The sequence below is a fragment of the Serratia sp. HNCC26DJ244 genome, from assembly GCF_057180565.1.
On the sequence record NZ_JBXUGO010000009.1, the window covers coordinates 57672 to 113736 of the forward strand.

General features: G+C 48.8%; 63 protein-coding genes (2 of these 63 only partly in view). 41 read left to right on the plus strand and 22 right to left on the minus strand.

Features of this window, described 5'->3' with window-relative positions:
* The 15 genes from mutL to rplI form a co-directional block, all read left to right on the plus strand.
* Window positions 1-874, plus strand: the 3' end of a protein-coding gene (gene mutL, locus AC2A06_RS09450) for a DNA mismatch repair endonuclease MutL (RefSeq protein WP_484380105.1). The gene continues 1004 nt to the left of window position 1, outside the view; only the last 874 of its 1878 coding nucleotides appear in the window; its start codon lies off the left edge, out of view; the stop codon is at window positions 872-874.
* Window positions 867-1808 carry a tRNA (adenosine(37)-N6)-dimethylallyltransferase MiaA gene (gene miaA, locus AC2A06_RS09455; protein WP_473196180.1) on the plus strand — a complete coding sequence of 314 codons (942 nt, stop codon included), beginning with the start codon at window positions 867-869 and terminating at the stop codon, window positions 1806-1808. Before mutL ends, miaA begins: the two co-directional genes overlap by 8 nt.
* Before the next feature lie 114 nt (window positions 1809-1922).
* Window positions 1923-2225: an RNA chaperone Hfq gene (hfq, locus tag AC2A06_RS09460; protein WP_023489452.1), complete on the plus strand. Its 303-nt coding sequence runs from the start codon at window positions 1923-1925 to the stop codon at window positions 2223-2225.
* Between the two features lie 98 nt (window positions 2226-2323).
* Window positions 2324-3604, plus strand: coding sequence for a ribosome rescue GTPase HflX (gene hflX, locus AC2A06_RS09465; RefSeq protein ID WP_023489454.1), 1281 nt, complete (start codon window positions 2324-2326; stop codon window positions 3602-3604).
* A gap of 234 nt (window positions 3605-3838) precedes the next feature.
* Window positions 3839-5104 (plus strand): FtsH protease activity modulator HflK, encoded by a 1266-nt coding sequence (hflK, locus tag AC2A06_RS09470; protein WP_023489455.1) that lies wholly within the window; start codon window positions 3839-3841, stop codon window positions 5102-5104.
* A gap of 3 nt (window positions 5105-5107) precedes the next feature.
* Window positions 5108-6118: a protease modulator HflC gene (gene hflC, locus AC2A06_RS09475; protein WP_023489456.1), complete on the plus strand. Its 1011-nt coding sequence runs from the start codon at window positions 5108-5110 to the stop codon at window positions 6116-6118.
* Window positions 6119-6226: 108 nt separating this feature from the next.
* Entirely contained in the window at window positions 6227-6427 is a 201-nt protein-coding gene (locus tag AC2A06_RS09480) for a DUF2065 domain-containing protein (RefSeq protein ID WP_023489457.1), read from the plus strand.
* 97 nt (window positions 6428-6524) lie between these two features.
* Complete coding sequence (locus AC2A06_RS09485; protein ID WP_484380157.1) at window positions 6525-7823, plus strand: adenylosuccinate synthase; 1299 nt, start codon at window positions 6525-6527, stop codon at window positions 7821-7823.
* Window positions 7824-8169: 346 nt separating this feature from the next.
* Window positions 8170-8595, plus strand: a complete 426-nt coding sequence (gene nsrR, locus AC2A06_RS09490) for a nitric oxide-sensing transcriptional repressor NsrR (RefSeq protein WP_484380106.1) — start codon at window positions 8170-8172, stop codon at window positions 8593-8595.
* A gap of 59 nt (window positions 8596-8654) precedes the next feature.
* Window positions 8655-11177: a ribonuclease R gene (gene rnr / locus AC2A06_RS09495; protein WP_484380107.1), complete on the plus strand. Its 2523-nt coding sequence runs from the start codon at window positions 8655-8657 to the stop codon at window positions 11175-11177.
* A 59-nt stretch (window positions 11178-11236) separates the two neighbouring features.
* Window positions 11237-11968: a 23S rRNA (guanosine(2251)-2'-O)-methyltransferase RlmB gene (gene rlmB, locus AC2A06_RS09500; RefSeq protein WP_484380108.1), complete on the plus strand. Its 732-nt coding sequence runs from the start codon at window positions 11237-11239 to the stop codon at window positions 11966-11968.
* A 217-nt stretch (window positions 11969-12185) separates the two neighbouring features.
* Complete coding sequence (rpsF, locus tag AC2A06_RS09505; RefSeq protein WP_023489462.1) at window positions 12186-12581, plus strand: 30S ribosomal protein S6; 396 nt, start codon at window positions 12186-12188, stop codon at window positions 12579-12581.
* A gap of 8 nt (window positions 12582-12589) precedes the next feature.
* The gene (priB, locus tag AC2A06_RS09510; protein WP_037384444.1) at window positions 12590-12907 is read left to right on the plus strand and encodes a primosomal replication protein N; all 318 of its coding nucleotides are present in this window, start codon (window positions 12590-12592) and stop codon (window positions 12905-12907) included.
* A 4-nt stretch (window positions 12908-12911) separates the two neighbouring features.
* A complete protein-coding gene (gene rpsR / locus AC2A06_RS09515; RefSeq protein ID WP_023489463.1) occupies window positions 12912-13139 on the plus strand; it encodes a 30S ribosomal protein S18 in 228 nt (75 codons plus the stop codon).
* A 39-nt stretch (window positions 13140-13178) separates the two neighbouring features.
* Window positions 13179-13631 carry a 50S ribosomal protein L9 gene (gene rplI, locus AC2A06_RS09520; protein ID WP_023489464.1) on the plus strand — a complete coding sequence of 151 codons (453 nt, stop codon included), beginning with the start codon at window positions 13179-13181 and terminating at the stop codon, window positions 13629-13631.
* A gap of 218 nt (window positions 13632-13849) precedes the next feature.
* On the opposite strand, the gene AC2A06_RS09525 is transcribed toward rplI, so the two are convergent.
* The gene (locus AC2A06_RS09525; RefSeq protein WP_484380109.1) at window positions 13850-14518 is read right to left on the minus strand and encodes an OapA family protein; all 669 of its coding nucleotides are present in this window, start codon (window positions 14516-14518) and stop codon (window positions 13850-13852) included.
* A gap of 227 nt (window positions 14519-14745) precedes the next feature.
* Here AC2A06_RS09525 and bamJ point away from each other — a divergent pair, with 227 nt between their 5' ends.
* Window positions 14746-15366, plus strand: coding sequence for a BamJ family beta-barrel-assembly machinery protein (gene bamJ, locus AC2A06_RS09530; protein ID WP_473196174.1), 621 nt, complete (start codon window positions 14746-14748; stop codon window positions 15364-15366).
* A 45-nt stretch (window positions 15367-15411) separates the two neighbouring features.
* On the opposite strand, the gene ytfE is transcribed toward bamJ, so the two are convergent.
* From ytfE to AC2A06_RS09585, 11 genes are all read right to left on the minus strand, one after another.
* Window positions 15412-16077 carry an iron-sulfur cluster repair protein YtfE gene (ytfE, locus tag AC2A06_RS09535; protein WP_484380110.1) on the minus strand — a complete coding sequence of 222 codons (666 nt, stop codon included), beginning with the start codon at window positions 16075-16077 and terminating at the stop codon, window positions 15412-15414.
* Window positions 16078-16259: 182 nt separating this feature from the next.
* Window positions 16260-16997, minus strand: a complete 738-nt coding sequence (locus tag AC2A06_RS09540; protein ID WP_484380111.1) for a MerR family transcriptional regulator — start codon at window positions 16995-16997, stop codon at window positions 16260-16262.
* A gap of 3 nt (window positions 16998-17000) precedes the next feature.
* The gene (locus tag AC2A06_RS09545) at window positions 17001-17534 is read right to left on the minus strand and encodes a DUF3833 domain-containing protein (protein ID WP_037384454.1); all 534 of its coding nucleotides are present in this window, start codon (window positions 17532-17534) and stop codon (window positions 17001-17003) included.
* 37 nt (window positions 17535-17571) lie between these two features.
* Entirely contained in the window at window positions 17572-18093 is a 522-nt protein-coding gene (locus tag AC2A06_RS09550) for a hypothetical protein (protein WP_484380112.1), read from the minus strand.
* A gap of 153 nt (window positions 18094-18246) precedes the next feature.
* Window positions 18247-18744 carry a DUF2878 domain-containing protein gene (locus AC2A06_RS09555; RefSeq protein WP_484380113.1) on the minus strand — a complete coding sequence of 166 codons (498 nt, stop codon included), beginning with the start codon at window positions 18742-18744 and terminating at the stop codon, window positions 18247-18249.
* Window positions 18741-19961 (minus strand): class I SAM-dependent methyltransferase, encoded by a 1221-nt coding sequence (locus AC2A06_RS09560; protein ID WP_484380114.1) that lies wholly within the window; start codon window positions 19959-19961, stop codon window positions 18741-18743. The genes AC2A06_RS09555 and AC2A06_RS09560 overlap by 4 nt, the downstream gene beginning before the upstream one ends.
* Before the next feature lie 2 nt (window positions 19962-19963).
* Complete coding sequence (locus AC2A06_RS09565) at window positions 19964-20680, minus strand: DUF1365 domain-containing protein (RefSeq protein ID WP_484380115.1); 717 nt, start codon at window positions 20678-20680, stop codon at window positions 19964-19966.
* Complete coding sequence (locus tag AC2A06_RS09570) at window positions 20680-21960, minus strand: NAD(P)/FAD-dependent oxidoreductase (protein WP_484380116.1); 1281 nt, start codon at window positions 21958-21960, stop codon at window positions 20680-20682. Before AC2A06_RS09570 ends, AC2A06_RS09565 begins: the two co-directional genes overlap by 1 nt.
* Complete coding sequence (locus tag AC2A06_RS09575) at window positions 21957-22676, minus strand: SDR family NAD(P)-dependent oxidoreductase (protein ID WP_023491395.1); 720 nt, start codon at window positions 22674-22676, stop codon at window positions 21957-21959. The genes AC2A06_RS09570 and AC2A06_RS09575 overlap by 4 nt, the downstream gene beginning before the upstream one ends.
* On the minus strand, window positions 22673-23107 hold the full coding sequence (locus AC2A06_RS09580) for a nuclear transport factor 2 family protein (protein ID WP_484380117.1): 435 nt from the start codon (window positions 23105-23107) through the stop codon (window positions 22673-22675). The genes AC2A06_RS09575 and AC2A06_RS09580 overlap by 4 nt, the downstream gene beginning before the upstream one ends.
* 295 nt (window positions 23108-23402) lie before the next feature.
* Complete coding sequence (locus AC2A06_RS09585) at window positions 23403-25355, minus strand: bifunctional 2',3'-cyclic-nucleotide 2'-phosphodiesterase/3'-nucleotidase (protein ID WP_484380118.1); 1953 nt, start codon at window positions 25353-25355, stop codon at window positions 23403-23405.
* A 414-nt stretch (window positions 25356-25769) separates the two neighbouring features.
* Between AC2A06_RS09585 and cysQ the strand changes: the two genes are divergently transcribed.
* The gene (gene cysQ / locus AC2A06_RS09590) at window positions 25770-26510 is read left to right on the plus strand and encodes a 3'(2'),5'-bisphosphate nucleotidase CysQ (RefSeq protein ID WP_484380119.1); all 741 of its coding nucleotides are present in this window, start codon (window positions 25770-25772) and stop codon (window positions 26508-26510) included.
* An 82-nt stretch (window positions 26511-26592) separates the two neighbouring features.
* Here cysQ and AC2A06_RS09595 read toward each other — a convergent pair whose 3' ends face one another.
* A complete protein-coding gene (locus tag AC2A06_RS09595; protein WP_484380120.1) occupies window positions 26593-27147 on the minus strand; it encodes a YtfJ family protein in 555 nt (184 codons plus the stop codon).
* A gap of 385 nt (window positions 27148-27532) precedes the next feature.
* On the opposite strand from AC2A06_RS09595, the gene AC2A06_RS09600 reads away from it, so the two are divergent.
* On the plus strand, window positions 27533-27739 hold the full coding sequence (locus AC2A06_RS09600; protein ID WP_037384464.1) for a DUF1107 domain-containing protein: 207 nt from the start codon (window positions 27533-27535) through the stop codon (window positions 27737-27739).
* 295 nt (window positions 27740-28034) lie between these two features.
* Here AC2A06_RS09600 and paeA read toward each other — a convergent pair whose 3' ends face one another.
* Complete coding sequence (gene paeA, locus AC2A06_RS09605) at window positions 28035-29366, minus strand: polyamine export protein PaeA (protein ID WP_473196163.1); 1332 nt, start codon at window positions 29364-29366, stop codon at window positions 28035-28037.
* A 180-nt stretch (window positions 29367-29546) separates the two neighbouring features.
* Window positions 29547-30185 (minus strand): peptide-methionine (S)-S-oxide reductase MsrA, encoded by a 639-nt coding sequence (gene msrA / locus AC2A06_RS09610; protein ID WP_484380158.1) that lies wholly within the window; start codon window positions 30183-30185, stop codon window positions 29547-29549.
* 323 nt (window positions 30186-30508) lie between these two features.
* On the opposite strand from msrA, the gene tamA reads away from it, so the two are divergent.
* Genes tamA through AC2A06_RS09625 form a run of 3 tightly spaced genes read left to right on the plus strand, consistent with a single transcriptional unit; the run spans window position 30509 to window position 36408 of the window.
* Window positions 30509-32245 (plus strand): autotransporter assembly complex protein TamA, encoded by a 1737-nt coding sequence (gene tamA, locus AC2A06_RS09615; RefSeq protein ID WP_484380121.1) that lies wholly within the window; start codon window positions 30509-30511, stop codon window positions 32243-32245.
* Window positions 32242-36060 (plus strand): autotransporter assembly complex protein TamB, encoded by a 3819-nt coding sequence (gene tamB, locus AC2A06_RS09620; protein ID WP_484380122.1) that lies wholly within the window; start codon window positions 32242-32244, stop codon window positions 36058-36060. Before tamA ends, tamB begins: the two co-directional genes overlap by 4 nt.
* A gap of 3 nt (window positions 36061-36063) precedes the next feature.
* The gene (locus AC2A06_RS09625; protein WP_473196160.1) at window positions 36064-36408 is read left to right on the plus strand and encodes a gamma-glutamylcyclotransferase family protein; all 345 of its coding nucleotides are present in this window, start codon (window positions 36064-36066) and stop codon (window positions 36406-36408) included.
* Window positions 36409-36461: 53 nt separating this feature from the next.
* On the opposite strand, the gene ppa is transcribed toward AC2A06_RS09625, so the two are convergent.
* The gene (gene ppa / locus AC2A06_RS09630; protein ID WP_023490219.1) at window positions 36462-36989 is read right to left on the minus strand and encodes an inorganic diphosphatase; all 528 of its coding nucleotides are present in this window, start codon (window positions 36987-36989) and stop codon (window positions 36462-36464) included.
* Between the two features lie 214 nt (window positions 36990-37203).
* A complete protein-coding gene (gene fbp, locus AC2A06_RS09635; protein ID WP_484380123.1) occupies window positions 37204-38208 on the minus strand; it encodes a class 1 fructose-bisphosphatase in 1005 nt (334 codons plus the stop codon).
* A gap of 170 nt (window positions 38209-38378) precedes the next feature.
* Here fbp and mpl point away from each other — a divergent pair, with 170 nt between their 5' ends.
* The gene (gene mpl / locus AC2A06_RS09640) at window positions 38379-39758 is read left to right on the plus strand and encodes a UDP-N-acetylmuramate:L-alanyl-gamma-D-glutamyl-meso-diaminopimelate ligase (RefSeq protein WP_484380124.1); all 1380 of its coding nucleotides are present in this window, start codon (window positions 38379-38381) and stop codon (window positions 39756-39758) included.
* A 145-nt stretch (window positions 39759-39903) separates the two neighbouring features.
* Here mpl and argR read toward each other — a convergent pair whose 3' ends face one another.
* Complete coding sequence (argR, locus tag AC2A06_RS09645; protein ID WP_023490216.1) at window positions 39904-40374, minus strand: transcriptional regulator ArgR; 471 nt, start codon at window positions 40372-40374, stop codon at window positions 39904-39906.
* Between the two features lie 462 nt (window positions 40375-40836).
* Here argR and mdh point away from each other — a divergent pair, with 462 nt between their 5' ends.
* Complete coding sequence (gene mdh / locus AC2A06_RS09650; protein ID WP_473196157.1) at window positions 40837-41775, plus strand: malate dehydrogenase; 939 nt, start codon at window positions 40837-40839, stop codon at window positions 41773-41775.
* A 67-nt stretch (window positions 41776-41842) separates the two neighbouring features.
* Here the strand turns inward: mdh and AC2A06_RS09655 are convergent, their stop codons facing one another.
* Window positions 41843-42109: a helix-turn-helix domain-containing protein gene (locus AC2A06_RS09655; RefSeq protein ID WP_023489032.1), complete on the minus strand. Its 267-nt coding sequence runs from the start codon at window positions 42107-42109 to the stop codon at window positions 41843-41845.
* A 182-nt stretch (window positions 42110-42291) separates the two neighbouring features.
* On the opposite strand from AC2A06_RS09655, the gene AC2A06_RS09660 reads away from it, so the two are divergent.
* Window positions 42292-42645, plus strand: a complete 354-nt coding sequence (locus tag AC2A06_RS09660) for a DNA-binding protein (protein ID WP_037384469.1) — start codon at window positions 42292-42294, stop codon at window positions 42643-42645.
* Between the two features lie 187 nt (window positions 42646-42832).
* On the opposite strand, the gene ispB is transcribed toward AC2A06_RS09660, so the two are convergent.
* Together ispB and AC2A06_RS09670 are read right to left on the minus strand one after the other, a co-directional pair.
* Window positions 42833-43804 carry an octaprenyl diphosphate synthase gene (gene ispB / locus AC2A06_RS09665; RefSeq protein WP_484380125.1) on the minus strand — a complete coding sequence of 324 codons (972 nt, stop codon included), beginning with the start codon at window positions 43802-43804 and terminating at the stop codon, window positions 42833-42835.
* Window positions 43805-43813: 9 nt separating this feature from the next.
* Complete coding sequence (locus AC2A06_RS09670) at window positions 43814-43951, minus strand: hypothetical protein (RefSeq protein ID WP_160165611.1); 138 nt, start codon at window positions 43949-43951, stop codon at window positions 43814-43816.
* Window positions 43952-44072: 121 nt separating this feature from the next.
* Here AC2A06_RS09670 and rplU point away from each other — a divergent pair, with 121 nt between their 5' ends.
* The 7 genes from rplU (at window position 44073) to AC2A06_RS09705 (ending at window position 49308) form a co-directional block, all read left to right on the plus strand.
* Complete coding sequence (rplU, locus tag AC2A06_RS09675; protein WP_004955927.1) at window positions 44073-44384, plus strand: 50S ribosomal protein L21; 312 nt, start codon at window positions 44073-44075, stop codon at window positions 44382-44384.
* Window positions 44385-44401: 17 nt separating this feature from the next.
* The gene (gene rpmA, locus AC2A06_RS09680; RefSeq protein WP_004933559.1) at window positions 44402-44659 is read left to right on the plus strand and encodes a 50S ribosomal protein L27; all 258 of its coding nucleotides are present in this window, start codon (window positions 44402-44404) and stop codon (window positions 44657-44659) included.
* 212 nt (window positions 44660-44871) lie between these two features.
* A complete protein-coding gene (locus AC2A06_RS09685) occupies window positions 44872-45831 on the plus strand; it encodes a DMT family transporter (protein WP_484380126.1) in 960 nt (319 codons plus the stop codon).
* Between the two features lie 190 nt (window positions 45832-46021).
* Window positions 46022-47242, plus strand: a complete 1221-nt coding sequence (locus AC2A06_RS09690) for a tyrosine-type recombinase/integrase (protein ID WP_484380127.1) — start codon at window positions 46022-46024, stop codon at window positions 47240-47242.
* Entirely contained in the window at window positions 47239-48015 is a 777-nt protein-coding gene (locus AC2A06_RS09695; protein WP_484380128.1) for a hypothetical protein, read from the plus strand. Before AC2A06_RS09690 ends, AC2A06_RS09695 begins: the two co-directional genes overlap by 4 nt.
* A gap of 109 nt (window positions 48016-48124) precedes the next feature.
* Entirely contained in the window at window positions 48125-48406 is a 282-nt protein-coding gene (locus tag AC2A06_RS09700; protein ID WP_484380129.1) for a helix-turn-helix transcriptional regulator, read from the plus strand.
* Between the two features lie 14 nt (window positions 48407-48420).
* The gene (locus AC2A06_RS09705; protein WP_484380130.1) at window positions 48421-49308 is read left to right on the plus strand and encodes a BRO-N domain-containing protein; all 888 of its coding nucleotides are present in this window, start codon (window positions 48421-48423) and stop codon (window positions 49306-49308) included.
* Window positions 49309-49452: 144 nt separating this feature from the next.
* Here the strand turns inward: AC2A06_RS09705 and AC2A06_RS09710 are convergent, their stop codons facing one another.
* Window positions 49453-49638: a YlcI/YnfO family protein gene (locus AC2A06_RS09710; protein WP_484380131.1), complete on the minus strand. Its 186-nt coding sequence runs from the start codon at window positions 49636-49638 to the stop codon at window positions 49453-49455.
* Between the two features lie 193 nt (window positions 49639-49831).
* On the opposite strand from AC2A06_RS09710, the gene AC2A06_RS09715 reads away from it, so the two are divergent.
* The 10 genes from AC2A06_RS09715 to AC2A06_RS09760 all read left to right on the plus strand — a co-directional run.
* A complete protein-coding gene (locus AC2A06_RS09715; protein WP_484380132.1) occupies window positions 49832-50050 on the plus strand; it encodes a host cell division inhibitor Icd-like protein in 219 nt (72 codons plus the stop codon).
* Window positions 50043-50294 (plus strand): hypothetical protein, encoded by a 252-nt coding sequence (locus AC2A06_RS09720; protein ID WP_484380133.1) that lies wholly within the window; start codon window positions 50043-50045, stop codon window positions 50292-50294. The genes AC2A06_RS09715 and AC2A06_RS09720 overlap by 8 nt, the downstream gene beginning before the upstream one ends.
* Window positions 50287-50556 (plus strand): transcriptional regulator, encoded by a 270-nt coding sequence (locus AC2A06_RS09725; protein WP_484380134.1) that lies wholly within the window; start codon window positions 50287-50289, stop codon window positions 50554-50556. The genes AC2A06_RS09720 and AC2A06_RS09725 overlap by 8 nt, the downstream gene beginning before the upstream one ends.
* Window positions 50557-50617: 61 nt before the next feature.
* Window positions 50618-50887: a hypothetical protein gene (locus AC2A06_RS09730; RefSeq protein ID WP_484380159.1), complete on the plus strand. Its 270-nt coding sequence runs from the start codon at window positions 50618-50620 to the stop codon at window positions 50885-50887.
* Window positions 50884-52644, plus strand: coding sequence for a DNA primase family protein (locus AC2A06_RS09735; protein WP_484380135.1), 1761 nt, complete (start codon window positions 50884-50886; stop codon window positions 52642-52644). The genes AC2A06_RS09730 and AC2A06_RS09735 overlap by 4 nt, the downstream gene beginning before the upstream one ends.
* Before the next feature lie 277 nt (window positions 52645-52921).
* On the plus strand, window positions 52922-53224 hold the full coding sequence (locus AC2A06_RS09740; RefSeq protein ID WP_484380136.1) for a hypothetical protein: 303 nt from the start codon (window positions 52922-52924) through the stop codon (window positions 53222-53224).
* A 49-nt stretch (window positions 53225-53273) separates the two neighbouring features.
* On the plus strand, window positions 53274-53972 hold the full coding sequence (locus tag AC2A06_RS09745) for a hypothetical protein (RefSeq protein ID WP_484380137.1): 699 nt from the start codon (window positions 53274-53276) through the stop codon (window positions 53970-53972).
* 204 nt (window positions 53973-54176) lie between these two features.
* Window positions 54177-55355 (plus strand): phage major capsid protein, encoded by a 1179-nt coding sequence (locus tag AC2A06_RS09750; RefSeq protein WP_484380138.1) that lies wholly within the window; start codon window positions 54177-54179, stop codon window positions 55353-55355.
* Between the two features lie 45 nt (window positions 55356-55400).
* A complete protein-coding gene (locus AC2A06_RS09755; protein WP_484380139.1) occupies window positions 55401-55952 on the plus strand; it encodes an HK97 family phage prohead protease in 552 nt (183 codons plus the stop codon).
* Window position 55953: 1 nt separating this feature from the next.
* Window positions 55954-56065: the 5' portion of a phage portal protein gene (locus tag AC2A06_RS09760; RefSeq protein WP_484380140.1), read on the plus strand. Its footprint extends 1103 nt past the window's final position; the window shows 112 of its 1215 coding nt (coding positions 1-112); the start codon lies at window positions 55954-55956; its stop codon lies beyond the right edge, outside the window.

The following is a 56065-nucleotide window of genomic DNA, read 5'->3' on the forward strand; positions in this document are numbered from 1 at the left end:
GCCATTGCCACTTGCTGAACCCAACGGACAACCCACGCCAGCCTGGCAACCGGAAAACCGCATTGCTGCTGGTGGTAACCATTTTGCACAGCCAGCGCCACAGCGAGAGCCATCGCCAGCGACGGAAACGACAGCAACGACAGCAACGACAGAGGCGCGTGAGCGTGCGCCGCAACCGAGCTATCAGGCAGGTCCTGGTTATCAAAAACGTGAAGGTGAATTGTACGGTAAGTTATTGCAGGCCACACCAATAGGTGAGGCAAAAAAACCGCTATTTCCAGCAGCCAAGACCGAACAACAAATACCGCTGGCGGGTAACCAACATAGTTTTGGTCGGGTATTGATGATTTATCCCCCCAGTTATGCGTTGTTGGAGCAACGCCAGCAGTTGGTGCTACTCAATTTGACGATTGCTGAGCAGGGGTTACGCCAGGTGCAGTTATGCCCCCCGGAAGAGGGATTACGACCACAACCATTACTGATCCCGATTAAGCTGACGTTGAATAAAAATGAAGTGGCTGCGTGTGTACAGCATCAGGCTTTACTGGTCAGCATGGGGTTGGAACTACAACCTGAACATGGGTATGTGATGTTGCGCGCAGTCCCTTTACCATTACGCCAACAAAATTTACAAAAGTTGATACCTGAGCTGTTAGGCTACCTCGCCGAATGTCAGGAGGTATCACCTGCCACATTGGCTCGCTGGGTTGCGGGGCAACTCAGCAGTGAGCATGAGCAGTGGAACAACTCGCAAGCGATACAATTGTTGACTGACCTTGAGCGGTTGTGCCCACAATTAGTAAAGTCTCCGCCAGGTAACCTTTTACAGCCTGTAGATTTACACGTTGCTTTGGCGGCACTGAAACATGACTGAAATTGAAATGAACTCTCGTCCATCGGCTATTTTTATTATGGGCCCGACCGCATCCGGCAAGACTGCGTTGGCAATGGCATTACGTGAGCACTTGCCAGTGGAGCTGATCAGTGTAGATTCTGCATTGATTTATCGTGGTATGGATGTGGGTACCGCCAAGCCCTCGGCAGAAGAGTTGGCTCGAGCACCACACCGGTTGATAGATATTCGTGATCCGGCACAAGCCTATTCAGCGGCAGATTTTCGTCGCGATGCGCTGCAACAGATGCACGACATCACTGCTGCTGGTCGTATTCCCCTGTTGGTGGGGGGGACCATGCTTTATTTCAAAGCACTATTAGAAGGATTATCGCCGTTGCCCTCGGCGGATCCGGCGGTGCGTGAACAGATTGAACAGCAAGCTGCGGAGCAGGGTTGGCAAGCGATGCATCGTCAATTGCAGCAAATTGACCCAGTGGCGGCAGAGCGTATTCATCCAAATGATCCGCAGAGACTGACCAGAGCACTGGAAGTTTTTTGTATTTCGGGTAAAACTTTAACGGAACTGACTAAAATTGCAGGTGAATCGTTGCCGTATCAAGTTCACCAATTTGCAATAGCGCCAGCCAGTCGGGAGTTGTTACATCAACGTATCGAACTGCGGTTCAAGCAAATGTTGGCTGCAGGGTTTGAAGCGGAAGCGCGTGCTCTGTTCTCTCGGGGTGATTTGCATCAGGATTTGCCCGCTATTCGCTGTGTTGGTTATCGCCAGATGTGGTCATATTTATCGGGCGATATTAGTTATGATGAGATGGTTTTTCGTGGTATTTGTGCAACACGTCAATTGGCTAAACGCCAAATGACCTGGTTACGGGGTTGGGAGTCGGTTTATTGGCTAGACAGTGATAAACAGGGAGAGGCTTTGAACACAGTAATACAGGTTGTTAGTGCATAGGTTGGGCGATTGTGTACAATTGACAGATATTCGGCGCGCAAATTTTTTAGGTCGTTTATTTTAGAGCCAATAGGTTCTTTGTTACAAACAACAAGCAAATAAGGAAAAGATAGAATGGCTAAGGGGCAATCTTTGCAAGATCCGTTCCTGAACGCATTGCGTCGTGAACGAGTTCCGGTTTCTATTTATTTGGTGAATGGTATTAAGCTGCAAGGCCAGATTGAGTCTTTTGACCAGTTTGTCATTCTGTTGAAGAACACGGTAAGCCAGATGGTTTATAAGCATGCGATCTCTACCGTTGTTCCATCGCGCCCGGTGTCGCATCACAGTAACAATCCGAGTGGCGGTACGACAGGTGGTTATCACCATGGTAATAATCCATCTGCACCGCAGCAGGAAAGCGATGACGCTGAATAAAGCTTATCGCGAATTAACCATGACGGGGAGCCTAGGCTGCAATGTGCGGTTTATGCCCCCCGAACCCGCGGTTTTTTTCCGTTTGAGAGGTCGCACGTTTGTTTGACCGCTATGAAACTGGTGAACAGGCCGTACTGGTTCATATTTATTTCTCGCAAGATAAAGATAGTGAAGATCTCAGTGAGTTTGAGTCACTGGTCTCTTCTGCTGGTGTCGAAGCTTTGCAGGTGGTGACAGGTAGTCGCAAAGCGCCGCATCCTAAATACTTTGTCGGTGAAGGAAAGGCCCAAGAAATCGCCGAGGCGGTGAAAGCTGCTGGTGCGTCTGTTGTTTTGTTTGATCATGCCCTTTCCGCTGCGCAGGAGAGAAATCTTGAGCGCTTATGTGAATGTCGGGTTATTGACCGTACGGGTTTGATTTTAGATATTTTTGCTCAGCGTGCTCGTACCCACGAAGGTAAGCTGCAGGTAGAGCTGGCGCAGTTACGCCATATTGCTACGCGTTTGGTGCGTGGTTGGACCCATCTGGAACGTCAGAAAGGTGGCATAGGCTTGCGGGGGCCTGGAGAAACCCAGTTAGAAACTGACCGCCGTCTGTTGAGGGACCGCATCAGTTTGATTCTGCGCCGTCTGGAACGCGTAGAGAAGCAACGTGAACAGGGCCGGCGAGCTCGCACCCGTGCTGATGTACCGACAGTCTCATTGGTAGGTTATACCAACGCCGGTAAGTCAACCTTGTTTAACCGAATTACCTCTGCCGATGTTTATGCGGCGGACCAGCTATTTGCCACCTTGGATCCCACCTTACGACGTATTGAAGTAGCGGATGTGGGTGATACCGTGTTGGCGGATACAGTAGGTTTTATCCGGCATTTGCCGCATGATCTTGTTGCTGCTTTTAAGGCCACTTTACAGGAAACGCGCCAAGCCTCTTTATTGTTACATGTGATCGACGCCGCGGATAACCGGGTGGATGAGAACATTGAGGCAGTGAATAGCGTGTTGGCAGAGATTGAGTCGGATGAGATCCCGACACTGTTAGTGATGAACAAAATAGATATGCTGGATGATTTTGTCCCGCGTATCGATCGCAACGATGAAAATTTACCCATCCGAGTGTGGTTATCCGCCGCCAGTGGTGAAGGTATTCCGTTGCTATTTCAGGCGTTGACAGAACGTTTATCGGGGCAAATCGTGCATCACCAACTGCGATTGCCACCACAGGCCGGTCGTCTGCGTAGTCGTTTTTATCAGCTTCAGGCAATCGAGAAAGAATGGAATGAAGAGGACGGTAGTATCGGTGTGATAATACGTATGCCGATCGTGGAGTGGCGTCGCCTCTGTAAACAGGAACAGGATCTGATTAACTTTATCGTATGATTGTATCCTGTTACATTTAGCCGCTCGTTTTAACAATTGACTAGGCTATACCCATAGTTTTCAACATGTCATTGGCAGAGTGAGGCCCCTGGCTCTCGGTAAATCCGGTAACAGGGGAATGAGGATCTCTCTTCCTGCCGTTGGCATGACAATGGGGATAACCCTTGCATTTTCAAAGACGAAGGGCAAAGCGTTAGCCTGAAGTACCTAATCACAGAATAATGGAGCTAAAACATGGCGTGGAATCAGCCCGGTAATAACGGACAAGACCGCGACCCGTGGGGGAGCGGCAATAATAATGGCGGCAACTCTGGCGGTAACAATAATAAAGGTGGGCGCGACCAAGGGCCCCCGGATTTAGATGATATTTTCCGTAAGCTGAGCAAGAAATTGAGCAGCCTGGGTGGGAATAAGGGCTCCAACAGCAATAACAGTGGTGGTACTGGTTCAGCCAAGAATTTCAGTGGCAGAATCATCGTTATTGCCGTGGTTGCCGCTGTGGTGGTTTGGGCCGCAAGTGGCTTCTATACCATTAGAGAAGCTGAACGTGGTGTCGTCACTCGATTCGGTAAATTGAGTCATCTGGTACAACCGGGTTTAAACTGGAAACCGACATTTATTGATCAGGTGATCGCGGTCAACGTGGAGTCCGTGCGTGAACTGGCGGCATCAGGCGTGATGCTCACGTCGGATGAGAACGTGGTGCGCGTGGAAATGAACGTTCAGTATCGTGTCACGGATCCGGCGGCTTATCTGTTCAGCGTTACTGATCCCAATGATAGCTTAAGACAAGCGACAGATAGCGCATTGCGTGGTGTTATTGGTAAATACACCATGGACAAGATCCTCACCGAAGGCCGTACCATTGTACGTAGCGATACGCAGCGTGTACTGGAAGAAACCATTCGTCCGTACAAAATGGGGATCACTTTGCTTGACGTCAACTTCCAGGCTGCTCGTCCGCCGGAAGAGGTGAAAGCGGCGTTTGATGATGCTATTGCCGCACGTGAAAATGAACAGCAATTCATCCGTGAAGCAGAGGCTTACGCCAACGAAGTTCAGCCGCGCGCCAATGGTGCGGCACAGCGTTTGTTGGAAGACGCCAGAGCTTATGAAGCACGTACTGTTCTGGAAGCTCAGGGTGAAGTAGCGAAGTTTACCAAGCTGCTGCCGGAGTATAAGTCTGCACCAGAACTTACGCGTGAACGTCTGTATATCGAGACCATGGAAAAAGTCTTTAGCCATACCCGTAAGGTGCTGGTGAATGACAAAGGCAACAATAATCTGATGGTGTTACCACTGGATCAAATGTTGCGTAACCAGGCCGGTCCGACAGTAAGCCAAGGTAATAGTGATACCAGCCTGATTCGTCTCAACCCTGCTCCATCCACTGACAGTGTTTCGGATGCCAGTCCCAACAATACCACGAGTGGTTCAACTATGGACCAACGCCGTGTCAATACGCAGCGTAGCGACAATACTCGCGTAGGGAGAGAATAATCAATGCGTAAGTCATTTATAGTTATCGTTGCCGTGGTGCTGGTAGCGCTGTATACCTCCTTGTTTGTGGTACAGGAAGGTGAGCGTGGCATTGTGTTGCGTTTTGGCAAAGTACTGCGTGACAACGAAAATAAACCACAGGTGTATGCGCCAGGGTTACATTTCAAGATTCCTTTTATTGAAACTGTGAAAACCTTGGATGCACGTATTCAGACCATGGATAACCAGGCGGATCGCTTTGTCACTAGCGAGAAGAAAGATCTGATCGTTGACTCCTTCCTGAAGTGGCGCATCAGTGATTTTAGCCGTTACTACCTGGCAACGGGTGGTGGTGATGTTTCTCAGGCCGAGGTTCTGTTGAAGCGTAAATTTAGTGACCGTCTACGTTCGGAGATTGGTCGTCTGGATGTGCGTGATATTGTTACTGACTCCCGTGGCCGCTTGATGGCCGATGTCCGTGACGCATTGAATACTGGTACTGTGGGTGATGGTGAGGTGGTGGCTACCACTGAAGCTGATGATGCTATCGCTTCTGCTGCAGCCCGCGTTGATCGCGAAACCACCGGTAAGCAGCCACAGATTAACCCGAACAGCATGGCTGCATTGGGTATTGAGGTGGTTGATGTGCGTATCAAACAGATCAACCTGCCAGCGGAAGTGTCTGATGCAATATTCCAGCGTATGCGTGCAGAACGTGAAGCAGTAGCACGTCGTCATCGTTCTCAGGGTAAAGAAGCAGCGGAGAAGCTGAAAGCGACTGCCGACTATGAGGTGACCCGCACCATTGCAGAAGCTGAGCGTCAGGCACGTATTACTCGTGGTGCTGGTGATGCACAAGCCGCCAGATTGTTTGCGGATGCATTTAGCCAGGATCCTGATTTTTACTCCTTTATCCGTAGCCTGCGTGCTTATGAAACCAGTTTTGGTTCAGGTAACCAGGATGTGCTGGTATTGAGTCCGGACAGCGATTTCTTCCGCTATATGAAGTCGCCGGAAGCAACACGAAATAGATAAAATACCTAATGTCTTTCTGACCATGTATTGAAAGAGAACGGTTTTGAAAGAGAAGGGTAGGTATCGGGGCTCGTTAAATGCGAGCCCTGATTTTTTTGAGGGAACATGATGAATTTAACGATCTGGCTGGCACTCGGATTGGTTTTGGTACTCGAAGGGTTGGGGCCAATGCTGTTTCCACAGGCTTGGCGTAAAATGATCCTGGCGATGACCCAGTTGCCAGATTCAACTTTACGGCGTTTTGGTGGTGGACTAGTGGTTGCTGGCTGCGTGATCTACTACATGTTGAGTAGCCGTGCCGGGGGATAAACGGGAGTCGAAAAAGTAGGCAGTTGTCGGTTAAAAGTGCTGAAACTCACAAATTACGGTGTTAGAATCCATTTTTAAGCAACCGGTGATGGTAAAAATGGGTAACAACGTCGTCGTACTGGGCACCCAATGGGGTGACGAAGGTAAGGGTAAGGTCGTAGACCTGCTGACCGAACGGGCTAAATATGTTGTGCGCTACCAAGGTGGCCATAATGCAGGCCATACTCTCGTTATCGACGGTGAAAAAACCGTTCTTCATTTAATTCCCTCAGGTATCTTGCGTGAAAACGTGACCAGTATCATTGGCAATGGTGTGGTTCTGGCTCCAGATGCATTGATGAAAGAAATGGGGGAACTCGAAGCGCGTGGTATCCCGGTGCGTGAGCGGCTGTTATTGTCTGAAGCCTGTCCGCTGATCCTGCCTTACCACGTCGCTTTGGATAATGCGCGTGAGAAAGCGCGTGGTGCTAAAGCGATCGGGACCACGGGTCGTGGTATCGGCCCGGCTTATGAAGATAAAGTGGCTCGTCGTGGTCTGCGTGTGGGTGATCTGTTTGATAAAGAGACCTTCGCGGTTAAGCTGAAAGAGGTCATCGATTACCACAACTTCCAGTTGGTTAACTACTACAAGGTCGATGCGGTTGATTACCAGGCAACCCTTGATTACGTGATGTCTATCGCAGATGTCCTGACCTCAATGGTGGTGGATGTTTCCGAATTGCTGGACGGTGCGCGTAAACGCGGTGAACGCGTGATGTTCGAAGGCGCACAGGGTACCTTGCTGGATATTGACCACGGTACTTATCCCTATGTTACCTCGTCTAATACCACCGCAGGTGGTGTCGCAACCGGTTCTGGCATTGGCCCACGTTATGTGAATTATGTGCTGGGCATCGTGAAAGCCTATTCTACCCGCGTGGGGGCTGGCCCATTCCCAACTGAACTGTTCGATGAAACAGGTGAATATCTGTGTAAGCAAGGCAATGAGTTTGGTGCTACCACTGGTCGCCGTCGTCGTACCGGTTGGTTGGATGCAGTAGCAGTACGCCGTGCTGTGCAACTGAACTCGTTATCGGGCTTCTGTTTGACCAAACTGGATGTTCTCGATGGTCTGAAAGAAGTGAAGATCTGTGTGGGTTACCGCATGCCAGATGGTTCTGAAATCACCACTACGCCGCTGGCGGCAGAAGGTTGGGAAGGTATTGAACCGATTTATGAGAGCATGCCTGGCTGGAGTGAAACCACCTTTGGGGTGAAAGACTACAGCCAATTGCCACAGGCGGCGCTAAATTATATCAAACGTATCGAAGAGCTGACGGGCGTGCCAGTAGATATTATTTCTACCGGGCCAGACCGTAGCGAAACCATGATATTACGTGACCCGTTTGATGCATAATCTGTTGTTATGCTGTGATGTACCCGTCATTCAGGTTGCAGAAGGTATTTCTGTAACTTGAATGATACTAGCGATAAAGCAAACCGGGAGCTGTCCCGGTTTGTCTGATCACCGTTCCCCGATAACCCCTTCGTATTGAAAATTCGTTATGCCTAAATTCATCTGGCTCTCTGTCGCTTGGATGATAAACGGTAGAAATAATTAGCAACGAACTCTCTGGCTGGTTTATTATCCAATCAGATATCAATATCCAGGTTGTGTCTCAGCGGCCTGCATGATGATGAAATATTAAGAAATCGCCGAGAGTCGGCATATTAAATGGGTAAACAGTTACCCAGAGGTAGACGTGCAGTTAACCAGTTTTACGGATTATGGCCTACGGGCATTGATCTATATGGCATCATTACCGGCAGAGAAAATGACCAGTATCTCTGAAGTGACGGAAGTGTACGGTCTTTCGCGCAACCATATGGTAAAAATTATCAATCAGTTAAGCCATACAGGCTTTGTCACTACCGTGCGGGGCAAAAACGGCGGGATTCGCCTGGGTAAACCTGCCAGCACTATTCGTTTGGGCGATGTAGTACGCGCCCTGGAGCCTCTTTCACTGGTGAATTGTGCCAGTGATTTTTGCCATATAACGCCAGCCTGTCGCTTAAAGTCGATACTTCAACAGGCGGTACAGAATTTCCTTAAGGAGCTGGACGATTATACTTTGGCCGATATGGTTGAAGACAACTCACAGCTCTACAGGCTTTTGCTTGTCAAATAAAGCGTTGCTGAGCCAATCAGGCTCAATGACATCCTGCTGATGACAACCGAGGAATCCTAATGTCACAAGATCCATTTTTGGAACGAGAAGCAGAAAAATATGAATCCCCAATTCCGAGTCGTGAATTTATTCTGGCCCATTTGGCGAAACGTGAAACGCCAGCCAGCCGCGAAGAGTTGGGTAATGAACTGAATTTATCTGGAGAAGAACAACTGGAAGCTTTGCGCCGTCGTCTACGGGCGATGGAGCGTGATGGCCAGTTAGTGTTTACTCGCCGCCAGTGCTATGCCTTGCCAGAGCGACTGGACTTGCTGCGTGGCACCGTGATCGGTCATCGCGATGGCTACGGCTTTTTGCGTGTTGAAGGGCGTAAAGACGATCTGTATCTTTCCGCCGAACAAATGAAAATGGCGATCCATGGTGATGTGGTATTGGCGCAGCCATTGGGTGAAGACCGCAAGGGGCGCCGCGAAGCGCGGATTGTGCGTGTGTTGGTGCCTAAAACCAGTCAGATTGTCGGGCGTTATTTCACTGATGCCGGTACCGGCTTTGTGGTGCCTGATGATGGCCGCCTCAATTTTGACATCCTGATACCCGCTGACGCCATTTGTGGTGCGCGTATGGGGTATATGGTCGTCGTCGAGTTGACTCAACGCCCAACGCGTCGTACCAAAGCCGTGGGTAAGATAGTCGAGGTACTGGGGGATAAAATGGGCACGAGCATGGCGGTAGACATCGCTCTGCGTACCCACGAGATCCCGCATACCTGGCCGCCGCAGGTGGAAAAACAGGTTGCCGACCTCAGCGAGCAAGTGCCAGAGGCCGCTAAAAAAGGGCGTGTGGACCTGCGTGAACTGCCACTGGTGACCATTGATGGTGAAGATGCCCGCGACTTTGATGATGCGGTGTACTGTGAGAAGAAACGTGGTGGCGGTTGGCGTTTGTGGGTTGCCATTGCTGATGTCAGCTATTACGTGCGTCCACGCACCGCGCTGGATGATGAAGCCCGTAGCCGAGGTACATCGGTCTACTTCCCTTCACAAGTGGTGCCGATGCTGCCGGAAGTGCTCTCCAATGGCCTGTGTTCTCTCAACCCGCAGGTAGATCGTCTGTGTATGGTTTGTGAGATGACCATCTCTGCACAGGGCCGTCTCTCTTCATTTAAATTTTATGAAGCAGTGATGAGTTCTCATGCACGTTTAACCTATACCAAGGTGTGGCATATCCTTCAGGGGGATCAGGAACTGCGTGAACAGTACCATCCTTTGGTTAAACACCTGCAGGAGTTACACGCGCTGTATAAAGTGTTGGACCAGGCTCGTGCTGAGCGTGGCGGTATTGCCTTCGAAACAGAAGAAGCCAAGTTTATCTTCAATGCTGAACGCCGTATTGAACGTGTTGAGCCAACGGTACGCAATGATGCGCATAAGCTAATTGAAGAGTGCATGATCATGGCAAACGTTGCGGCAGCACGTTTTGTTGAAAAGAATAATGAGCCTGCACTGTTCCGCGTGCATGATCGCCCCAGTGACGATCATATTACGGCATTGCGTAGTGTGCTGAGTGAGCTTGGTCTGACTTTGGGTGGGGGAATGAAACCGCAACCGAAAGATTACGCCACTTTGATGGACGAGGTCTCTGAGCGTCCGGATCGGGAAATGCTGCAAACCATGCTGCTACGTTCGATGAAACAGGCGGTTTATGATCCCGAGAATCGTGGTCACTTCGGTTTGGCATTGGCGGCTTATGCTCACTTTACTTCGCCAATTCGCCGTTACCCAGATTTGTCGTTACACCGGGCTATCAAATATCTGCTGGCTAAAGAGCATGGTCAGCCGAAGGAGCGCTGGACACCCACCGGTGGTTGGCACAGTGAATTCGAAGAGATGCTGCAACTGGGCGAACACTGTTCGATGACGGAGCGCCGTGCGGATGAAGCTACGCGTAATGTCGCGGACTGGTTGAAGTGTGATTTCATGCAGGATCACGTCGGTGAAGTGTTCAGCGGGATTATTGCCAGTGTCACTTCATTTGGCTTTTTTGTGCGTTTAAACGATCTGTTTATTGATGGTTTAGTGCATGTCTCAACCTTGGATAACGATTACTACCGCTACGATAATATTGGTCAGCGCCTGATCGGTGAATCCAGCGGTATGGTTTATCGTCTGGGTGATGCGGTGGAAATTCGTGTTGATGCAGTGCATCTGGATGAGCGCAAGATTGATTTTGCTTTGGTATCGAGCACGCGCAAGCCAAGGGGTGAGGGTAAAACTGAACGACAACGCAGCAAAAGCGGTAACCCTCGTAGATTACGTGATGGCAAGGGGGCAGAGCCAGGCCAGAAGCCACGTAAATCCCGCAGTGGTAAAGCACCTGCGAATTTTGAGGCAGATAGCGTTTTTCGTAAGAAAGAGGCTAAGCCTGATAAAGAGGCTAAGCCTGATAAAGAGGCTAAGCCTGCTGATAAGGTGAAAAAGGACAAAAAGGCGAAAGCCAAAAAAGTGTCTGATAAAACCCAAAAGATAGCGGCGGCAACCAAAGCTAAACGTGCCAGCAAGAAGAAAGCTGCAGAGCAGAAATAATCTGCCGCATTTGTTATCACCGGCCAGGAAGACCCTGGCCACACAGTTAAAAGATCATCATGAGCGAAATTATTTACGGTATTCACGCCGTCAAAGCCCTATTAGAACGAGATCCACAACGTTTCCTGGAAGTATTTATTCTCAAGGGGCGTGACGATCGTCGCTTGCAACCATTGATTGTTGAGCTGGAAGCTAGCGGTATCGTTATCCAGGTGGCAAACCGCCAATGGCTGGATGAGAAGGTGGAAGGGGCGGTCCATCAAGGGATTATTGCGCGGGTACGTGAAGGGCGGAAGTATCAGGAAAACGACTTACCGGGCCTGTTAGAAAATATCGATACCCCATTTTTGTTGGTATTGGATGGCATTACGGACCCACATAATCTGGGGGCCTGTCTGCGTAGTGCCGATGCGGCAGGGGTGCATGCAGTGATTGTCCCCCGTGATCGTTCTGCCCAATTGAATGCAACGGCAAAGAAAGTCGCCTGTGGGGCGGCAGAAAACGTGCCATTGATCCAGGTCACCAACCTGGCGCGTACCTTGCGGTTATTGCAAGAGATGAATATTTGGGTGGTAGGCACCGCAGGTGAAGCGGACCATACTTTATACCAAAGCAAAATGACCGGCCCGATGGCCCTGGTGATGGGGGCGGAAGGCGATGGTATGCGGCGTTTGACCCGTGAACATTGTGATGAGCTGATCAGTATTCCGATGGCAGGGACGGTTTCTTCGCTTAACGTTTCCGTCGCAACCGGTATCTGCTTGTTTGAAGCGGTACGTCAGCGCAGTTAATAAGCTAAGTTGAGACTCGTCGTCATGCCAAGCCCACGGCAATTGGCATGACGACGGGTAGAAAACCGTAATAAATCCCATTCATCCCTTGAGTTTCCAGCGCTCCGCCAGTATGATTACGCGTCATTTTTCAGCCGCACACATACACACGTTCCTTGCTTCCATGGGCCGCGGTTGACCCTGACAGGAGGCTGAATAATCCGTAAGGAGCAATTCGATGCGTCATTACGAAATCGTTTTTATGGTCCATCCTGACCAAAGCGAACAGGTTCCGGGCATGATCGAGCGTTATAGTGCTACTATCACTAACGCGCAAGGTCAGATCCATCGTCTGGAAGACTGGGGCCGCCGTCAACTGGCTTATCCGATCAACAAACTGCATAAAGCTCACTATGTTCTGCTGAACGTTGAAGCTCCGCAGGAAGCGATCGATGAGCTGGAAACTAACTTCCGCTTCAACGACGCCGTTATCCGTAGCATGGTTATGCGCGTTAAGCACGCGGTAACTGAAGCATCTCCGATGGTTAAAGCGAAAGATGAACGTCGTGGCGATCGCCGCGAAGACTTCGCTAATGAAATCGCTGATGATGATGTTGGGGATTCTGAAGAGTAATTGCCGCCGTGACGGCTAATCGTCTGGTGTTGTCTGGCACAGTGTGCAAGACGCCGGTACGAAAAGTAAGTCCTTCCGGGATACCCCACTGCCAATTTGTGCTTGAGCACCGATCAACGCAGCAGGAAGCCGGATTCAGCAGGCAAGCATGGTGCCGAATGCCCGTGGTTGCCAGTGGACAACAGTCACAAGCTTTAACTCAAAGATTAACGGTCGGCACTCAGGTCACTATTCAAGGCTTTGTTAGCTGCCATCAAGGGCGCAACGGGTTGAATAAATTGGTCCTGCATGCCGAGCAGATTGAATTGATAGATTCTGGAGACTAGCCAAATGGCACGTTATTTCCGTCGTCGCAAGTTCTGCCGTTTCACTGCGGAAGGCGTTCAAGAGATTGACTATAAAGACATCGCTACGCTGAAAAACTACATCACTGAAAGTGGTAAAATTGTCCCGAGCCGTATTACCGGTACTCGTGCAAAGTATCAGCGCCAACTGGCCCGTGCTATCAAGCGCGCGCGCTACCTGTCTTTGTTGCCGTACACTGATAGTCATCAGTAATCGGCCACTGTCCATTAACGACTTTGAGAGGATAAGGTAATGCAAGTTATTCTGCTTGATAAAGTAGCAAACCTGGGCAGCCTGGGTGATCAGGTTAACGTTAAAGCGGGTTATGCCCGTAACTTCTTGGTACCACAGGGCAAAGCTGTTCCTGCTACCAAGAAAAACGTAGAGTTCTTTGAAGCACGCCGTGCTGAACTGGAAGCCAAACTGTCAGAAGTTCTGGCTGCAGCCCAAGTTCGCGCAACCAAGATCAACGAACTGGCCACGGTAACCATCGCGTCTAAAGCAGGCGACGAAGGTAAACTGTTCGGCTCTATCGGTACCCGTGACATCGCTGACGCAGTGACTGCGGCTGGTGTTGAAGTTGCCAAGAGCGAAGTTCGTCTGCCAAACGGCGTTCTGCGTACCACTGGTGAGCACGAAGTGCATTTCCAAGTACACAGCGACGTGTTTGCACAGCTGAATGTAGTTGTGGTTGCAGAAGCTTAATCGCTGCTGTTAGCCAAGTTAAAACGCCAGCCTTGTGCTGGCGTTTTGCTTTTTAATCACCGCTAAAAAGTATTATTTCGTCTGTTTTGCATAAGTAAATTGCAGCAAGGCCAGATGTTGACACTGTTGTATTGCAGCAAAGACACACAGCGCAACCAAAGGATTGAACTGCACCTATGAATTGTACTGCGTGATTTTCTGCAGGAACAAAGTAAAACCTAACGCAGGCGAAGGTAGCTGCCATCAGTCTGGCGCCGAAACAGTGCTTCGCTATTATCCGCCGTAGTGATAGCGAGAGTGGTAATCACCCCATTGGCATTACGCTCGATACGTACTTTTTGCCCCGCCTTAAGATTACTGAGCGGTTTATCGCGACCCTCTACCTGCGCCATGGCAAAAACATCATTAACCGGTAAGCCATTGTCGCGGAATAGTTGCGCTAGAGTCTGTCCTGCCTTGATCTCATAGCCTTGCCAGTTAGGGCTACCCGTCGTGGTGGGTTGCTGTTGTTGTGGCTGTTGCGCGCCATTATTCAGTAATTGAGCCTGCATAAGGGCACTATTTTCCTGGTTGGTCACCGGGAATGGATGTGGTGCGCTATCGTCGGAGTAGGGCCACAGTAATGAAAGCAGCAAGGTGGTACCAAAAATAATCACCCAACGGCGGTGAAAATTGGGTAAAGGTTCCATCCATTGGAAGCTGTCTGGCAGGTGCCATATTCTCAACAACAAGGCTTTTAGTCTATTTTTAAAGCTTGGTGTCTGGATCGTTTCTTGCTCTGTGGGTGTCAGCCTAGGCTTGAAACGCTGGTTCAGATTCAGCCAGAGGCGCGATAGCGTCTGATAGACCCAGGGGGTTTTCCTTTTCCTGGGCGCGATTCTGCCCATGGTGACCTCTCTTCGACTACATCAGAATATGTAAGCTGCCGATCATTGGCTGCGTTACTTGTCTCACCCATTTGGGTGTTGGCGAGGGGAATGGCCCCAAGTGTTAACAATAACTTATTGTTTCTTTTTCTACGACAAAAGTCATCATTATCTACACAAGATTTTACCCGGCTTTCAGGCACTGTTATGCTGCATCTTCGACTTTTTACAGATTAAAGGAAAAACCCATGACAACCCCTTCTTTTGATAGCGTTGAAGCGCAAGCAAGTTACGGGATTGGTTTACAGGTCGGTCAGCAACTGCAAGAGTCTGGTCTCGAAGGTTTACAACCAGAAGCTTTGTTGGCTGGCTTGCGTGATGCGTTGGAAGGGAACGCACCGGCTGTACCGGTCGATGTGGTTCACCGCGCACTACGTGAAATCCATGAGCGTGCAGATGCGGTACGTCTTGAACGTCAAAAGGCAATGGCCGTAGAAGGTCAGAAGTTCTTGCAGGATAATGCCAAACGTGACGACGTGACGCAGACTGAGTCGGGTTTACAGTTCAGCGTATTGGAGCAGGGTAATGGCCCTATCCCATCCCGTCAGGATCGGGTACGCGTGCATTATACTGGCCGCCTGATCAATGGTGATGTGTTCGACAGTTCTGTTGAGCGTGGTCAGCCAGCAGAGTTCCCGGTTAGTGGAGTGATCCCCGGCTGGATCGAAGCGTTGACACTGATGCCTGTGGGATCAAAATGGCAGTTATATATTCCACATAACCTGGCCTATGGTGAACGTGGCGCCGGCGCATCAATCCCACCTTTCAGCGCATTAATTTTTGACGTTGAATTGCTGGAAATTTTGTAATAGGTTACGGCCTTGAAGCATGGGCGCCTTAGTGACGCCCTGACTTTATTGACCATTAAGGGCACGCGGGAACAACAAATTGTTCTCTAGATGGATATGCTCCATCAGGTCGGCAATAAACGTATTGATCCCATTATATAATGCCTGCCAGGTATTGCAGGCACCTGCCGGTGGCGTCACGTTATTAGTGAGGAATTTCACAACCTCCAACTGTTCGTCCACTTCATTATGTTCATACGCCATTACCGAAATTGGCCCCGCCGCCTGTTGCCCCATACCTTGTTTGATCAGCGGAAACAGGATCTGCTCTTCCTTCATCATATGGTTTTCAAGGCTGAGATTGATCAGATTTAACTGTTTCGCCAGCCCGCGTGGGCAAGTGGGCTTGTCGCCATGAACACGTTCGACCTTTTCTGCCATTAATACCAGCTCTGGCAACTGTTCGCGGTGACGTTGGTGGAAGCGTGGCAGAATGTAATCGATGATCTCCGACAGCGGGGCCTGATGCCAGTCGCGGTTATCTACGGAGTCTGCTGCCAGTGCAGCCAGTTCACTTTCCAATCTCTCCAGATCCAAATTTTTGCGGCTGGCAGCTCGCTCCAAGGTTTGTTTTCCTCCGCAGCAGAAGTCCAAGCCATAGTCGCGGAATAGTTTACTGGCTTGCGGGATAGCGATGGCGAGTGCGCCGAGGGATTGGCTACGATAATCCATGTTAGTGCCTCTTAAAGTGAATAAACCTATAACATGCATTTTAAATGCAATTTAAAGAGTGTACCATCAATAAAAGAGGTTAAATCGTAAGGGTGCATGGAAATGTGCCCGGTTATGTAATTATTTTGTTTTTATATCAATATGATAGAGTGAAAATCCAATACTGTCTGTACAACCCATGATTAACGTAACAGGGCGACCTGCAGTGATAAAACGTAATTACGCCATACCTCGCACTGTTTTTCTTCTAGTGCGGTGAGTTTGGTAGAGGTGAGTAGGATCCAATGATAATCAGGAAATAATTCAGGAGCCAATAGGGTACATGGCCATGCCAGCACTTCTATCCTCTTGCCTGCGCCTGACAATTTTAAGGCTTCCAGCCAAATCTCTGCCGGATCACTAAGCTTCCACCCTACTAAAATATATTTTTCTCCCCGAGAACGTTTATCTGCATCCAGACAAAAAGAGGTATAGCCGATAATCAGCGAATCAAGGATGGTGCGTAATGTGAGCATCGGTGCAGTATTTGCTGCTATTAACACACGTAAAGGGCGCAATACATGATCAACCAGATAACTGCGAGGGTAATCTCGTCCACAAGCAAAGAGTAACTGACGCAAGGCATCGATCTTTCCTTGTTGTAGTAGTAACAGTATTTTTTCCTGCAACTGCTGCCAGTTATTATTGGTTTGGTTGTGGTCACTTTCAAGTAGCGGTTTTATCTGGCTGACAGGGACACCCTTTTTTATCCAATCTAAGACGCTAAGTACTCGTTCAAGATCCGATTGGCTATAGAGCCGGTGCCCCCCTTCTGTACGTTCAGGCTTAAGTAAACCATAACGGCGTTGCCAAGCCCGTAATGTGGTCGGGCTAACACCACAGAGGTTGGCAAATTCGCTGATGGTATAAAGTGTAAGCATGGCCTACAGCTTTGCTGGTTTATCAAAAAACAAGGTCACGGTACCCACAGTGACACCAAACTTTTTAAGCTTGGTAAGATTAAACAGATGGTTATTATCCTGCAGGTACATCCAGTCGTCAAAACTGAGTAACCAGGTTTTTCCCCCTGTGGTGACATTCATTTTGTACTGCCAATTAAAGGTGTTTCCTACCGCCTGCCCGCTGGCGACACCTTCTATATCATTGGCAGTTCCTTCGTAACGACCATTTTCAAGACGACGTATATGCCATGTGCGCTGTTGTTTCTCTCCATCGTCATAAACAAAATTTTCATGTAGTGTCAGTGTATTATCGATAACGCTACCGACAATTTCCACATGGAAACGACGAACCTGTTTTTGGCTGAAGTCTTGTACCATCCCCCAGGCTTCTGTTTTACCGTTAAAATAATCGAAGATATCCAGTGTGGGTGTTGATGCTCGATAGTCGTTGATATCAGCACTGCATCCGGTCAACATCATGACCAGTAAACTACCAATCTTGAGTATTTTTTTCATTTAACATCTCCTGTTTCTATTCTAGATTCTCTGGTTATCATCTGGCTCTTCCCAATAACTGTTGGCGTAATTCAGGATACGAGGTACGAGCATCTAACCAAATAGCTAGAAACCAACGACTTAAGTCGGCTGAGAGGGGGCCGCCCAATGGGGAAAAAGCAGCTGTGCTGCCCGCCGGACGATACCAGAATTGTCCCTGTTTATTTTGCAGTACAAACGCCAACTGGCTGCCGTCTTGAACATCAGGCCAGAGTTTGCGTAACAGGGCTAACCAGGCTTCACTTTGCGGCTCCTGACTCAATACGCCTAGGGCCTGCCACTGCTCACGTGTGGCATCAATTAAATCATCGCTATCAATATTACGCCGGTAAGTAATGATTAATGCCTGATCGGCCAATGGCCCCGCATAATGACCTTTAGGAAGACGTAACTGGGAATCATAGATCTTGAACGGTCCCCAATTTAAGGTTGCAACACCGCTCATTGGCCATTGCAACCACTCATTTGCATATGTTGTGAGCGAGACAAATAACAGCAATACGCCTAGAGAGTGTTTCACATCTTTCCTCCGTTAATATACTCGCCACCATGCTTGTCATTGGGGGGCGTGGGATGGGTATCGTCATCCCGTTTCTCTACACCCAGTGAGATGATGAATCTTATCCTACAGTTCAGCACAAGCCTGGTTCAAATCGCTTCCTGGTTTTGTTGCCTAGTTACGACGTGCAAAAAACTGAACATAGAGAACGTTGAATAACAAGATCAAGCCTGCCCAGCCGATGGCTAGCAAGCTGAGAGTGATAAACAGAGGCTGATGAAAAGTCATTGCGCCCATATTTTTGCCAATAAAATAGGCAAATGGCCCACCAACTGCCCCCATCACCAGCCAAATCCAGCTGGGTAACGCCGATTGCCATGTCAGCGGTGCCCAGAGACAAGCAAACATCAGCCATAATGCTAGCATCCACAAGGGGATTAACCCCGAACCATCAAATGACACGATACCTGTTGCTACCCATAGGGCATCTATTCCACTACCCACTATCGCCAGTAATAAGGCCGCTCGGCGCTGCGGTGGAGGCAATAAACACCAGACCAGGATCGCCATGGCAAGCCATAACAGAACGAATCTGTCACGGAAAAAAACCACCAAAAACCAATAGATATCAAAAGCAATAGTGGTTAATACGAGCTGCTGAGATCGACTCATGTTCTTTCAACAGTCATTTGTACCGCGCTAATGGTACGAGCTTGAAATCCCGCTTCGCAGTAACACAGATAAAATAACCACATTCGATGAAAATGGTCATCAAACCCCTGCTTGCTGATCTGAGGCCAAGCATGAAGAAAACGATGACGCCAGTGGTTCAAGGTTTGCGCATAATCAATACCCATATCAAACAGGTTACGGATCACAAAATCCGTGTGATGGGTCATGACGTTACTCAAGGCTGAGATTGAAGGCAAAAAACCGCCAGGGAAAATATAGCGCTGTATAAAATCTACACTTTGGCTATATTGTTTATAGCGCTGATCCTGGATAGTGATCGCCTGTAACACCATTTTCCCTCCAGGTCGTAGCCGTTGCTGACAGCTACGGAAAAATACCGGTAAAAAGGCTTCACCGACTGCCTCTATCATTTCAACTGACACTATCTTGTCAAACTCACCATCGAGATCGCGATAATCTTTCAGTAATACGGTGACCTGCTCAGTCAGGCCAGCCTGTGCAATACGTTTGGTACTGTAATCATATTGTGCTTGAGATAAGGTGGTGGTGGTCACTCGGCAACCGAAATGTCGCGCTGCGTATTCTGCCAAGGCCCCCCAACCGGTGCCGATTTCCAACAGATGATCGTCAGCGGTTAAAGCTAACTGCTCACACAAACGGGCCATTTTGGCGACTTGCGCTGAAGGTAAATCATTGATGCCCGTGCTAAATAACGCACTAGAATAAAGTAAACTTTCATCGAGAAACGAACGATAAAAGTCATTGCCGAGATCATAATGTGCGGCAATATTCTGCTTGGCCTGATCACGGTTATTACGGTTAAACCAGTGTTGTAATCGTGCGAAAGGCTTATTCAACCATTTGAAGCCATTTTCCAGTTGATCCATCACTGTGCTGTTCTGGGCAAGAATTTCAAGCACTGAGGTTAAATCTGGCGAGTCCCATTCGCCGTCCATCCATGTTTCCGCTGCGGCAATGCTGCCCCCGGAGAACAAACGACGATATACTGAAGGCGAATGGATCACCACCACCGCCTGACGAGCTGCGGCCATCTCACCAAAGCAAAATTGCTGGTTCCCCTCATGCAGGGTTAACCCCCCGCCTTTGATCTGTGATAGCAGATGAAATAAAACCTGTCGGGTTATACGAGCACGACGGGAGAGAGTCTGAGTGAGTGGATAGGTAGGGTCAGTCATGATTAAAGTTTTCTATTGCCAGGGTGGGAATAAACGGGCACGCGTTTAAGCCATAAACGCAATGCTTGCCAATAAATAGTCAGCACTGTTTTTATTGTCATAAAAGGTAATTTAATCGACAAATTTATCATATTAGCGCGAGTTAGTGTTTGCCGCTTTAGCAACAGGGTTGCATCGAATACCTTGTTATGTTGATGATTTTCAATATGTACTTGTAAGGTTTTGCCCGGTACCTTAAAACGCCAATGGTAGGTCATATCCATGGGGTTAAAAGGTGAAACATGGAAGGCTTTTGCTGTCGGCTGTGGATGATAAGCATCAACGACGTAATAGTGGCGTTCGTTCCAAGGTGTATTTCTGACTTCTGCCAGTAAGTAGCGGAAGTTTCCAGCATGGTCATAGCAATAATAAAAATTAACTGGATTAAAATGGAAACCGAAATAACGCAGTTGGGTCAGTAGTAAAATTTTCCCATCGATGATCTCGCCTGTGAGCTGCCGCAGTTTATCTTGCACTGCCTGTTTGAGCGGCTGACCGAGTGGATAATCGCGATCAAAGAATGCGGTTATCCCCATGCGGTTATACGCAATGCCAACTTTATCGAGCAAAGGCAGTTCATCCAAATCCAGTAATGCCATAAAAATACGGTAGGTAAAAAAATGGTGTTTAGGATGATAGCGCCGATGGCGCAAAACGCCTTGGTACAAACAGCTATTCATTACACCAGACCTCTTACCTGGCTGAGTGCAATACCCTCTACCACATCCAAGGCACTGTGCACTCCATCTTCATGAAAACCGTTATACCAATAGGCACCACAGAACCAGGTATGACGTTGTCCATTGATATCATGACGGCGTGTTTGAGCTTGCCAGGTTTGCGCATTGAAAATAGGGTGGTGATAAACAAAACGTTGATAAACATGGCGCTCATCAATAGGCTTGTCTGGATTAAGAGTGACGCAGAATAACGGGCTGCTAGCAGGCAAGCCTTGCAAAATATTCATATTATAAGTGACGCAAGCCGGAGTATCTTCCTGCTTAGTGGGGTCTGGGTTAAGCAGATAGTTCCAACTTGCCCAGGCTCGACGCTCTACAGGCAACCAGGATTTATCTTTGTGCAGCACCACATCATTGCGTTGCCAAGATATCGCACTGAGGATCTCTCTTTCCTGTTCACTCGGGTCATTTAGTAACCCAAGAGCTTGATCAGCATGGCAGGCAAAAATAATGTTGTCGAAATGTTCCTCTCCACTTTCAGTACCAACCAGGCCGCCGCTATCGGTGCGTGTCACACTCAATACCGGGGTTGAAAAACGAAACTGCATCCGAGGAGATAACTTTTCTATAATCTGACGAACATATTCGCGAGAACCACCAGGCACTACATACCATTGGGGGCGATGTAGAATATCCAGTAAGCCGTGATTATCAAAAAAACGCAAAAAAAGCGCTAATGGAAATTGGCGCATATCCTTTAAAGAAGAGGACCAGATGGCAGCTCCCATAGGCAAGATATAATGCTGAGAGAAAAAAGCATCAAACTTGTTAACGGTAAGGAATGTCTCTAAGGTGTGGCCTTTGTTGATGCCATTGTTGAGTTCTTGCTTGGCGCAACGGTTAAATCTGATAATCTCTTTTAACAGTCGCCAAAATTTTGGATTAAGCGCATTACGGTATTGAGCGAATAATGTGGTCAGCGTATGGCCATTATATTCAAGCCCTGTTTGTGGATTTTGAACGGAAAAGCTCATTTCCGTCTTTTGTCCTTGTATACCCAATTCACTGAGCAAGCCGATAAAACGTGGATAGGTTCGATCGTTATAAACGATAAACCCGGTGTCTATGGCCATCTCACCTTGTTCAGTTTTAACATCCACTGTTGCTGTGTGACCACCCGCGACTGCATTGGCTTCAAACAGAGTGACATCATGATGACCAGCCAAACGCCACGCACAGGTTAAACCTGAGATCCCACTACCAATAATTGCTATTTTCATCGGGTAACCATCCGGCGGAGTAATCTGTTTTGAAGAGATAGTGGTAACAAGGCTAATAAACGTAAAACCAGACAAAAAACATACGGGAATCGGATCTCATTGTGGCCTTGATCCAGCCCCTTGATAATGGCTTTTGCTGCCATTTCAACACTGATCCGGCCTGGCATCGGAAATGTATTTTTCCGTGTAAGGGGAGTATCGACAAAACCAGGGAAAATGACCGAAATAGCAATGCCTTTAGCTTCCCAGTCAAGGCGCAAACTATTTGCCAGGTAAGTCAATGCGGCCTTGGAAGCGCCATAGGCTTCTGCCCGCGGGAAGGGTAGCCACTGAGCCGCTGAACTGACGAAGGCAACTCGGCTACCCGACTGGAGTTGTTCCTGCAAGGCATCTAGACAGTTAACTGGCCCTAACACATTGGTTTCCATTACTCTTTTGACTAAAGCGGCATCTACCTTGCCGTTATCGATGTATTCGCAGGTACCGGCACACAACACCACCAAGTCGACCTGACAATCTTGCAATGCTGCTCGACAAGCCTCGGCATCAGTCATATCAAAGGATCGTGTAATGATGTTGGCATCATATTGTTGTAGCGCAGCCAAGCGTTGCTGATCGCGCCCGCAGGCAATCAGTTTATATCCCTGCTTGGCCCAAGCCTTGACCAATTCCTCACCAATACCTGAGCTTGCCCCCGTGACTAAAATTGATTTCACTGGTTGACCCTCTTTTTCAACTGCTTAATCACCGGACCTAGTAATGGAATATGCTCATAAAGCATGGCTCCCATATCGTAGTAATCGCGTTGCCAGATAATTTTATCGTCCTGAACGCGTAATATGGAACAGCCCTCCAATTCAAGAGTGCGCCCTTTCTCCAATTTAGGATGTGAGTAGGACATGATCCAGTTTAGACAGGTCTGCTGATCTTGAGAGAAATAAGTGTCGATGGAAAATCGACAGTGAGCGGTGCGAGTCAATAAGCTGCGAAAATAGGCTTCAACTGCAGCGATCCCAGAGTGCTGACCCAAGGGATCAACCAACTCGATCTGTGGATGATAAATTAACGGGAGTAATGCGATTTTTTCACTGTTCAGTTCTGAGTAAAAATCAAGACATTTGCTTATCACTGACGGGGTGGTAGTCATCGCCATTCATTCCTTCGAGCTAAGCGTTAAATTGCAGATAGGTGATACTAACTGCTAGAGCGAATTTTGAGCAACTAACCTTGTGCTGTCGTTGTTATGCACGTTGCTGAACATTAACAGACCCTCTGCATTTGAGTGAGCAAAGTTACACGATTGTATTTTTTTGTACAACTTTGTCGATAGATTATTTGCAATTGTTTGCAAAACATTGAACCGCAGAGTGGCATTTTTCTCTATTTAATTAACGGCAAGCGGGCGATGGAAAGGGCGCATGGGAATGCGCCCGGTTATTTAATTATTTTGATTGTATATCAATTTGATAGAGTGAAAATCCAATGCTGTCACTACCCACGGGTTTCATTGGGTACTGGGCGTTCTGTTGAATAAATGCAGCGGCTTTTTCGCTGGCTGCGGTCTCAAAACGGATATCCAGCGGTTGTTGACTTTTGATGTCGGCTAAACGCCAGTTATTGTCAGCCTGAGGGCGTACCGCACCTTGTTGCTGGGTTTCTGCACTGATATAGGCTGCCAGTACTGAGCGATTTTCATCGGGTGAGGCGAAGGCGATATGCTTGTCACCTGTTCCTGCAAACTTACCACCGTAGGCGCGGTAGTTATTGGTTGCCACCAGGAAAGTGGCGTTAGGATCGATCGGTTTGCCATTGAATGTCAGCTGCTTGATGCGCTCGGCCTGGTTATTAATTAGCTCGCATTCACCGTTATAACGTGCGGGTTGAGTGACATCAATCTGGTAATTGACACCGTCGATTACATCAAAATTATAGCTGCGGAAGCCATCCCAGTTGATTAACGCTTGTGGTTTGCTGCTGTTGACATCGATTTGATTGAACTGCCCAGCGGAACATTCCAGCCACTCTTTCACCTCCTTGCCGCTGGCTTTGACTACCACCAGCGTATTGGGGTAGAGATAGAGATCAGCTGCATTGCGGAAGGTGAGTTGGCCTTTTTCAACTTCGACAAAGCTGGCGGGATCATTCTTGCGTCCACCGACTTTAAAGGGTGCGGCGGCAGCGAGTACCGGCAGGTCGGCCAAATCCGGATCACCTTGGATATAGTGTTTAACGTAAGCTCTTTGTGCATTATTAACGATCTGGACGCTAGGATCATCCTGCACCAAAGCCAAATAGCTGTATATGTTACTATCAGATTTGCCGATAGGTTTACCGACAAAATCACGTGTTGCCAGGTGATCTTCCGCCAGGATCTTCAGTAATGCGGCATCTTCATCTGCCAGCGATTTCTTGTTCTCTTTGTCATAGATTGGTCGGGCTTCTGCTTTTGCTGCGGTGACCTGCCAACGGCCACTGTCGTTATTTAACTGGAGATCGATGACCCCGAGATGGTCACCCCACTGGCCTGGCATCACTGCGGGTACACCGTTGAGTAACCCCTGGTTGATATCCGTCCCCTGAATTTTGGCAAAATCCGCGCTGGGGAATATCGCGTGAGCGTGGCCGAACATGATGGCATCAATACCCGGCACTTGGCTGAGGTAGTACACCGAATTTTCAGCCATGGCTTTGTAAGGCTCACTGGAGAGGCCAGAGTGCGGGATGGCCACTACCAGGTCCGCCCCTTGCTTACGCATCTCTGGCACATAGTGTTTGGCGGTTGCGGTAATATCGTTAACCGTGACTTTTCCTTGCAGGTTGGCTTTGTCCCAGCTCAGGATCTGTGGCGGCACAAAGCCGATGTAGCCAATCCGCAACGTGTGTGTTTTTCCATCGCGATCTTTTACCGGGGTATCGACAATAATATAAGGTGTGAATAACGGCTTTTTCGTGGTTACATCAATGACGTTGGCATTAATGTAGGGGAATTTGGCACCAGCCAGTGCGTTTTTCAGGTAGTCCAGCCCATAGTTGAATTCGTGGTTGCCGATGTTGCCCACCGCATAATCCAGGCTGTTCATCGCCTTGTAGACAGGGTGAATATCCCCTGTTTTTAACCCTTTGGCGGCCATATAGTCCGCTAATGGGCTACCCTGAATAAGGTCACCATTATCCACCAGTACACTGTTGGTCACCTGCTGGCGAGCCTGGTGGATAAGGCTGGCGGTGCGAACCAGGCCGAATTTGTCAGTCGGCTTATCTTTATAGTAATCGAAGTCCATCATATTACTATGCAGATCAGTGGTTTCCAGCACACGCAGGTCAACGGTGGCGGCCTGCGTTGCGGCACAAACCAACAAGGCTAAAGTGGATAATCCCAGAGAACGTTTAATCATTGGCTATCTCCATATTGTAATGATTCCTGTGCGGTTTCTAACGGTAGCGCGTCTGGCAGAAGGGACTTATCCTGCCGTCTGGCTGTTGTTCGATAAGCATTGAGGAATGAGTGATACCCGTTATCACTCAAGCTACAAGGGTGTTGGCTACGGTTCCTCGCCCCCATTGGCAAAGCAGCAAGCGTTGTTGAACATGCAGCGGGTTCTGTCTGGCAACTTGAATGAACTTAGGTATGTATCTCAAATATTTATGTAACTATCATTTGATACCTCGCCAAAATGTGAAGTTTGGCAGAAAATTTATCCATGTAACCTGCAGATGCATAAAGTTGTGATAGCGAAGCGTTGTTGATCAAATACTGTGAGTTGCTGGGAAGAGGGTTCCCCCATAAAGCTGAATGTGAGAGGCGCACTATGTTAGAACAGATTTGCCAATTGTCGCGGGAAGCCGGTATGGCAATCATGGCGGTATATCACGGTGAACAACCCCTTGGCGTAGAAAAGAAACCAGACGACTCCCCCGTCACCGCTGCGGATCTGGCGGCACATCATATTATCAAGCAGGGGTTGGCGGCGCTGACACCTGATATTCCCCTACTGTCAGAAGAGGATCCGCCTGCCTGGGAAATCCGCCGCAACTGGCGACGTTACTGGTTAGTGGACCCACTTGATGGCACTAAAGAGTTTTTGCAGCGCAACGGTGAATTCACCGTCAACATTGCCTTGATTGAAGAGGGGGAAGCGGTGATGGGGGTGGTTTACGCCCCGGCATTGGATCTGTTGTATCTGGCTGAGCGCGGTAAAGCCTGGAAAGAGGAAGCGGGTTGTCGGCAAGAGATCAATGTCATTCCTGCTCAACTACCCGTGGTGGTGGTCAGCCGCTCTCATGTTGATGATGAGTTACGTGAATATTTGCAACAATTAGGTGAACATCAAACGATTCCGGTCGGTTCATCACTGAAATTTTGCCTGGTGGCGGAAGGAAAAGCTCAACTCTACCCACGTTTTGGACCAACCAATATTTGGGATACCGCCGCAGGGCATGCCGTGGCGGTGGCAGCGGGTGCTCAAATCCATGATTGGCACGGTAAACCATTATGTTATACCCCCCGTGAGTCTTTTTTGAACCCGGGTTTTCGGGTATCTCTGTTTTAGTCTGGCACTGTCCTGCCGTTGCCTCTCATTCTTCAAGTTGCAGCTGATATTGCTGCAACTTGAAGAATGAGAGGTATCAAAGCTATTTTAGCAGTTGGTGCAGTAACGCCATCACCTGTATTACCTCTTGCGGAGTCAGTGCGCCCTCTTTGGCAAACTGGATCTTGCCTTCTTTATCCAGCACTACTATCGCCGAACCTTTGGGCTGTAGCTCCCAAGCCTTCAGGACGATGCCATTACTGTCGACAATAAATTGTGACCAAGGAAACTCTTTCTTGCTGTCCTCTATACTGTTACGGACAAACATGGCGGTACCGATAATGGCATCATCAGTATTAATGATTGTCGTCGTTTGGTAATAATCATGAGGTAGTTTGGCTGCCTTGATGGCATCAATCAGCGGGGTGTTTATCTCTTTGGCTGAGGTGCGACCAGCAATATGCTGTACCACGCGCACTTTTCCATTGAGCTGAGCACTACTCCAGGTTTTGTAGCTAAACTGGTTATTAAGGTACAACAGTTCCCCTTTGTCACTGACCCCGGTGGGTGGCACACGCTGTTGGAGCTGGAAGTTGTGGGCGCTGGCTAACATGGGCACTAACAGTAACGAGATCACTAATAGGATACTTTTTTTCATGTGTGCTCCGGCATCAAGGAATACGTGTTGACCAACATTAGATGCTTAAAGCATAGGTAACCATCAGAGGTCTGTCCTGTTAGCGGGTTGCAGTTTTCCCTTGCTCTGAAGAGACGTTAATTTTGAACTTATATGCTAATAAAGTTAATTAACTCCACGCGAAGATCGGCTTATAACTGTAGGTGTAGTTAATTCATCTATTTTTGTTGTATAATATAGTTTATTAAAATGTGATTGATTGCATTCGGGATGTTTAAGTTGCCACTTTGGCCACTGACTGAATGCAGGGAGCTCTGCCCGAGTTCCTCAAGTTGCCGGGCAAAACGCAGCCTGTGTTGAACCCTGCTTGAATGGCAACGGGTATAATGGAAGGAAAGCGAAAAGTATGAAAATTTTCCAGCGTTATAATCCACAAAGAGTGGCTAAGTATGTCAAGATTTTGTTCCGAGGTAGGCTGTATATCAAGGATGTGGGGGCGTTTGAGTTCGACAAAGGCAAAATTCTGCTGCCAAAGGTACGTGATTTACGCCACTTTAGTGTGATGTCTGAGGTCAATCAGCAGGTGTCGTTGTTACAGGCAGAAATAGGCTAAAGGTGGTATTGCCATCGTCATTCAAGTTGCACATACCCGTCGTCAATGAAGCTGCAGCGGTGTTGGCTGCGTTACGAGGTCCGTCCGTGGACCTCGCCCCTTTCGGGGCCGCCGCCAGCGGCGTTCAAATCGGTTCCTGACCGATTTGTCGCTCAGTTGCCGCGTTACTCGGCCCATTAGGGCCTTGCTCCTGCGGAGCCAGCGCAAGCGCTGTTCAAAACGCGCTGCGTTTTGTCCTGCAATTCCATTTAACTTCGGTATAGAACTCTGGCCGCTTGAGTGACGACGAGGATATTTATACCGGAGGCAGAGTATCTTCTGCTTTGGGGTGAACCAACGCTGGCTTATCGCTCAGTCTGGTAACCAAAAGTTGGTCGATTTTATAGCTATCGATATCAACAACTTCAAACTTGTAACCAGCATACTTTACAAAATCTGTACGTTTTGGGATCTTGCGCAGCATATACATCATAAAACCACCGATGGTTTCGTAATTGCCTGACTGTGGGAATTCATCAATATCCAGTACACGCATCACGTCATCAATGGGGGTTCCCCCTTCAATCAGCCATGAGTTTTCATCACGGGCAACAATTTGCTCTTCTTGGCCTTGCCCCACCAAGTCACCCATCAATGTGGTCATGACGTCGTTCAGAGTGATAATACCAACTACCAGTGCATATTCATTGAGGATCACCGCAAAGTCTTCACCCGCAGTTTTAAAGCTCTCCAATGCTTCTGACAGTGTAAGTGTATCCGGTACGATTAACGCAGAACGGATTTGTACGCCATTGCTTAATGCCAGACTCTGGTTCCCCAAAACGCGGTTTAGCAGGTCTTTAGAGTCCACATACCCGACAACCTGATCGATATGCCCATCACAGACCAGGAATTTGGAGTGAGGATGGGTAGAGATTTTTTCTTTGATACTCTCTTCACTTTCACGCAGGTCGAAGTAGATCACGCTTTCACGGGAAGTCATCGAAGAGGGTACGGTACGTGATTCCAGCTCAAAGACGTTTTCAATCAGTTCATGTTCTTGTTTGCGCAGTACCCCAGCCAGTGCACCGGCTTCCACTACCGCATAGATATCGTCAGAGGTGATATCGTCGTTACGCGCCATTGGCAGTTTAAACAGGCGGAAGATCAGGTTGGCCATTCCATTGAAGAACCAGACCAGTGGGCGGCAAATCATGATTGAGAAACGCATTGGGTTGATGATCCGCACCGCAACGGTCTCCGGTGCAATCATACCGATGCGCTTCGGCGTTAAATCGGCGAACAGAATGAACATACTGGTCACCAGTACAAACGAACAGATAAAACTGACTTGTTCAGCGATCTCTGGTGACAGAAAACGCTCGAAAAATAGTTTGAAACTGGGTGAGAAGGCTGCATCACCGACAATACCACCCAGGATGGCCACTGCGTTGAGCCCGATTTGCACTACCGTAAAGAACAGCCCCGGTGTTTCCTGGAGTTTAAGGACTTTGAGGGCATTGATGTTGCCTTCATCAGCCATCAATTTAAGTTTTATCTTACGTGAAGCGGCCAGAGAAATTTCTGCGAGCGAAAAAAATGCGCTCACCGTGATTAGAAAAAGAATCAGCAAAATACTGTTTAACATAATCTATCCATTCGTGCCGACGCGACGGAATGTCAGCGCTCTTTTGGAGGGGGTAATACCGTGTAAAAAATGAATCATAGTGCACGATGCACCGTGCTGTTAAAAATGGGGCCACCCATGCAGCCTGCTACAGTATAGCAGTTGCCCCATCAGGGTAGCCAGTGGTTAAAAATTAACAGGTTATCCTTGAGGTGGCAGGCAGACGCCAATCCCTCCCAAGCCACAATAGCCATCAGGGTTTTTATGCAGATACTGCTGATGGTAATCTTCGGCATAGTAGAAAGGTAGAGCGGGCAAGATTTCGGTGGTAATGGTACGTTGATCACCCGCCTTGCTCATGGCTTGCTGGAAACGCTGCAAACTCAACGCCGCCTCTGCTTGTTGCTCGGTATTAGTATAATAAATGGCAGAACGGTACTGGGTGCCGATATCGCCCCCTTGGCGCATACCCTGGGCCGGATCATGGTTTTCCCAAAACACCTGTAGCAAATGGCTATAATCGGTGATGTTGGGATCGAACAGGATGCGTACCACTTCAGTATGGCCAGTCTGTCCGCTACACACTTCACGATAAGTTGGGTTCGGTGTGTATCCACCACTATAGCCTGCGGCGGTGCTGTAAACCCCGGGTTGCTGCCAAAACAAGCGCTCAACGCCCCAGAAACAGCCCATGGCAAAGATGGCAACCTCCATGCCTTCTGGTACGCTGGTCATGTCGTGGCCAGTCACGGCATGCGTGCTTGCTACTACCAGGGGGGTAGCACGCCCCGGAAGTGCACTTGCTTTATCGACGTTTTCAGATTTATCAAAAGATTGAATCACGATAGACTCCTGTTGCCCTATTAATAATTGCCTTAATCACTGAGGGTTACTCAAGTTGCGGGTGTTTTGGCTGCCATTTGCCTGAATCTGACCATAAAGCAGCGAGTCAGTTATCACCGTCGGTTTCTTTGCGCGCAATCAGTCTTATGTCGCACTGGTATATATTGGTCACCATTCAAACGGTAGGGACTTCAACTTGAATGGCGTTGCGGATAATATGCGGTGTCTGTTGTTAGTCTGTAAAGAGGTGGTTTTGATCGTTTGAGTAATTTCAGCCCTACAGCAAAGTGACTGACAGTAAAATAAATTAAGGAGACGTTGTGCCAAGATACCCCGTCCTTTGTGTTTTATGCGCGCTATTGATTATGCCGCCGGCATTGGCAGCAAATGTGCGCCTTCAGGTCGAAGGTCTGAGTGGTGAATTGGAAAGGAACGTCCGCGTGCGTCTTTCAGCGATCACACCCGAAGAAGTGAATGCTGAAGGGCGTTTCCGTGCTCGAGTTGATGCAGCCATCCGCCAGGGGTTGCGTCCGTTGGGGTATTATGAGCCAATTATTGATTTCACTTTTGATGATAACCCAACACTTTCTCGACCCGTATTGCGCGCTAAGGTTGATCCTGGTGAGCCGGTACGCATTGCTGGGGTGAATATTGCCCTGCAAGGGGAGGCGAGCACGGATCAAGATTATCTGGATCTGGTACGAACCAGCAGGCCCGCCATCGGTGAGATCCTCAACCATGGTCAGTATGACGGTTTCAAAAGTGGATTGACGGGGTTGGCACTGCGTAAAGGCTATTTTGACGCCAATATGCCAAAGAGCCAACTTGGTGTGGCCAAAGAGTTGCACAAGGCTTTTTGGGACATTGATTTTGATAGTGGTGAGCGATATCACTTCGGAAAAGTCAGGTTTAAAGGCTCACAAATTCGTGAGGACTACCTGCAAAATCTGGTGCCCTTTCATCAGGGAGATTATTACACGTCAAATGACCTGGCTGAGTTGAACCGGCGTTTATCCGCCACCAACTGGTTTAATTCGGTGGTGGTATCTCCAGACTTCGCTGATGCTAAAGAGAACAAGATTTTGCCGTTAGATGCGCTGGTCACCCCACGTAGTAGCAATATTGTCGAGATGGGGGGCGGTTTTTCTACCGACATTGGGCCCCGTGTACTCGGCAGTTGGCGCAAGCCCTGGCTGAATGATCGCGGCCATAGCTTGACCACCAGCGCTAATATTTCCGCACCGGAACAACAGTTGGATCTCAGTTATAGAATACCGCTGTTGCGCAGTCCCCTTGAACAATATTATCTACTGCAAGGGGGGTTCAAACGCACCGATCTGAACGATACCCAATCCGATAGTAGTAAGTTAGCGGTTTCACGTAACTGGGATCTTTCCAGCGGCTGGCAGCGAGCGCTGAACCTGAGTTTGCGTCTGGACCATTTTACCCAAGGGGATGTGACGAATACCACCACGTTGCTGTATCCCGGGGTGAGATTTTCCCGCGTTCGAGCTCGGGGGGGGATGATGCCGGTATGGGGGGATAGCCAACGCTATTCTTTTGATGTTTCTGACACGACCTGGGGGTCTGGCGTCGATTTTGCGTTGATCCAGGCACAGAACGTTTGGATCCGCAGCTTGGCGGAAAAACACCGTTTTGTGGCTCGTGGGCAAGTTGGTTGGATTGAAACCAATGATTTTGACAAGGTCCCGCCTGATTTACGTTTTTTTGCTGGTGGTGATCGCAGTATTCGCGGTTACAAATTTCAGGCGGTCTCTCCCCGCGACAGCAATGGCGCACTAACAGGGGCTTCCAAGCTGATGACCGGTTCGCTGGAGTATCAATACAATGTCTCTGGTCGCTGGTGGGGTGCGATGTTTGTTGACTCGGGTCAGGCGATTAACAGTATCAAAGAAAGCGATCTTAAAACGGGTGCGGGGGTCGGTGTGCGTTGGCAATCACCTGTTGGGCCAGTGAAGCTCGATATCGCCACACCCATTGGGGATAAAGACACTCATGGTGTGCAGTTCTATATCGGTTTGGGGCCTGAACTATGAGCTGGTTGAAAAAGATTTGCCTGGGATTTTTGATCCTGCTGCTACTACTGATTGGTTCGCTGGCATTTCTGTTGGGGACCACCACGGGTTTGCATCTGGCCATCAATGGGGCTGTTCGCTGGGTGCCGGGGCTGGAGATTGCAACAGTCAGCGGTGGCTGGCGTGATTTGACGCTGAAAGGCATCAAATATCAGATGCCTGGCGTGTCAGTCAACGCGGGGCAATTTCATCTCTCACTTGATTTCTCTTGCCTGAAAAACAGCACCTTGTGCATCAATGCCTTGACCACGCAGGATGTGGAGGTGGTGGTGAAAACGGCTGAAATGCCACCATCCACATCAGTAGAAGAGCAACCGCAGCCTATTTCCGATATTCGTACGCCTTATCCGCTGACCTTGCGCAAGCTGGCATTGAATAATGTCAACGTCAGGGTGGACGACACGGTTATCTCTCTAGGGGAATTTAGTTCCGGGGCTCAGTGGCAAGGGCGTGAGCTGACCCTGATGCCCACCACGGTTCATGCCTTACAGGTTGCATTGCCAAAAACCTCCGCCAATGCGTTGCCCCCAGAGCATCAACCCGCGGCAGATTCAGTATCGAAGGCCGAGACAGATAAAACCCCGGCAATGCCATTACCGGCTGCGGTACCAGAGCAACCATTGGGGGAGATGCTGAACGCATTGTTTGCCAAACCGCTGTTACCTGAGCTACCGATGATCCGTTTGCCGCTGGATATTACGGTTCAGCAACTTAACGCTGATCAACTGCAGTTGACGGGTGACACTGATGTGACCATCACCAGCCTATTACTGCAGGGGCGCACCCTAGAGCAGCACATTCAGTTAGATCAATTGACGGTGAGGTCTCCGCAAGGCCAAGCCTTTGTTAAAGGTCAGGTTACGCTGGCGGAGAGTTGGCCGCTTGAGATGGCGGTGAACAGCACATTGAATATCGAACCGCTGAAAGGGGAAAAGCTAAAGCTGAACATAAGTGGTGGGTTACGTGAAGAACTGAAGGTCACCTTGAACCTTTCTGGGCCACTCAGTGCGCAACTGGATATGCAAACTCGATTGGCAGAGGTGGGATTACCCTTGATGCTGACGCTGCAAAGCAAACAGCTACAGTGGCCGCTGACAGGGGAAATGCAATATCAGGTGAATGATCTTCGCGTGCGTGTTAACGGCAAGGCGGCCGATTATGCTCTCTCCGCCCGGGCCAATATTAACGGCCAGGATTTACCTGCGGCAGTGCTACAGCTTGATGGCAAGGGTAATCTTGAGCAATTCAACCTGGGTCGTTTGCGTTTGGCCGCACTGGAGGGACATGCTGACCTTACTGCTCTGGTTGACTGGCGTCAGGCTATCAGTTGGACCTCACAATTAACGCTAACAGGCATTAATACCGCCAGGCAATGGCCTGACTGGCCTGCTCGTCTAGAAGGGAAAATAACTACCCGTGGTAGCGTTCACGGTGGTAGTTGGCAACTCCAGGTGCCGGAGTTGCAACTGGACGGCAATGTGAAACAACACCGTCTATCGGCGCAGGGTTCGTTGCGTGGCAATGCGGCGGGTCAGTGGTCTATCCCCAGTATCGACCTGGCTCTGGGGCGCAATACCCTCAGCATCAAAGGCCAGTTGGATGAAAAAAACTGGTTGCTGGATAGCAAACTTGATGCACAACATCTTGATGGTACCTTGCCGGGGCTGGCGGGGAATATCACTGGTCAGTTGAGACTACGCGGCAATCTACAGGCTCCGCAACTGCTGACAGACCTGACCGCACAGGGTTTGCAATGGCAGGCTCTGCATATTCAACGGGTGAAACTGGACAGTGATATTCGCTCTGGTGAACAGGTTCAGGGGCAATTGACACTCCGGGTAACACAACTGAAACAAGATGCTCTGCAGATCAACCAGTTGACCTTGGATGCCAGAGGAAGCGAACGCCAGCATCGGTTGCAGCTAAGTATTGATGGTAAGCCGGTTTCTGGGCAATTGGCCCTGGAGGGGAGTTTTGACCGTCAACTGCAACGCTGGCGCGGTAACCTGAATAACACCTATTTTGATACCCCGGTGGGGGAATGGCGTCTGACTCGTGCTATCGCGTTGGATTACCTGCATACGCAGCAGAGAATCAGCGTAGGGCCACATTGCTGGCTTAACCCGAATGCTGAGCTTTGTGTGCCAAGAACCATTGACGCGGGTGCCAGTGGCCAAGCCAGCGTGGTGCTTAACCGTTTTGACTTGGTGATGCTTAAACCCTTCCTGGGGCCAGACACTGCACTCAGCGGCCTGTTTAGTGGCCGGGCTGAGGTGAATTGGCAACCCGGTGGTGCATTACCCCAAGCGAGAGTCTCGCTGGTGGGTAACGGGGTGAAAGTGGTGCAACAACTGCAAGGCAGTGCGTTGCCGATTGCTTTTGACACCATCAACCTCAATGCCGCTTTGAACCAGGGGCGGGCGCAAGCTGACTGGTTGATTAAGCTGACCAATAATGGCCAGTTAAATGGCAACATTCAGGTCACTGACCCACAAGTGCGTCGTGCTATCAGCGGTAATGTGAATATTAGCGATATCTCGCTGGCGCTGCTCAATCCAATTCTGGTGCAGGGTGAGAAAGCCACGGGAAGGCTGAACGCCAATCTGCAATTAGGCGGTAGTGCGCAGCATCCATTAGTATTTGGTCGCTTGGCACTGGAGAAAGCGGTTATTGTCGGCCACTGGATGCCGTTTGATATGACCGAAGGGCGTCTGGTGCTGAACTTCAATGGCATGACATCGACCCTGGAAGGGCTGCTCGCGACGACCAACGGCCAACTGAACCTGACGGGGGATGCTGACTGGCGGGATATCACCGCCTGGCGTGCGAGGATTGCCGCCAAAGGCAACCGTCTACGTGTGACGATACCACCGATGGTGCGTATTGATGTCTCACCGGATTTACAGTTTGAAGCAACGCCACAACTGCTCTCCCTTAATGGTTCAGTGGATATCCCATGGGCGAGGATTACAGTACAGGAGTTGCCGGAGAGTGCGGTAGGCATTTCATCTGATGAGGTGATGCTTGATAACCAGCTCCAACCGATCCAACCTGCTTCGGCGTTGATCCCTATCAGTAGCCATCTGATGATCCATGTCGGTAACGATGTTACTCTGGACGCCTTTGGTCTGCAGGCCAGCTTGCGTGGTGATCTGCGTGTCGTTCAGGATCCGCGCGGGTTAGGTCTGCATGGTCAAATTAATATTCCGTCAGGTCGTTTTCACGCTTATGGCCAGGATCTCCTTGTGCGTAAAGGGCTACTATTGTTTTCTGGCCCAGCGGATCAACCGATGCTGAATATTGAAGCAATCCGTAACCCAGATGCGACGCAAGATGGTGTCACCGCTGGGGTGCGGGTGACGGGAATGGCGGATGCACCAAGGTTGGAAGTCTTTTCTGACCCGACTTTATCCCAACAGGAAGCCTTGTCTTACCTGCTGCGCGGCCAGGGGTTGAGCAGTAGTGGGGCTGATGGCAATGCCATGACATCAATGTTAATTGGTATGGGGGTTGCACAAAGTGGTCAACTTGTGGGTAAAATCGGAGAAGCGTTTGGCGTAAGTAATTTAGCCCTTGATACCGAGGGGGTGGGTGACAGCTCCAAGGTGGTTGTCAGTGGCTATATTCTCCCTGGCCTACAAGTAAAATATGGGGTGGGGATATTTGATTCATTGGCCACGCTAACGTTGCGATACCGTTTGATGCCCAGATTGTATCTGGAAGCGGTATCTGGTCTTGCCCAAGCACTGGATGTGCTTTATCAGTTTGAGTTTTGAGCTATGCGAATAATTGTTTATGGCAGTTTACGACGCAAGCAGGGAAACAGCCATTGGATGACCAATGCCCAATGGCTGGGTGAACATGAGTTAGAGGGCTATCAGATTTATAATCTGGGCCACTACCCGGCGGCGATCCCTGGAGAGGGGACAATACACTGTGAGGTGTATCGTATTAACTCGTCAATTTTGGCTGAGTTGGATGAGTTGAAAAGCAATACCAAGGATTATCAGCGCGAACTGATTCAAACACCTTATGGTAGTGCATGGATCTACCTATATAAGCACAGTGTTGAGGGGTTTCCGCGGATTGACAGCGGTGACTGGTTAACGCGTCTTGATGAGTAGCAAAAAAAGACACCGCTCGATGAGCGGTGTCGTGATCTTCAAAGCGCGGTGAATTATTTCTTGGCGCGTTCGAAAGAGGCGATGATTTCAGCTTTAGCGGCAGTGGCGTCGTCCCAACCTTCTACTTTCACCCATTTGCCTTTTTCCAGATCTTTGTAATGCTCAAAGAAGTGGGTAATCTGTGCTTTCAGCAGTTCTGGCAGGTCGTTCACGTCTTTCACATGATCGTACTCTTTGGTCAGTTTGCTGTGTGGTACAGCGACCAGCTTCGCATCTTCACCGGCTTCATCGGTCATTTTTAACACCCCTACCGGACGGCAACGGATCACAGAACCGGGTTGCAGTGGGTAAGGTGTCGGTACCAACACATCAACTGGGTCACCATCCAGTGACAAAGTATGGTTGATATAGCCATAGTTGCAGGGATAGAACATGGCGGTGGACATGAAACGGTCAACAAACAGCGCGCCGGTTTCCTTGTCGATTTCATATTTGATCGGGTCAGCGTTAGCCGGGATTTCGATAACTACATAAATATCTTCTGGCAGGTCTTTGCCAGCGGGGACCAGATTCAAGCTCATGTCGGTTTCCTTTAATCAAACCAGAAAGGGAGTGCGCGCTATTATAGCGGACTCTTTTATGATTTCCTGCCCTTTTCATCACTGAACCCAGGGATTCAGTGATCAAGCATCGTCTTAGTTAATCAAGCTCTAGGGGGATTGAACTGGGTATTAGGTCCGTCCCTAGACCTTCCCCCCCTGCAGCTGAGGGGGGGAATATTGATGGCGGTAGGGGTTATTCGTCAGGAAACTCAGCAATAAAACGCTCTGCTTCTTCCACCATTGACTTGGTGCCGACGAAGAACGGCACACGCTGGTGTAATTGTTCCGGCACAATGTCCAGAATGCGTTTTTTACCATCAGTGGCTTTTCCGCCCGCCTGTTCTGCCAGAAAGGCCATCGGGTTGCATTCATACAGCAAGCGGAGTTTGCCGGTTGGGTGACTGGCGGTGCTTGGATAAATGTAGATGCCGCCTTTCAGCAGGTTGCGGTGGAAGTCAGCCACTAATGAGCCGATATAGCGCGACGTATAAGGACGCCGAGTGGCCTCATCCTGTTCCTGGCAGTATTTAATGTATTTTTTTACTCCAAGAGGGAATTTGATGTAATTACCTTCGTTGATGGAGTACATACAGGCGGTTTCTGGGAAGTGGACTTTCTCGTGAGAGAGGCAGAACACCCCCAGAGAGGGATCATAGGTAAAGGCATGTACGCCATAGCCAGTGGTATAAACCAACATGGTGGATGAACCATACACCACGTAACCAGCAGCAACCTGCGCGCTACCCGGTTGCAGGAAATCAGCCTCAGTGACGGGAATACCCAATGGCGTGATACGGCGATAGATGGAGAATATGGTTCCGACTGAGACGTTGACATCAATATTGGATGAGCCATCCAATGGATCCATCAACACGACGTATTTGGCATTTTCAGCGCGTTCGCCTTCGAAAATAACAATCTCGTCCTCTTCTTCTGAAGCGATACCCGCAACTTCGCCGCGAGCCTTCAATGCGGCTTTGAGTTTTTCATTGGCGAACAGGTCTAGCTTCATCTGAGCTTCACCCTGTACGTTTGAAATACCATTGGTTCCCAGAATATCAACCAAACCGGCTTTGTTGATATCACGGTGAATGATTTTTGCACCCAGCTTAATGGCGGAAAGTAATGCAGATAGTTCGCCAGTGGCGTGAGAGAAGTCGTGTTGTTTCTCGACGATAAATTCGCCTAACGTTTTCATAACACAATCCCAGAGGTTACGGATGGATAGCGGCCTGTTAGCTCACTGCTAACATTTTCGCTAGCAGTGTAGTCCAAAGTGACCCATTATTCATAGGCAAATCCGTTTCTTCTGTGCGATTTTGAAGGTTAGAATAAGTACTAAATCGATGCACTTAAATGAGAAAGCTAATGCGCATACATATTCTTGGGATCTGTGGCACCTTTATGGGCGGGCTGGCGATGTTGGCTCGTTCCCTTGGACATGACGTGACAGGTTCAGATGCGAACGTTTATCCGCCAATGAGCACCTTGCTGGAAAACCAGGGAATTGACCTGATACAAGGGTATGACCCCGCTCAATTGATACCAGTACCCGATTTGGTGATCATCGGCAATGCGATGAGTCGAGGTAATCCCTGTGTGGAAGCGGTATTGGAACAGGGTATCCCTTATGTGTCGGGCCCTCAGTGGTTACATGATCATGTATTGCGTGATCGCTGGGTGTTGGCTGTGGCAGGTACACACGGTAAAACCACCACCGCTGGGATGGCAACCTGGATCCTGGAAGCTTGTGGTTACCAGCCGGGTTTTGTGATTGGGGGTGTGCCGGGTAATTTTGATGTTTCTGCGCGCCTCGGTGGTAGCCCGTTCTTTGTTATTGAAGCTGATGAATACGATTGTGCCTTCTTCGATAAGCGTTCCAAGTTTGTCCACTACAGCCCACGAACGCTGATCATGAACAACCTTGAGTTCGACCATGCGGATATCTTTGATGATCTGAAAGCGATCCAGAAACAGTTCCACCATCTGGTGCGATTGGTGCCGGGCAAGGGCAAAATTATTCTGCCGGAGAACGACACACAGCTGAAACAAGTGATGGCGATGGGCTGTTGGAGTGAACAGGAGTGGGTCGGCGATGAAGGAAGTTGGCGTGCGCAGAAGCTGACAGCGGATGCTAGCCACTACGCGGTATACCTCGATGGCGAGAAAGTGGGAGAGGTTAACTGGTCGTTGGTGGGTGAGCACAACATGCATAATGGTCTGATGGCGATTGCTGCTACGCGCCATATTGGTGTGCAACCGGCTGATGCTTGCCAGGCGTTGGGTGATTTTATTAATGCCCGCCGTCGTTTGGAGTTGCGTGGAGAGGCGGCTGGTGTCACGGTTTATGATGACTTTGCTCATCATCCAACGGCTATTCTGGCCACGTTGGCGGCTTTGCGTGGCAAAGTGGGCGGAACGGCACGTATTCTTGCCGTACTGGAACCCCGTTCAAACACCATGAAGATGGGGATCAGCAAAAATGACCTGGCACCTTCTTTAGGGCGTGCTGATGAAGTGTTCCTGTTTCAGCCTCATCATATTCCATGGCAAATCGCAGAGGTGGCAGAGGCCTGTGTGCAGCCAGCGCATTGGAGTGCTGACCTTGATACGTTGCTGGAGATGATCATCAAAACGGCGCAGCCAGGTGACCATATTTTGGTGATGAGCAATGGCGGCTTTGGCGGTATTCATGACAAACTGTTATCGGCGCTGGCTAATAAAGCAGAGTCACAAGAGAACGACTGATTTTATCGATGGACACTCAAAATAGCCCGGTGGTTTGACAAAACAGGGTTGATAAAACACTTGTGTTGATCGGGTTCGGTCTAGCCCCAAGGATGGGGCGCGTCATGAAACCAACAACCCTGCAGTTTGAATGGCGACGGGTGCACTAAAGCTCCTGCTCGAACAGCATCAAAATGGCCTCATGGAGCTGAAGTGCCGTAAAGGTGCTGGCTGGGGTGATAAAAATAGTGTCGTCACCTGCAATGGTTCCCAGAATCCCTTCTGCTTTCCCCAGTGAATCTAACAAACGAGCAATCAATTGTGCCGCGCCTGGACTGGTACGAATCACTACCATGGCATCATTATGGTCGATATCCAGCACCAGGTTTTTTAGCGGACTGGTGGTGGTGGGGACACCGAGTTCAGCAGGTAGGCAGTACACCATTTCCATTTTTGCATTACGTGTACGCACAGCCCCGAACTTGGTTAACATACGGGACACTTTTGACTGGTTAATATTCTCGAAGCCTTCTTCCTGCAGCGCTAAAACGATTTCACCTTGTGAACTGAACTTTTCTTCTTTCAATAACGCTTTAAACGCTTTGGTCAGGTCTTCCTGTTTTGCAGGATTACGCATTTTACACCGTGAAATGTGGAGGGAGACGTTTTGATTATGCATATAAATGAATTTTTATGCAAACTTGATGTAGTGGTGACCAACAGTAATACACCGAGGACGAAGAAAGGAGGCAACCTTAGTAAGATATTTATCTCATGAATAGGCTGTTCCAATGAGAAGCAACACGTCAGGGGGGCGCAGTAATATGATTAAAATGATGTTGTTATTATGTTACGTAAGGGTGTAATGTGAACAGCGGTTAACTTAATTGTAAAATAATGCATGTTATTTTTGATTATTGTGCGCTATGCCCTCAATGCATCGGGCATTTAATCTAAAATAGCCTCGCTGCAGACCATTTTATTGCGCCAGATCTAAAACAGACTGTTAATGGGTTGTTTTAAAAGGAGTAATAAATTAAGGTCCCGGGCCAAAGAATTCACGGCGTTTATATATTTAAGATAATAAAAGGAGTATAGGATGAAAGTTGCAGTTCTCGGTGCTGCTGGTGGTATTGGCCAAGCCCTCGCCCTTCTACTCAAGACCCAACTTCCTTCAGGTTCTGAACTCTCTCTTTACGACATAGCACCCGTTACACCAGGCGTTGCTGTTGACTTAAGCCATATCCCAACGGCAGTTAAAATTAAAGGTTTCAGTGGTGAAGATGCCACCCCTGCGTTACAGGGAGCCGATGTGGTGTTGATATCAGCGGGTGTCGCGCGTAAACCTGGAATGGATCGTTCCGATCTGTTCAATGTTAATGCAGGGATAGTGCGTAATCTGATGGAACAAGTGGCTAAAACTTGCCCGAAAGCCTGTATTGGTATTATTACCAACCCGGTCAACACCACAGTGGCTATTGCTGCTGAAGTGATGAAAAAAGCCGGTGTTTACGATAAAAACAAGCTGTTTGGGGTAACTTTGCTCGATGTTATCCGTTCTGATACGTTTGTGGCAGAGTTGAAAGGTAAGCAACCGGAAGAGTTGAATGTGGCAGTGATTGGCGGCCACTCCGGTGTCACCATTCTGCCTCTACTGTCACAGATCCCTGGCGTCAGCTTTAGTTCTCAGGAAGTGGCAGATTTAACCAAACGCATTCAGAATGCGGGAACCGAAGTGGTTGAAGCCAAGGCTGGTGGTGGCTCCGCTACGCTCTCCATGGGGCAGGCTGCGGCACGTTTTGGCCTCTCGCTGGTGCGCGCCTTGAGTGGTGAAAAGGGGATCGTAGAATGTGCCTATGTTGAAGGTGATGGCAAATACGCACGTTTCTTTGCACAACCCCTAGTGCTTGGCGTCAACGGCATTGCAGAACGGAAAGACATTGGACTGCTGAGCGATTTTGAACAAAAAGCGCTGAATGACATGCTGGACGTCCTGCACCAAGATATTGAGCTGGGTGAAAAATTTATTAATAACTGATTGCTTGGTTCAGCTCACAATATATAAGCCGCCGGAATAGGTTCCGGCGGCTTTTTGCTTCTCATGATTACCCAGATGATTTGATGCGACTTTTCCGATCCAGCAGATGATGGGTGTGCGGATCAAAATAGCGACTGGGCCAAATCTCTGCCGGATGTACCTTCAAGGCCTCGGCAATGAGCCACTCTCCTTTTGGCCATGGGCGGGAAAGTGCATTCGCTAACGTTGACGAGCTCAGCCCAGCCTCGCGTGAAACTGCTGCCAATGTGGTACCTCTTTTCTTCAGCGCCGCGATAACGTCTGCTGGATGCCAATCTAGATTCCGTGAATTCATGTTTACATTCCTTTTTTTGATTAGAGAAAGTTCTGTTAGTGGTATAACTAACAGTTCAGGATAAATTGTTTAAGCAACATGAATTGCTTATTCGGAAATCAGAATACCATTAAGTTTCTAAAAAATATCTTATTGGTTTCTAAAAGTTGAATGTAACTACATGAAAATCTGGGGTCATGGTTATGAAAAACGAGTGGTTTGCTGCCAAGGAACTCGTCGGCATTGCAGGATTACCTTCCTCAACACAGGGAATCAACCTAATGGCCAGGCGCGAAGGCTGGGTTAGCCGTCGCCGCAGAGGAGTACAGGGGAAAGCGCTGGAGTACCATGTTGACAGTTTACCTGCCGACATCAGAAACCTGCTGATATTACGTGAGGATCCCGCTATCTATGACGTAGAGCGCCAAGACCCACTGGCAGTATGGATCGAATACTATTACCACCTTTCAGAAAAGGAGCGGGGAGAGGTCATGGCATTTTTGATGCGTGAAGGAGTGAACAGCTTGCTGGCATGGATTGCGGAAAAACATAAATAGCCACAGTTGCAACTTGCCGAGCAAGCTCGCTAAGCGAGCCTCTATCCGTCGCCATTCAAACAGCGGTGTTATCGGCTATGTTACGCGGCCCTCATTCGGATCCGCCCCGAAGAGAGCCACGCTGTTCAAAACAGACGGCGTCTTTTTCCTGCAACATAGACTTCGCGTATTTGGAAATGCTGATTTCTTAAAAATCACGTTGCACCGCAAGGTGCGCTAATCCTTCCAAGGCGTCTCGGTATGGTGATTCAGGCAATACTTGCAGTGCAGTAATCGCTTTATCGGCTTCTTCTTCTGCTCGTTGACGTGTGTAGGTGAGAGAACCGCACATCCTCATGGTTGCCAGAACCGATTCCAGCAGATGACGGCCATTCCCCTGTTCAATGGCTTGGCGGATCATGGCTGATTGCTCTGCATTGCCATGATGCATAGCGTGCAACAAAGGCAAGGTAGGCTTACCTTCACTCAGGTCATCGCCGGTATTTTTTCCTAGCGTCGTTCCATCCGCACTGTAATCGAGCAAGTCATCAATTAATTGGAACGCAGTACCAAGATAACGTCCATAGTCCTGTAAGGCCTGTTCTTCGACTTTGGTAGCATTGGCGAGGATGGCGGAAGATTGCGCCGCTGCTTCAAACAGACGGGCCGTCTTACTATAAATGACCCGCATATAGCTTTCTTCACTGATGTCGGGATCGTTGACATTCATCAATTGCAGTACTTCGCCTTCGGCAATCACGTTGACCGCTTCGGACATGACTGCCAGCACCGGTAATGACCCCAGGCTGGTCATCATCTGGAAAGCACGGGTGTAAATAAAATCGCCTACCAGCACACTGGCGGCATTACCAAACGCCGCATTCGCGGTGGCTTTGCCGCGGCGCATATCGGATTCATCCACCACATCATCATGGAGTAGGGTCGCTGTGTGAATGAATTCAATCAAAGCAGCGACGGTAATATGCTTATCTCCCTGGTAATGCAGCGCCTGCGCCGCCAGAATGGCGATCATCGGGCGAATGCGTTTGCCACCACTACTGATAATGTAGTGGCCAAGTTGGTTAATGAGCGCAACATCGGAATTTAATTGTTCCAGAATGGTGGCGTTCACGGCGGCCATATCTTGCGTGGTTAACTCAGTAATTTGTTCTAGATTCATAATATTTTTTCAGTTGTGTTGCTCTTCACCGCGATGAGAACGCTGCTCATATCGGCACATGGCGGTAACTGTCATCCCGATTGTACTAGAAAAATGCTCCAGATAAACGCCGGGAACGAAACTGTGTTTTTTTTCTTCTTTTTTCACTGCGCTACTCTATTCTGCTCTTGTCATGTGAGGGATTATTGCGTAGAATTCGCGCCCTATTGTGAATATTTATAGCGCGCCCTCTATTAAACAGTTAGGCACGCGGAAAGCGGAGTTTTATATGTACGCGGTTTTCCAAAGTGGTGGTAAACAACACCGAGTAAGCGAAGGTCAGACCGTTCGCTTGGAAAAGCTGGACATCGCAACTGGTGAAGCGGTTGAGTTTGACCAGATTCTGATGATCGCTAATGGCGAAGATATCAAGATCGGCGTTCCTTTCGTCGACGGTGGCAAGATCAAGGCAGAAGTCGTTGCTCATGGTCGTGGCGAAAAGATCAAGATTGTTAAGTTTCGTCGTCGTAAGCATTACCGTAAGCAGCAGGGCCACCGTCAGTGGTTCACTGACGTTAAAATCACCGGCATCAGCGCTTAAGTTAGGAGAGCGGATTAATGGCACACAAAAAAGCTGGCGGCTCGACTCGTAACGGGCGCGATTCAGAAGCTAAACGTCTGGGCGTAAAGCGCTTTGGCGGCGAGGCAGTATTAGCAGGCAGCATCATCGTTCGTCAACGTGGCACTAAGTTCCACGCAGGCACCAACGTTGGTTGCGGTAAAGACCACACTCTGTTTGCTTTGAAAGACGGTAAAGTCAAATTCGAAGTTAAAGGCCCGAGCAATCGTAAATTTATCAGCATCGAAGCTGAATAATTTTTCGAGCCTTATAAAAAAGAGATGTAAGCCCTGCAATTCGTTGCGGGGCTTTTTACATTTATAGCTATACCCAATTTTTCAAGTTGCTGCCTACATGGCTACCGCTACAGCTAAAATGGTGACGGGTATAGACCTAAATTCATCCAGGACGCAGCCTCTACCCCACATAACTTGAATGAACTTGGGGATAGCACATAGGCACAAGCCATATGGAAACAAAACAGCAGGTCGGTGTTGGTATTTTTCTCGCACTCACCACAGCGGTTTGCTGGGGCGCATTGCCGATAGCGATGAAAGAAGTATTGGCTGTGATGGACCCGTTTACCATTATTTGGTACCGCTTTATGATAGCCGGCGTGGGATTAGGGCTGGTCCTTGCATTGCGTGGGCGTTTGCCACCGGTAAATATGTTCCGTCAGTCACGCTGGTTATGGTTACTGCTCATTGCAACAGCTGGCTTACTGGGGAACGCCACATTATTCAGTTCTTCGCTGCGCTATCTGAGTCCGACAGCGTCACAGGTGATTGGTCAACTGTCACCGGTTGGCATGATGTTCGCCAGCGTACTGATCCTCAAGGAAAGAATGCGCGTGACCCAGGTGATTGGCGCAATGATGTTAATCTGTGGGCTGATACTGTTTTTCAACGCTAGTTTGGTTGAGATCTTCACCCGGCTGACAGATTACACGCTTGGTGTTTTACTGGGGGTGTGTGCAGCGCTGGTATGGGTGAGTTATGGCGTGGCGCAGAAAGTGTTGTTGCGTCGCTTAGCGTCGTCGCAGATCTTGCTAATGTTGTATGCTTTGTGTGCAATAATATTAATTCCGCTGGCCAAGCCCGCAGTGATTTTTCAACTGAATAGTTGGCAATTGGCCTGCTTATTTTTCTGTGGAGCCAATACGCTAGTGGGGTATGGGGCACTAGCAGAAGCGATGGCGCGCTGGCAGGCGGCTCAGGTGAGTGCGTTAGTGACGCTGACCCCGCTATTTACCCTGTTATTTTCAGATTTATTAGCATTGGCCTGGCCACAGGCATTTGTGACACCGACATTGAATATTGTCGGCTATGTCGGCGCAATTGTGGTGGTAGCCGGTGCCATGTTTTCCGCAATTGGTCACTATTGGTGGCCGAGGCGGGCAAAACCCCATCTGGTTGCTTCCTTGAAGTAGCCCGGTGAATGATTTACGGAGACGGTAAATTTATTAGCGTTTTCATGTTGTTGCGGGTGTCCTTGTGTTTGCTTTAAATTCCTTTAGTATCATTGAGTAAACCGAAAACCTTGTATTGGTGTTAACTGACGTTTTCGGGGCCATGCAACGAACGGTGTATCACTCGGTGTATCACTCTGAAAGGGTTTTTATGGCTGGAACGAACAAACTTAGTGACAAAAAGCTGAAGGCACTGGAGGGGGCTCCCGCTGATGCTGTTCGCTTGTTTGCTGATGGGGCAGGATTAAGCGCTAAAGTTTCGAAGCAGGGTTCTATCAGTTGGTTGTTCACCTATAGATTAGGTGGCAGAGAATCGAAATTAGAGCGCCTGGTGTTGGGGCGTTACCCTGATATGTCTCTTAAATCAGCCAGAGAACGGCGCGATCAGTGCCGCACCTGGTTGGCTGGTGGGCGTGATCCGCGTCGCCAGTTACAGGAGAATGTAACCCAGACTCTGAAGCCGGTAACGGTGAAAGATGCTTTGGAATACTGGATAGATAACTACGCCCAACAGAAACGCACCGACGCCGACGCTATCCGCTCTCAATTCGCTACCTACATTTATCCCCACATAGGCAATCTCTCGCTTGCTGAATCTGAGACCCGTCATTGGCTACAGGCTTTCGATAGCACCGAAAAAAAACACGCAGTGACAGCAGGACGTTTATTGCAGATCTGCAAGCAAGCACTGAAATTCTGCCGTGTGCGTCGTTTTGGCTCGAGTGATGCCATAGGAATGCTAACGGTCAATGACGTAGGTAAAAACCCAGAGAGACGCGATAGGGTGTTATCTGATGCCGAATTGGCGGACGTGTGGAACAGTCTTACCCGAAAAGACATCATGTCTTACTATCGGACGATTATTCGCCTACTTGTTGTTTTCGGTTGCCGGACAAAAGAACTCAGGGTTTCACAGTGGAGCGAGTGGGATTTTGATAGCTGGGTGTGGACAGTGCCGAAAGAGAACAGTAAAACCCGCGAAAAGATTTTACGCCCGATCCCTCCAGCGCTTCATGGTTGGCTAACTGAGCTGCACCAGCAGCGTGAATCTGAATATTTACTCGGTGAATTAAAAACTGAAAGCGCAGTGAGCCAGATTGGCAGGGTTATTCATAAACGTTTGGGCCATGTGGATCCTTGGACATTCCACGATTTACGCCGTGCTCTATCTACTCATTGCGCCAATATTGGCATTCCCCCTCACATTCCAGAAATGCTACTCGGGCATAAGTTACCAGCTATTATGGGTAACTATAATTACGGTCAGTATTTACCGGAAAAACTGGATGCGCTGAACAAGTGGATAGACCGACTGGAAGTATTGGCCGGAAATCATGAAAACGTTGTTATTTTAAAGGCTGGTGATAAATGAATAGTGAAAATAAAATTTCATTACCTGAAAGGGATTACTACCCTTTAAATAAAGTTGCAGAAAAATTAGGCTGTGACATTCAGGATTTGTTCCATTTTGCAGCAAGGGGTCACTTGGTTATTAGCCTTATGATGCCTTTTCTTGTTGGAGCAAGGGTATCAGTTCACGGAGATATGACATTAGATGTTTTAAGTGATATAAACCTTGAAAAAATAGAAGAAACGCAGGTGATTGATGAGGTGAAAATTAGCAACCTTTCAACAATATATGATGTTTCCATAAGTTCGGAGTACGAAGGGTGCTTGGCGGCTACCATTGGCGGGGTATGGGATTTAAATATGGGGGCTGCTGAGATGTTTGAATGTTTTGGTTATGCCACGACAAAAACCATAGGTGCGGTTTACCCAACTGGAATTGATAGTGGAATTGATTTTTATGCTCACTTTGAAAGTGAGAAAGCAAAAATAAAAAATGAATATCTCTGTATTACCAAGGAAAGCCTTTCCTTTCTTTGTGGCGATGAGGTAAATACTCGCTTTCAAAGAGAGAAAAAAAGACCACACTTAACAGAATACCACTCTAAAAAAAGAGAGTCTGTATTGATGGCGGCAGTTCATATGAAAGTTCATTACCCAGAGTTATGCAGTAATAATACTAAATGGGCTGAAGCAATAAATAATTATGGTCATAGGTTCTGGGAGAATGGGGTGCCTCCGCTCGCAGTAGAAACTATTACCGATTTATTGGGCAAAGCTCTAGCAAGTTCCAAGTAGCCCAGAGTTAGGCTAACTCAGGGGGAAGTTAGCCTAACTTCCCTACCAACTTGAGTACAAAGTATAAAGAATAGCTTTCACGGAAAAACAGTAAAACAGTGAGAGCAATATGACTAATCAATATATCCTACCTTCACCAGAACAACGCCGTACTATCCTTGCTGAGTATGGCCATACCTACGATAAGCGTATTCGTGAGCGTGAATGCCAAGAGATCACTAGCTTATCCCGTACCACTCGCTGGAAGCTGGAGAACGAAGGTAAATTCCCGCCTCGTTGCCACTTTGGCCGTAATTCTTGTGCCTGGCTTCTCAGTGATGTGTTGTGGTGGGTTCGTAACCCTCCTGCAGTAGAAAACGTGAATAACCCATATAACCGTCGTTCCTCATAATTAAGGGCTGAAATATGAAAGCTGAATCTATGGCGATTACGCCAGGGCAATCTGTTATCAAAATTCAGGAAAGGGATATTAGCTGTTTCGAATTTAAGTCAGTAGGCGGTGCGTTATTGGCAAGGTTGGGAGTGGTCACAATTAATTGTGAACCTTGGTTTATCGCTATGGACATTTGCGAAGCGTTAGAACTGACGAATACGGCTGTAGCATTACAGGCTGTTGATGACGAGGACAAAACCGAACATAAGGATTACTTAGGTTCAGGTCGTAAGCCTCTATTGGTCAACGAATCCGGCCTATATTCACTAATCATTAAAAGCCGTAAGCCCCAGGCAAGGCGGTTTAAGCGCTGGATCACCTCGGAAGTATTGCCGGAGATCCGTAGAACTGGGGGGTATCTTCTCCCAACCATAAAGGCCGAGTTACCAGATTTTACTGATGAAGTGGCCGCTGCCCGTGCGTGGGCTGATGCCAGAGAAGAGAGCCGCAAGGCTTTAGCATTGAGCCACCAGCAATCTGAATACATCCACCACCTTGAAAGCCTGTTTGCTGACGGACTTACCCCCGTTCAATTCTGCAAGCGCTTGAATGGTGTCAATACCAGCCGTATTAGTGCCTGGCTTGCCAGTAAGGGCTGGTTGTTTGATGAAAGCACCAGTGGAGGTGCTGCCCGTTGGCGCGTGTATTCATATGCCAGGGATCGGTATCTGACAGAAAAGAATACCAAGGTTGTGCGCGGTGAGGGCTTCACCGCCTTCACGCCGGTTCTGTTGCATAAGGGTGCGCTATGGATTTATCGCCATTACTTAAAGGGTGAATTACCCATGAAAGCAGACTGGAACGGGGAATATACGCACGATAAGGAACTGACAGGGGGTAGCCATGCAGAGGCCGAATAAAACAAAAGCGGCCTTGCCGGGCCGCCAATGTCACTACACTAAAGATTATCCAGGCCAGCTTATCACACTGATCGATCAGGTCAACCGCTGCTATTTTAATACCCGTGCTGGTGGAACTGCGCCGTTGGCGCACTCCCCTAGCGATCAGCCTGCAGGTTCTTCCTTGGCCTTCTTGCGCTGGCGGCGTTTGATTTCACCTTTGGCGGCGGTTACGAGAAAACCAGCCGTGCTTTCACCATCTTCCTTTAGCTGTTCTATATCTTCCATTACTTCATGTGGGATTCGAACAGTTGTCATTTGTGATTTTGCGTTCTTTGCACCCGTTGCCATTGCTGATACTCCATATATTAGGTGTATGTCAGTATACGCAAAAATAATGATAAGAAAAGGCTTGAAGTGTATTTCACTTAAGTATAGTGTAAAACGCAAAGGTGAAATACACCTTGAAAGTGCGAAGCCCGGCAGTGTCTCACCACTAACCGGGCCTCTAACCACCAACGATAGATTACGTATCGAGGTAGCTATGACGAATCATATCACACCCTTAACCGGGCGGAATTCCTACACACCGAATAAGTTTACTTGGCGCTTTTTGGCGGTCTCTCGCATTGATCGTGAGGCTAAGCCTTGTCGCTTGTCAGTAGAGGCATATACCGAGCGGGAAGCCCGCCAGGCATTAGCCCCACATTTCATTCTTTCATTTGCTGGCCGTCTGCCTGTTCGTGAGGTGCGCCATGTGTGAAATGACTCTTACCCAAGCATCAGAAAAAGCCTGTCAGTTATCCTCGCTTTTATTGGTTGTATCGGCCTCTCGGGATGATGAGATTGGTTCTGTTGATAGTGAGAACCTTGTTGATCTCGCCTGTGATCTTGCTGGTGCGGTGGCGGTATATCTGCTCGAACTCTCAGCGGCGGAACGTCAACAGGTGCCAACTGAAAACAAAGTAACTGTAAATAAACTCAGTTCTGGGGGTAACCATGCGTGAAGTAAATCTGGATGCTTACCGTAATGATTTTGAGCGGGTCAGTGCTTTGATTGGTAACCCTAATGCACCAACCCCAAACACGACAGAGAACCGGTCACGGGATCGCTTGTTTCGAGTCAAAAAAGGATTACTTCACCTGTTGTTAGAAGTCATTCCCCAGATTGAAGATAGCCAGCAACGGCAAGAGGTTTCTCTGTGGGTGAGTGGAATACACGACATTATCCGGTGTGAAGAGTGTGATGCGGGGGTGAATCATGATTAGCCCAATGAAGTTTAACGAACTGGAAAAGCGCGTACAGGCGCTTGAACTGGCTTTGACGACTATGCAGCGTAAAGACAGCATACCGGAAGGCATGGCACCTTTAACCACCTTGGCGGCTGAAATGGGCCTATCCACCAGCAAGGCGGAAGAACTGGCGCGGCACAGCGGCGTAATGATTGTGAAGCAGGGCCACGGGCATATTGTTCATGAAGCCAATTTCAGGAAGGCTGCGCTAATCATCATCAAGGGAGCCAAGCGCAAATACGGCAGCAAATACTGGTACCACCCGCTGATCGGTAAATTCACTATGACCGGGAGGCCGCAGGCATGAGCAAACTACAAAAGGCTAATACCCGCCAATGGCCTAATGAACTGTTTTCCTGTGTCTACCGCTGGGTTAATGGTCGCCCGATAGAGAAGGCCATAGCGGCAAAAGCTATCTTGCAAACCACGGCAGGAACGCCACTTAACGAGCTGGCCAGAAAGTTACATTCCTTCGCTATTGGTAATGTCACCCCTGAGTGGCTAACCGAGCATGGTTTCATGTCCAACCGTGCCCCTGAATCAGCCAGGGAGAAGCGCGAAGCGGTAACGTTGGAGTTTATCGACCGTAAAGAGCTGGTGGCCGTACTGGCTGATGCTGACCGGATTAATGGCCTATTCAACGCTACACCGCCAGAACCGGCAGCAACGCCAGCACTTAACCAGATGGGGGCCAGTCAGCGGGGTGATGTGCTTCTGGCTCGTTATGATGGGGCACTGGCAATTCACGGCGATTCTGACACGGTTCACCATTATGACGGCGTGATCTGGAAGCCGATAGCCGATAAAGAGCTGCAGCGGGAAATGGCAGCGATATACCGCGAGTCTGAAATCTCCTATTCCCAACCAGGCATTAAGTCCGCTGTGGATACCATGAAATTGAGTTTGCCCCGCATGGGTACCACGGAACGGCATCTTATCGGGTTCACTAACGGGGTATTTGACACCAAGGCCGGGGAGTTCCGGCCACACCGCCGAGAGGATTGGCTGCTGATCGCCAGTGGTGTCGAATTCAGCCAGGCACACGAAGGGGAAACCCTATCCAGCCACGCCCCCAACTTCTGGAAGTGGTTAACACGTGCTACAGGTGGCAACGCTCGTAAGGCTGATCGGGTATTGGCTGCGCTCTACATGGTGATGGCTAACCGCTACGACTGGCAGCTATTCCTTGAGGTCACCGGGCCGGGGGGCAGTGGTAAAAGCGTGTTTGCCGAGGTCTGCACCATGTTAGCAGGTAAAGGTAATACGGTAGCCGCCAGCATGTCCTCACTGGAAAACCCGAAGGAACGCGAATTGATAGTAGGGGCTTCGCTGATCGTGCTGTCTGATATGGCCCGTTATGCCGGTGATGGTGCAGGGATAAAAGCCATTACGGGCGGCGATAAAGTAGCGGTAGACCCGAAATACAAAGCGCCTTACTCGATGCGGATCCCGGCTGTTGTGCTGGCAGTGAATAACAATTCAATGACCTTTAGCGATCGCAGTGGGGGCATTTCACGGCGGCGGGTGATATTTAACTTTGCTGATGTGGTGCCCGATGGGGAACGTGATCTGCTCCTGTCTGAAAAGATTGAGGCAGAACTGGCCGTTATCATCCGGCACCTGTTAACCCGCTTTGCCAAGCAACAGGAGGCCAAAGGGCTTTTGCTGGAACAGCGGCAATCTGAGGAAGCATTAGCGATTAAGCGTGAGGGTGATTCGCTGGTGGATTTTTGCGGCTACCTCATGGCGCTGGTGGAGTGCGAAGGGATGTTCATAGGCAATGCCGAGATTATCCCCTTTTCCCCACGGCGTTATCTGTATCATGCCTATATGGCCTACATGTCAGCCCATGGCCTGGGTAAGCCGGTATCATTAACCAGGTTCGGTAAGGATATGCCAGGAGCCATGGCGGAGTATGGGAAGGAGTACAAGAAAGCTGAATCAAGCAAGAAGGCAACCCGTGGCCGTATCCAGTCCAACATCACGTTACTGGATGAGGCCGAAGAGTGGTTACCAGCGGCTAGCGGAGGCGATGAGCCTATAAGGGGTGATGCGGTAATATAGTTTTTTTGAAATAAACTGTCTGAACTGTCCGCCCTTATAATAAAAATATAGTAAATACATGTAATTAAGTAGGGCGGACAGTGGGCGGACAGTTGGCGTTAAGTGTCTGAACTGTCCGAATCAAGGCGGGTAGTTTGGGCGGGCAGTGGCGGACAGTTTGGAAACAACTGTCTGACTACTTAATTTAATGATTTATATTGAAAAAATGACAAGGGCGGACAGTTCGGACAGTTTTAGTAGTAAAAAACTTTTTTCTATAAAATGAGAGGCAAAAGAGATGAGTATCAGCAGACAAGATGAAGTCACATATTCAAAAATTAGCATCAAGAAAATCATTGAGCACAAGAAGCTGTTTGGCATACCTGATGATAAACTAGGGCTAGATCTTATGGCTTTGAGTGAGTACCGAGATATGGTTCACCGAGAGGCATTCTTCTTTGTGGATCATAACGGTTACTTGCGTCACCAGTTTTCAGGTGAAATCTTGGCATCAAGCAAGGAACAACTTGAAATACTGATTGAACAGCTTAAAGGCATGGGGAAATTTTTAGATAGCGCTATAGATTGCGTTAAGAAATAATAATCCTGACTCTGTTTTATGAGAGTTAATATTTAATAATGGTGATGTTATGAATCGTACTATTAAAATAACAAGGAATGACTTTTTTGATATTTTAGCTGATGCATTGATTCTGTATGAACATTCTTTGCAATTTAGTGGTAGGCTGGAGGAGGTTTTTTCTAGGTCTTGCTTTCTCTCAGTTAATTATGCTTTGGAAGCGGCTGCAAACGCATTTTTAAAATCAGTTAATATTAATGGTGAGTTAAGTAAAAAAATTGAAAGATTTAATACATTTGAGAAGTTTGATTTTGTATTGCAATGGCATACAGATAGAGGGCTTCCGAAAGGGATAAAGGTGAGTCAAGACATAATAAAAATTATTCAACAGCGGAATAATATAGTGCACCCTAAGGTTTCTACTAAGAGTCATAATGTTAAATCAAATTTTAATAACGATGGTGGATTTGGTGCTTTTCACACAGAAGTAGGTAGTGGAACTGATGGCGACGCATTTGATTTTTGTAGTGATACGGCACTTGCTTCTATTAAAAAGTTAGTAAATTTCCTCAATGAGTATATTTTTAAATTATGGGGGATTACTCTAAGAGATGTTTCACTGTTTTTACTCCCTGTTTGGCACATAGACCCTATACGGCCAATGTATGAGAGAAAATCACTGCAAACCATATTAAAACACAAGTCATTGCTAAATATTTTATTTTTAGATTTTGATGAGATTGAGAGACAGTTTAAAAAAGTTTTGTAAATTATTTGTTTGCTGCTGTTTGTTGCCGTTTAGGTCAAGAATAGCCTGTTTACTATTTTATTCTCATGTATATGTTTAAGGGTGGCACTCAGACGTGAGCCGCCACTGGCCGCTTAGTTTTTTCCTCCAGATTAGGCTAAGCGGTCACCCCAAAATTCAGTGCTGGTTTCACGTCACGTAATTTATTAACGCGAGAAACCGTACATGAAAAAATTGATTGAACTCCGCCAGAAGAAAGCAGAACTAGCCACCCAAATGCGCTCCTTACTGACCAAGGCCGAAGAAGAGAAACGCAGCCTTACCTCAGAAGAAGCCACCCAGTTTGATGAACTCCGCACCCAAACCGACGCCTTACAGGCTGACATTGCCCGTTATGAATCCCTGGCTGATGAAGAACGCGCCCAAGGTGGCAAAGCCAAGCCAGCGAAAGACGGTAAGACCCTAAGCAACGAAGAGTTACGCCACTACATCATGACCGGTGAAACCCGGATGTTGTCTACCACCGTGAATGAGAGCGGCGGTTATTCCGTTATCCCTGAACTCGATACCGAGATCATGCGCATGTTGGCAGATGAAAGCGTGATGCGCCAAATCTGTACAGTGAAAACCACCAAATCCAACGAATACAAAAAGCTCGTGTCCGTAGGCGGCGCGGCGGTAGGACGTGGCACCGAAGGTGAAGCCCGTGACGAAACCGCGACGCCTAAGCTGGAAGAGGTCAGCATCAAGTTGAACCCTATCTATGCTTACCCGAAAACCACCCAGGAAATTCTCGACTTTAGCGACGTAGATATTTTGGGCTGGCTGACTGAAGAGATCAGCGACACTTTCGCCGAGACGGAAGAAACCGACCTGGTAAGCGGTGACGGGGTGAAGAAGTCCAAGGGCTTCTTATCTTATCCCCGAGCGGCTACCGGGGATCGTACTCGCCCATTTGGCACGCTGGAAAAGCTGGTTTCTGCTGGTGTGACTCCCACCGCTGATGAGCTGATCGATCTGGTATTCAAACTGCGCCGCCGTTACCGCCGTAATGCCGTATGGACGATGAACTCCAATACTGCCGCCATGCTGCAAAAGCTGAAGAACGGCAGCGGGGATTACATCTGGCGCGACCGTTTACAAGCGGGTGACCCCGATATGCTGTTGGGCCATCCGGTTCACTATCTGGAAACCATGCCAGCCGCCGAAGCGGGCCAACCTGTGATTGCGATTGGTGACTTCAAGCGCGGCTATTTCATCGTGGATCATGACACCGGCACCCGCACCCGCCCGGACAACATAACCGAACCGGGTTTTTACAAGGTACACACTGATAAGTATCTGGGCGGTGGGCTGGTGGATTCCAACGCGATCAAGGTATTGGAAATCAAAGCCGCCAAGTAATCCGAGAAGGGGCTACGGCCCCTTTTCTGCCTGAGGGGTTCACCGATGAAAAATAATGATTTTGAAATCCGCACCGCCACACTTACCGCCACTGATAAAAAGCTGGTGGGGTATGCCGTCAAGTGGAATAGCCGATCAGAAGTGTTGTGGGACGAGTTTGTAGAGCAGTTCGCGCCTAATGCTTTCAAAGATAGCTTGGCGGCGGGTACCGATGTTCGCGCCTTGTATGAGCATGACCGTATGGCACTGCTTGGGCGTAGCACCTCCGGTACGCTGTTACTGAATGAAGATGCTACCGGCTTGCGCTTTGAGCTAACGCCACCCGATACCCAACTGGGCCGCGATGTGTTGATCCTGGTTGAACGTGGGGATATTTCCGGTATGTCGTTCGGATTTAGGGCGTTGAAAGATCAGTGGGACATTTCCACTCAACCTTATGTGCGCACCGTCTTGGCTGCTGAGCTGAGAGAGATCACCGTAACCAGTTTACCGGCCTACCCAGAAAGCGCGGTGGAAGTTGCCAAACGCTCACTGCTAACTCAGCATTTGGCGCGGGTAGATCTGCGTTCTCATTGGGCTTATCTGGCGGGGTTGTGATATGTGGCCATGGAAACGCAAGACCGAAAACCGCAGCATGACCATTGACGAATTCCTGGCGATGGCAGGTATTCCCAACACCGGTTCGGGTGAGCATGTTTCATCGGGCAATG

What these genes read in the sequence shown, in the direction of transcription:
- miaA (WP_473196180.1), top strand. Translation starts at nt 867, where the DNA reads ATGACTGAAATTGAAATGAACTCTCGTCCATCGGCTATTTTTATTATG.
- hfq (WP_023489452.1), top strand. Translation starts at nt 1,923, where the DNA reads ATGGCTAAGGGGCAATCTTTGCAAGATCCGTTCCTGAACGCATTGCGT.
- hflK (WP_023489455.1), top strand. Translation starts at nt 3,839, where the DNA reads ATGGCGTGGAATCAGCCCGGTAATAACGGACAAGACCGCGACCCGTGG.
- hflC (WP_023489456.1), top strand. Translation starts at nt 5,108, where the DNA reads ATGCGTAAGTCATTTATAGTTATCGTTGCCGTGGTGCTGGTAGCGCTG.
- AC2A06_RS09480 (WP_023489457.1), top strand. Translation starts at nt 6,227, where the DNA reads ATGAATTTAACGATCTGGCTGGCACTCGGATTGGTTTTGGTACTCGAA.
- AC2A06_RS09485 (WP_484380157.1), top strand. Translation starts at nt 6,525, where the DNA reads ATGGGTAACAACGTCGTCGTACTGGGCACCCAATGGGGTGACGAAGGT.
- rnr (WP_484380107.1), top strand. Translation starts at nt 8,655, where the DNA reads ATGTCACAAGATCCATTTTTGGAACGAGAAGCAGAAAAATATGAATCC.
- rlmB (WP_484380108.1), top strand. Translation starts at nt 11,237, where the DNA reads ATGAGCGAAATTATTTACGGTATTCACGCCGTCAAAGCCCTATTAGAA.
- rpsF (WP_023489462.1), top strand. Translation starts at nt 12,186, where the DNA reads ATGCGTCATTACGAAATCGTTTTTATGGTCCATCCTGACCAAAGCGAA.
- rpsR (WP_023489463.1), top strand. Translation starts at nt 12,912, where the DNA reads ATGGCACGTTATTTCCGTCGTCGCAAGTTCTGCCGTTTCACTGCGGAA.
- rplI (WP_023489464.1), top strand. Translation starts at nt 13,179, where the DNA reads ATGCAAGTTATTCTGCTTGATAAAGTAGCAAACCTGGGCAGCCTGGGT.
- AC2A06_RS09525 (WP_484380109.1), bottom strand. Translation starts at nt 14,518, where the DNA reads ATGGGCAGAATCGCGCCCAGGAAAAGGAAAACCCCCTGGGTCTATCAG.
- bamJ (WP_473196174.1), top strand. Translation starts at nt 14,746, where the DNA reads ATGACAACCCCTTCTTTTGATAGCGTTGAAGCGCAAGCAAGTTACGGG.
- ytfE (WP_484380110.1), bottom strand. Translation starts at nt 16,077, where the DNA reads ATGGATTATCGTAGCCAATCCCTCGGCGCACTCGCCATCGCTATCCCG.
- AC2A06_RS09540 (WP_484380111.1), bottom strand. Translation starts at nt 16,997, where the DNA reads ATGCTTACACTTTATACCATCAGCGAATTTGCCAACCTCTGTGGTGTT.
- AC2A06_RS09545 (WP_037384454.1), bottom strand. Translation starts at nt 17,534, where the DNA reads ATGAAAAAAATACTCAAGATTGGTAGTTTACTGGTCATGATGTTGACC.
- AC2A06_RS09555 (WP_484380113.1), bottom strand. Translation starts at nt 18,744, where the DNA reads ATGAGTCGATCTCAGCAGCTCGTATTAACCACTATTGCTTTTGATATC.
- AC2A06_RS09560 (WP_484380114.1), bottom strand. Translation starts at nt 19,961, where the DNA reads ATGACTGACCCTACCTATCCACTCACTCAGACTCTCTCCCGTCGTGCT.
- AC2A06_RS09565 (WP_484380115.1), bottom strand. Translation starts at nt 20,680, where the DNA reads ATGAATAGCTGTTTGTACCAAGGCGTTTTGCGCCATCGGCGCTATCAT.
- AC2A06_RS09570 (WP_484380116.1), bottom strand. Translation starts at nt 21,960, where the DNA reads ATGAAAATAGCAATTATTGGTAGTGGGATCTCAGGTTTAACCTGTGCG.
- AC2A06_RS09580 (WP_484380117.1), bottom strand. Translation starts at nt 23,107, where the DNA reads ATGACTACCACCCCGTCAGTGATAAGCAAATGTCTTGATTTTTACTCA.
- AC2A06_RS09585 (WP_484380118.1), bottom strand. Translation starts at nt 25,355, where the DNA reads ATGATTAAACGTTCTCTGGGATTATCCACTTTAGCCTTGTTGGTTTGT.
- cysQ (WP_484380119.1), top strand. Translation starts at nt 25,770, where the DNA reads ATGTTAGAACAGATTTGCCAATTGTCGCGGGAAGCCGGTATGGCAATC.
- AC2A06_RS09595 (WP_484380120.1), bottom strand. Translation starts at nt 27,147, where the DNA reads ATGAAAAAAAGTATCCTATTAGTGATCTCGTTACTGTTAGTGCCCATG.
- AC2A06_RS09600 (WP_037384464.1), top strand. Translation starts at nt 27,533, where the DNA reads ATGAAAATTTTCCAGCGTTATAATCCACAAAGAGTGGCTAAGTATGTC.
- paeA (WP_473196163.1), bottom strand. Translation starts at nt 29,366, where the DNA reads ATGTTAAACAGTATTTTGCTGATTCTTTTTCTAATCACGGTGAGCGCA.
- tamB (WP_484380122.1), top strand. Translation starts at nt 32,242, where the DNA reads ATGAGCTGGTTGAAAAAGATTTGCCTGGGATTTTTGATCCTGCTGCTA.
- AC2A06_RS09625 (WP_473196160.1), top strand. Translation starts at nt 36,064, where the DNA reads ATGCGAATAATTGTTTATGGCAGTTTACGACGCAAGCAGGGAAACAGC.
- ppa (WP_023490219.1), bottom strand. Translation starts at nt 36,989, where the DNA reads ATGAGCTTGAATCTGGTCCCCGCTGGCAAAGACCTGCCAGAAGATATT.
- fbp (WP_484380123.1), bottom strand. Translation starts at nt 38,208, where the DNA reads ATGAAAACGTTAGGCGAATTTATCGTCGAGAAACAACACGACTTCTCT.
- mpl (WP_484380124.1), top strand. Translation starts at nt 38,379, where the DNA reads ATGCGCATACATATTCTTGGGATCTGTGGCACCTTTATGGGCGGGCTG.
- argR (WP_023490216.1), bottom strand. Translation starts at nt 40,374, where the DNA reads ATGCGTAATCCTGCAAAACAGGAAGACCTGACCAAAGCGTTTAAAGCG.
- mdh (WP_473196157.1), top strand. Translation starts at nt 40,837, where the DNA reads ATGAAAGTTGCAGTTCTCGGTGCTGCTGGTGGTATTGGCCAAGCCCTC.
- AC2A06_RS09655 (WP_023489032.1), bottom strand. Translation starts at nt 42,109, where the DNA reads ATGAATTCACGGAATCTAGATTGGCATCCAGCAGACGTTATCGCGGCG.
- AC2A06_RS09660 (WP_037384469.1), top strand. Translation starts at nt 42,292, where the DNA reads ATGAAAAACGAGTGGTTTGCTGCCAAGGAACTCGTCGGCATTGCAGGA.
- ispB (WP_484380125.1), bottom strand. Translation starts at nt 43,804, where the DNA reads ATGAATCTAGAACAAATTACTGAGTTAACCACGCAAGATATGGCCGCC.
- rplU (WP_004955927.1), top strand. Translation starts at nt 44,073, where the DNA reads ATGTACGCGGTTTTCCAAAGTGGTGGTAAACAACACCGAGTAAGCGAA.
- rpmA (WP_004933559.1), top strand. Translation starts at nt 44,402, where the DNA reads ATGGCACACAAAAAAGCTGGCGGCTCGACTCGTAACGGGCGCGATTCA.
- AC2A06_RS09685 (WP_484380126.1), top strand. Translation starts at nt 44,872, where the DNA reads ATGGAAACAAAACAGCAGGTCGGTGTTGGTATTTTTCTCGCACTCACC.
- AC2A06_RS09690 (WP_484380127.1), top strand. Translation starts at nt 46,022, where the DNA reads ATGGCTGGAACGAACAAACTTAGTGACAAAAAGCTGAAGGCACTGGAG.
- AC2A06_RS09695 (WP_484380128.1), top strand. Translation starts at nt 47,239, where the DNA reads ATGAATAGTGAAAATAAAATTTCATTACCTGAAAGGGATTACTACCCT.
- AC2A06_RS09700 (WP_484380129.1), top strand. Translation starts at nt 48,125, where the DNA reads ATGACTAATCAATATATCCTACCTTCACCAGAACAACGCCGTACTATC.
- AC2A06_RS09705 (WP_484380130.1), top strand. Translation starts at nt 48,421, where the DNA reads ATGAAAGCTGAATCTATGGCGATTACGCCAGGGCAATCTGTTATCAAA.
- AC2A06_RS09710 (WP_484380131.1), bottom strand. Translation starts at nt 49,638, where the DNA reads ATGGCAACGGGTGCAAAGAACGCAAAATCACAAATGACAACTGTTCGA.
- AC2A06_RS09715 (WP_484380132.1), top strand. Translation starts at nt 49,832, where the DNA reads ATGACGAATCATATCACACCCTTAACCGGGCGGAATTCCTACACACCG.
- AC2A06_RS09720 (WP_484380133.1), top strand. Translation starts at nt 50,043, where the DNA reads ATGTGTGAAATGACTCTTACCCAAGCATCAGAAAAAGCCTGTCAGTTA.
- AC2A06_RS09725 (WP_484380134.1), top strand. Translation starts at nt 50,287, where the DNA reads ATGCGTGAAGTAAATCTGGATGCTTACCGTAATGATTTTGAGCGGGTC.
- AC2A06_RS09730 (WP_484380159.1), top strand. Translation starts at nt 50,618, where the DNA reads ATGCAGCGTAAAGACAGCATACCGGAAGGCATGGCACCTTTAACCACC.
- AC2A06_RS09735 (WP_484380135.1), top strand. Translation starts at nt 50,884, where the DNA reads ATGAGCAAACTACAAAAGGCTAATACCCGCCAATGGCCTAATGAACTG.
- AC2A06_RS09740 (WP_484380136.1), top strand. Translation starts at nt 52,922, where the DNA reads ATGAGTATCAGCAGACAAGATGAAGTCACATATTCAAAAATTAGCATC.
- AC2A06_RS09745 (WP_484380137.1), top strand. Translation starts at nt 53,274, where the DNA reads ATGAATCGTACTATTAAAATAACAAGGAATGACTTTTTTGATATTTTA.
- AC2A06_RS09750 (WP_484380138.1), top strand. Translation starts at nt 54,177, where the DNA reads ATGAAAAAATTGATTGAACTCCGCCAGAAGAAAGCAGAACTAGCCACC.
- AC2A06_RS09755 (WP_484380139.1), top strand. Translation starts at nt 55,401, where the DNA reads ATGAAAAATAATGATTTTGAAATCCGCACCGCCACACTTACCGCCACT.